General features: G+C 40.5%; 52 protein-coding genes, 1 pseudogene and 1 CRISPR repeat array (1 of these 54 running past the window's edge). Of the genes and pseudogenes, 36 read left to right on the top strand and 17 right to left on the bottom strand.

Features of this window, described 5'->3' with window-relative positions; all coding sequences use genetic code 11:
• A protein-coding gene (locus tag CWB72_RS06775; RefSeq protein WP_058031733.1) for a YaiI/YqxD family protein crosses the window boundary here: on the bottom strand, positions 1 to 206 show its beginning. It extends 247 nt beyond the left edge of the window; the window shows 206 of its 453 coding nt (coding positions 1-206); its start codon is at positions 204 to 206; its stop codon lies off the left edge, out of view.
• A 572-nt stretch (positions 207 to 778) separates the two neighbouring features.
• On the opposite strand from CWB72_RS06775, the gene CWB72_RS06770 reads away from it, so the two are divergent.
• From CWB72_RS06770 to CWB72_RS06740, 7 genes are all read left to right on the top strand, one after another.
• Positions 779 to 1,345 carry a uracil-DNA glycosylase family protein gene (locus CWB72_RS06770; protein WP_138567740.1) on the top strand — a complete coding sequence of 189 codons (567 nt, stop codon included), beginning with the start codon at positions 779 to 781 and terminating at the stop codon, positions 1,343 to 1,345.
• 103 nt (positions 1,346 to 1,448) lie between these two features.
• Positions 1,449 to 1,802, top strand: coding sequence for a hypothetical protein (locus CWB72_RS06765; RefSeq protein ID WP_138567741.1), 354 nt, complete (start codon positions 1,449 to 1,451; stop codon positions 1,800 to 1,802).
• Between the two features lie 301 nt (positions 1,803 to 2,103).
• Positions 2,104 to 2,676 (top strand): elongation factor P-like protein EfpL, encoded by a 573-nt coding sequence (efpL, locus tag CWB72_RS06760; protein WP_130254744.1) that lies wholly within the window; start codon positions 2,104 to 2,106, stop codon positions 2,674 to 2,676.
• Positions 2,677 to 2,857: 181 nt separating this feature from the next.
• Entirely contained in the window at positions 2,858 to 4,138 is a 1,281-nt protein-coding gene (locus tag CWB72_RS06755) for an efflux RND transporter periplasmic adaptor subunit (RefSeq protein ID WP_138567742.1), read from the top strand.
• A 77-nt stretch (positions 4,139 to 4,215) separates the two neighbouring features.
• The gene (locus CWB72_RS06750; RefSeq protein ID WP_138630128.1) at positions 4,216 to 4,908 is read left to right on the top strand and encodes an ABC transporter ATP-binding protein; all 693 of its coding nucleotides are present in this window, start codon (positions 4,216 to 4,218) and stop codon (positions 4,906 to 4,908) included.
• Between the two features lie 6 nt (positions 4,909 to 4,914).
• Positions 4,915 to 6,237 carry an ABC transporter permease gene (locus CWB72_RS06745; protein WP_252371505.1) on the top strand — a complete coding sequence of 441 codons (1,323 nt, stop codon included), beginning with the start codon at positions 4,915 to 4,917 and terminating at the stop codon, positions 6,235 to 6,237.
• 9 nt (positions 6,238 to 6,246) lie between these two features.
• On the top strand, positions 6,247 to 7,455 hold the full coding sequence (locus tag CWB72_RS06740) for an ABC transporter permease (protein WP_138630126.1): 1,209 nt from the start codon (positions 6,247 to 6,249) through the stop codon (positions 7,453 to 7,455).
• Between the two features lie 289 nt (positions 7,456 to 7,744).
• Here CWB72_RS06740 and CWB72_RS06735 read toward each other — a convergent pair whose 3' ends face one another.
• Positions 7,745 to 8,485, bottom strand: a complete 741-nt coding sequence (locus CWB72_RS06735) for a 5-oxoprolinase subunit PxpA (RefSeq protein ID WP_138630124.1) — start codon at positions 8,483 to 8,485, stop codon at positions 7,745 to 7,747.
• 11 nt (positions 8,486 to 8,496) lie between these two features.
• Positions 8,497 to 10,293 carry a glycoside hydrolase family 3 protein gene (locus CWB72_RS06730; RefSeq protein ID WP_138630295.1) on the bottom strand — a complete coding sequence of 599 codons (1,797 nt, stop codon included), beginning with the start codon at positions 10,291 to 10,293 and terminating at the stop codon, positions 8,497 to 8,499.
• Positions 10,294 to 10,520: 227 nt separating this feature from the next.
• Here CWB72_RS06730 and CWB72_RS21005 point away from each other — a divergent pair, with 227 nt between their 5' ends.
• The 7 genes and pseudogenes from CWB72_RS21005 to CWB72_RS21115 all read left to right on the top strand — a co-directional run.
• Complete coding sequence (locus CWB72_RS21005; RefSeq protein WP_289508440.1) at positions 10,521 to 10,652, top strand: hypothetical protein; 132 nt, start codon at positions 10,521 to 10,523, stop codon at positions 10,650 to 10,652.
• Positions 10,645 to 11,595 (top strand): ABC transporter ATP-binding protein, encoded by a 951-nt coding sequence (locus CWB72_RS06725; RefSeq protein WP_138630122.1) that lies wholly within the window; start codon positions 10,645 to 10,647, stop codon positions 11,593 to 11,595. The genes CWB72_RS21005 and CWB72_RS06725 overlap by 8 nt, the downstream gene beginning before the upstream one ends.
• Positions 11,592 to 12,329 carry an ABC transporter permease gene (locus CWB72_RS06720; protein ID WP_138630120.1) on the top strand — a complete coding sequence of 246 codons (738 nt, stop codon included), beginning with the start codon at positions 11,592 to 11,594 and terminating at the stop codon, positions 12,327 to 12,329. The genes CWB72_RS06725 and CWB72_RS06720 overlap by 4 nt, the downstream gene beginning before the upstream one ends.
• 189 nt (positions 12,330 to 12,518) lie before the next feature.
• Positions 12,519 to 12,977 carry a winged helix-turn-helix domain-containing protein gene (locus CWB72_RS06715; RefSeq protein ID WP_171037233.1) on the top strand — a complete coding sequence of 153 codons (459 nt, stop codon included), beginning with the start codon at positions 12,519 to 12,521 and terminating at the stop codon, positions 12,975 to 12,977.
• A 150-nt stretch (positions 12,978 to 13,127) separates the two neighbouring features.
• Positions 13,128 to 13,793, top strand: a complete 666-nt coding sequence (locus tag CWB72_RS06710; protein WP_138630116.1) for a hypothetical protein — start codon at positions 13,128 to 13,130, stop codon at positions 13,791 to 13,793.
• 402 nt (positions 13,794 to 14,195) lie between these two features.
• Positions 14,196 to 18,668, top strand: a complete 4,473-nt coding sequence (locus CWB72_RS06705) for a hypothetical protein (RefSeq protein WP_138630114.1) — start codon at positions 14,196 to 14,198, stop codon at positions 18,666 to 18,668.
• Positions 18,669 to 18,837: 169 nt separating this feature from the next.
• Positions 18,838 to 18,954 (top strand): annotated as a pseudogene (locus tag CWB72_RS21115) (hypothetical protein); the annotation flags it as partial.
• A gap of 59 nt (positions 18,955 to 19,013) precedes the next feature.
• Positions 19,014 to 19,409: direct repeats of the CRISPR family, unit length 37 nt; unit sequence GCTTCATAGCCTATCGCAACAAATCAGCTACTGAAAC.
• Between the two features lie 245 nt (positions 19,410 to 19,654).
• On the opposite strand, the gene CWB72_RS06695 reads toward CWB72_RS21115, so the two are convergent.
• Positions 19,655 to 21,739: a TonB-dependent receptor gene (locus tag CWB72_RS06695; RefSeq protein ID WP_436409848.1), complete on the bottom strand. Its 2,085-nt coding sequence runs from the start codon at positions 21,737 to 21,739 to the stop codon at positions 19,655 to 19,657.
• A gap of 250 nt (positions 21,740 to 21,989) precedes the next feature.
• Between CWB72_RS06695 and CWB72_RS06690 the strand changes: the two genes are divergently transcribed.
• The 5 genes from CWB72_RS06690 to CWB72_RS06670 all read left to right on the top strand — a co-directional run bounded on the left by CWB72_RS06690 (position 21,990) and on the right by CWB72_RS06670 (position 29,209).
• Positions 21,990 to 23,411 carry a PQQ-dependent sugar dehydrogenase gene (locus tag CWB72_RS06690; RefSeq protein ID WP_138630110.1) on the top strand — a complete coding sequence of 474 codons (1,422 nt, stop codon included), beginning with the start codon at positions 21,990 to 21,992 and terminating at the stop codon, positions 23,409 to 23,411.
• A 337-nt stretch (positions 23,412 to 23,748) separates the two neighbouring features.
• Positions 23,749 to 24,612: an AraC family transcriptional regulator gene (locus CWB72_RS06685; protein ID WP_138630108.1), complete on the top strand. Its 864-nt coding sequence runs from the start codon at positions 23,749 to 23,751 to the stop codon at positions 24,610 to 24,612.
• A gap of 532 nt (positions 24,613 to 25,144) precedes the next feature.
• Positions 25,145 to 25,936, top strand: coding sequence for a hypothetical protein (locus CWB72_RS06680; protein ID WP_138630106.1), 792 nt, complete (start codon positions 25,145 to 25,147; stop codon positions 25,934 to 25,936).
• A gap of 410 nt (positions 25,937 to 26,346) precedes the next feature.
• Positions 26,347 to 27,801, top strand: a complete 1,455-nt coding sequence (locus CWB72_RS06675) for a mannose-1-phosphate guanylyltransferase/mannose-6-phosphate isomerase (protein WP_138630104.1) — start codon at positions 26,347 to 26,349, stop codon at positions 27,799 to 27,801.
• Entirely contained in the window at positions 27,785 to 29,209 is a 1,425-nt protein-coding gene (locus CWB72_RS06670) for a phosphomannomutase (protein WP_138630102.1), read from the top strand. Before CWB72_RS06675 ends, CWB72_RS06670 begins: the two co-directional genes overlap by 17 nt.
• 55 nt (positions 29,210 to 29,264) lie before the next feature.
• Here CWB72_RS06670 and CWB72_RS06665 read toward each other — a convergent pair whose 3' ends face one another.
• Positions 29,265 to 29,975 carry a DUF4097 family beta strand repeat-containing protein gene (locus CWB72_RS06665; protein WP_130255045.1) on the bottom strand — a complete coding sequence of 237 codons (711 nt, stop codon included), beginning with the start codon at positions 29,973 to 29,975 and terminating at the stop codon, positions 29,265 to 29,267.
• Between the two features lie 188 nt (positions 29,976 to 30,163).
• On the opposite strand from CWB72_RS06665, the gene CWB72_RS06660 reads away from it, so the two are divergent.
• Positions 30,164 to 30,592, top strand: a complete 429-nt coding sequence (locus CWB72_RS06660) for a DUF3293 domain-containing protein (RefSeq protein ID WP_138630100.1) — start codon at positions 30,164 to 30,166, stop codon at positions 30,590 to 30,592.
• A 9-nt stretch (positions 30,593 to 30,601) separates the two neighbouring features.
• Here CWB72_RS06660 and CWB72_RS06655 read toward each other — a convergent pair whose 3' ends face one another.
• The 4 genes from CWB72_RS06655 to CWB72_RS06640 form a co-directional block, all read right to left on the bottom strand.
• Positions 30,602 to 31,153, bottom strand: coding sequence for an EAL domain-containing protein (locus CWB72_RS06655; protein ID WP_252371504.1), 552 nt, complete (start codon positions 31,151 to 31,153; stop codon positions 30,602 to 30,604).
• A gap of 1 nt (position 31,154) precedes the next feature.
• Positions 31,155 to 31,310, bottom strand: coding sequence for a cytochrome c peroxidase (locus CWB72_RS21110; protein ID WP_354384657.1), 156 nt, complete (start codon positions 31,308 to 31,310; stop codon positions 31,155 to 31,157).
• A gap of 32 nt (positions 31,311 to 31,342) precedes the next feature.
• Complete coding sequence (locus tag CWB72_RS06645; protein WP_138630096.1) at positions 31,343 to 31,771, bottom strand: cytochrome-c peroxidase; 429 nt, start codon at positions 31,769 to 31,771, stop codon at positions 31,343 to 31,345.
• A 188-nt stretch (positions 31,772 to 31,959) separates the two neighbouring features.
• Positions 31,960 to 32,580: an arylesterase gene (locus CWB72_RS06640; protein WP_138630094.1), complete on the bottom strand. Its 621-nt coding sequence runs from the start codon at positions 32,578 to 32,580 to the stop codon at positions 31,960 to 31,962.
• Here CWB72_RS06640 and CWB72_RS06635 point away from each other — a divergent pair.
• From CWB72_RS06635 to CWB72_RS06625, 3 genes are read left to right on the top strand one after another with little or no spacing between them, the layout of a single operon-like run.
• Complete coding sequence (locus CWB72_RS06635) at positions 32,579 to 33,292, top strand: ABC transporter ATP-binding protein (protein WP_138630092.1); 714 nt, start codon at positions 32,579 to 32,581, stop codon at positions 33,290 to 33,292. The two genes, CWB72_RS06640 and CWB72_RS06635, sit on opposite strands and share 2 nt — an antisense overlap.
• Positions 33,282 to 35,783, top strand: coding sequence for an ABC transporter permease (locus tag CWB72_RS06630; RefSeq protein WP_138630090.1), 2,502 nt, complete (start codon positions 33,282 to 33,284; stop codon positions 35,781 to 35,783). Before CWB72_RS06635 ends, CWB72_RS06630 begins: the two co-directional genes overlap by 11 nt.
• A 37-nt stretch (positions 35,784 to 35,820) precedes the next feature.
• Positions 35,821 to 36,171, top strand: a complete 351-nt coding sequence (locus CWB72_RS06625; RefSeq protein ID WP_138630088.1) for a VOC family protein — start codon at positions 35,821 to 35,823, stop codon at positions 36,169 to 36,171.
• Positions 36,172 to 36,269: 98 nt separating this feature from the next.
• On the opposite strand, the gene CWB72_RS06620 is transcribed toward CWB72_RS06625, so the two are convergent.
• Positions 36,270 to 37,001: an MBL fold metallo-hydrolase gene (locus CWB72_RS06620; protein WP_171037232.1), complete on the bottom strand. Its 732-nt coding sequence runs from the start codon at positions 36,999 to 37,001 to the stop codon at positions 36,270 to 36,272.
• The gene (locus tag CWB72_RS06615; protein WP_138630086.1) at positions 36,998 to 37,615 is read right to left on the bottom strand and encodes a chemotaxis protein; all 618 of its coding nucleotides are present in this window, start codon (positions 37,613 to 37,615) and stop codon (positions 36,998 to 37,000) included. Before CWB72_RS06615 ends, CWB72_RS06620 begins: the two co-directional genes overlap by 4 nt.
• A 136-nt stretch (positions 37,616 to 37,751) precedes the next feature.
• Here CWB72_RS06615 and CWB72_RS06610 point away from each other — a divergent pair, with 136 nt between their 5' ends.
• Positions 37,752 to 40,658: an EAL domain-containing protein gene (locus CWB72_RS06610; protein ID WP_138630084.1), complete on the top strand. Its 2,907-nt coding sequence runs from the start codon at positions 37,752 to 37,754 to the stop codon at positions 40,656 to 40,658.
• Positions 40,659 to 40,668: 10 nt separating this feature from the next.
• Here the strand turns inward: CWB72_RS06610 and CWB72_RS06605 are convergent, their stop codons facing one another.
• Positions 40,669 to 40,944, bottom strand: coding sequence for a SelT/SelW/SelH family protein (locus tag CWB72_RS06605; RefSeq protein ID WP_130255055.1), 276 nt, complete (start codon positions 40,942 to 40,944; stop codon positions 40,669 to 40,671).
• Between the two features lie 55 nt (positions 40,945 to 40,999).
• On the opposite strand from CWB72_RS06605, the gene CWB72_RS06600 reads away from it, so the two are divergent.
• Positions 41,000 to 42,148, top strand: coding sequence for an exo-beta-N-acetylmuramidase NamZ family protein (locus CWB72_RS06600; RefSeq protein ID WP_138630082.1), 1,149 nt, complete (start codon positions 41,000 to 41,002; stop codon positions 42,146 to 42,148).
• Here CWB72_RS06600 and CWB72_RS06595 read toward each other — a convergent pair.
• Positions 42,145 to 42,999, bottom strand: coding sequence for a MurR/RpiR family transcriptional regulator (locus CWB72_RS06595; RefSeq protein WP_138630080.1), 855 nt, complete (start codon positions 42,997 to 42,999; stop codon positions 42,145 to 42,147). The two genes, CWB72_RS06600 and CWB72_RS06595, sit on opposite strands and share 4 nt — an antisense overlap.
• Before the next feature lie 253 nt (positions 43,000 to 43,252).
• On the opposite strand from CWB72_RS06595, the gene CWB72_RS06590 reads away from it, so the two are divergent.
• Positions 43,253 to 44,626: a Na+/H+ antiporter NhaC family protein gene (locus tag CWB72_RS06590; protein WP_138630078.1), complete on the top strand. Its 1,374-nt coding sequence runs from the start codon at positions 43,253 to 43,255 to the stop codon at positions 44,624 to 44,626.
• 14 nt (positions 44,627 to 44,640) lie between these two features.
• On the opposite strand, the gene CWB72_RS06585 is transcribed toward CWB72_RS06590, so the two are convergent.
• From CWB72_RS06585 to CWB72_RS06575, 3 genes are all read right to left on the bottom strand, one after another.
• Positions 44,641 to 45,240, bottom strand: coding sequence for a hypothetical protein (locus CWB72_RS06585; RefSeq protein WP_138630076.1), 600 nt, complete (start codon positions 45,238 to 45,240; stop codon positions 44,641 to 44,643).
• On the bottom strand, positions 45,230 to 45,781 hold the full coding sequence (locus CWB72_RS06580; RefSeq protein ID WP_138630074.1) for an RNA polymerase sigma factor: 552 nt from the start codon (positions 45,779 to 45,781) through the stop codon (positions 45,230 to 45,232). The genes CWB72_RS06585 and CWB72_RS06580 overlap by 11 nt, the downstream gene beginning before the upstream one ends.
• A gap of 96 nt (positions 45,782 to 45,877) precedes the next feature.
• Entirely contained in the window at positions 45,878 to 46,519 is a 642-nt protein-coding gene (locus tag CWB72_RS06575; RefSeq protein WP_252371503.1) for an energy transducer TonB, read from the bottom strand.
• Between the two features lie 128 nt (positions 46,520 to 46,647).
• On the opposite strand from CWB72_RS06575, the gene CWB72_RS06570 reads away from it, so the two are divergent.
• From CWB72_RS06570 to csrA, 7 genes are all read left to right on the top strand, one after another.
• Positions 46,648 to 47,154, top strand: a complete 507-nt coding sequence (locus tag CWB72_RS06570) for a DUF3087 domain-containing protein (protein WP_138630072.1) — start codon at positions 46,648 to 46,650, stop codon at positions 47,152 to 47,154.
• A gap of 73 nt (positions 47,155 to 47,227) precedes the next feature.
• Positions 47,228 to 47,842 carry a GTP cyclohydrolase II gene (locus CWB72_RS06565; protein WP_130255062.1) on the top strand — a complete coding sequence of 205 codons (615 nt, stop codon included), beginning with the start codon at positions 47,228 to 47,230 and terminating at the stop codon, positions 47,840 to 47,842.
• 105 nt (positions 47,843 to 47,947) lie between these two features.
• A complete protein-coding gene (locus tag CWB72_RS06560) occupies positions 47,948 to 48,754 on the top strand; it encodes a BPSS1780 family membrane protein (protein WP_252371502.1) in 807 nt (268 codons plus the stop codon).
• Positions 48,754 to 49,215, top strand: a complete 462-nt coding sequence (locus CWB72_RS06555) for a regulatory protein RecX (RefSeq protein ID WP_058031811.1) — start codon at positions 48,754 to 48,756, stop codon at positions 49,213 to 49,215. The genes CWB72_RS06560 and CWB72_RS06555 overlap by 1 nt, the downstream gene beginning before the upstream one ends.
• A 4-nt stretch (positions 49,216 to 49,219) precedes the next feature.
• A complete protein-coding gene (gene alaS / locus CWB72_RS06550; protein ID WP_138630070.1) occupies positions 49,220 to 51,823 on the top strand; it encodes an alanine--tRNA ligase in 2,604 nt (867 codons plus the stop codon).
• 14 nt (positions 51,824 to 51,837) lie between these two features.
• Positions 51,838 to 53,058, top strand: coding sequence for an aspartate kinase (locus tag CWB72_RS06545; RefSeq protein WP_138630068.1), 1,221 nt, complete (start codon positions 51,838 to 51,840; stop codon positions 53,056 to 53,058).
• Between the two features lie 92 nt (positions 53,059 to 53,150).
• The gene (csrA, locus tag CWB72_RS06540; protein WP_058031817.1) at positions 53,151 to 53,342 is read left to right on the top strand and encodes a carbon storage regulator CsrA; all 192 of its coding nucleotides are present in this window, start codon (positions 53,151 to 53,153) and stop codon (positions 53,340 to 53,342) included.
• A 54-nt stretch (positions 53,343 to 53,396) separates the two neighbouring features.
• On the opposite strand, the gene CWB72_RS06535 is transcribed toward csrA, so the two are convergent.
• Positions 53,397 to 53,870, bottom strand: coding sequence for a YcxB family protein (locus tag CWB72_RS06535; protein ID WP_138630066.1), 474 nt, complete (start codon positions 53,868 to 53,870; stop codon positions 53,397 to 53,399).
• A gap of 441 nt (positions 53,871 to 54,311) precedes the next feature.
• On the opposite strand from CWB72_RS06535, the gene CWB72_RS06530 reads away from it, so the two are divergent.
• The 3 genes from CWB72_RS06530 to CWB72_RS06520 are packed head-to-tail and all read left to right on the top strand — an operon-like array spanning position 54,312 to position 57,483.
• Entirely contained in the window at positions 54,312 to 54,548 is a 237-nt protein-coding gene (locus CWB72_RS06530; RefSeq protein WP_138479190.1) for an OadG family transporter subunit, read from the top strand.
• Between the two features lie 14 nt (positions 54,549 to 54,562).
• On the top strand, positions 54,563 to 56,344 hold the full coding sequence (oadA, locus tag CWB72_RS06525; RefSeq protein WP_138630064.1) for a sodium-extruding oxaloacetate decarboxylase subunit alpha: 1,782 nt from the start codon (positions 54,563 to 54,565) through the stop codon (positions 56,342 to 56,344).
• An 8-nt stretch (positions 56,345 to 56,352) separates the two neighbouring features.
• The gene (locus tag CWB72_RS06520; protein ID WP_138479187.1) at positions 56,353 to 57,483 is read left to right on the top strand and encodes a sodium ion-translocating decarboxylase subunit beta; all 1,131 of its coding nucleotides are present in this window, start codon (positions 56,353 to 56,355) and stop codon (positions 57,481 to 57,483) included.
• The last annotated feature ends 188 nt before the right edge of the window (positions 57,484 to 57,671 follow it).

Below are 57,671 nucleotides of genomic sequence, written 5' to 3'. Positions count from 1 at the left end.
TCGTTCTTTTTGACTCTTTTTACAATCTCATTATCAGCAATATCAAAGCCTTTGCTCACTTGGAGCAAATTCACATATTGTGTAACAGGGACGCGCATACTATGATTTGCGACCAGTGTTGTGTGTGTTTTAGTGCGCTCAGCCGCGCGGAAAAGTATTTCTTTGATAACAGCAGGACACGCGTCCGCATCGACCCAAATATGCATAAATAGACTCTGAGTTAGTAAAATTTAGATGTGGATCATACCTCGAAAACTAAATACAGCAAGTGTAAACCCCCTTTACAGGAAGAGATAAAAAGTCATCTAGAGGTGCTCTATGAAAAGTAAGAACTAGAAGTCGCTGAGATCATAATTTTACTAACTTTAAATTGGTGCTTATCTCTGTAGATCATATTTTTACTAACTTATAGGTGTTGAGATCAGATTTTTACTAACAGAATGTCACTTTAATGATTGTGAGATCGTTATTTTACTAAGTTAATCACATTGATTAACTTTGATGACCTTTATAGATCAATATTTTACTAAGTTAAAGTCATTAATTATGAAATCAGATCACAATTTTACTAACCTTGCTTAGTAAAATTGTGATCTGAAGTTGTTATTAATGAATTGATATTAATAACCAGACGGTATAAATGACTATTTTCGATATAAATATATTTACAACTTACTTTTGAGAGAAGAGTTAATAAAATAATGATCTAATAATTAGCCATATAAGAAAGCAGTAGTTGGTAATATAATGATCTGTAAAGCTTACATCTCATCATTACATGAATATAGTTGATAAAATTACTGCTTGTCGTTTATGTGATAACCATCTTCCTTTAGGTGCGAGACCTATAATCCAATTTTCGCCAGTTGCTAAAATTCTGATCTCAGGGCAAGCACCGAGTTTGAAAGTTCATGAAACAGGTAGGCTCTTTAGTGATCAAAGCGGTGAAACTTTAAGATCATGGTTGGGCGTGAATGAAATGCAGTTTTATGATCCTAGCATTTTTGCCATTGTACCAATGGCGTTTTGTTATCCGGGGAAAGGTAAAAGTGGCGACTTACCGCCACCAAAAATATGTGCGCAAACTTGGCAGCCTTCCTTAAAGCCGCTGTTATATGACGTTAAACTACACATACTGTTAGGACAATACTCACAACGTTATTTTTGCAAAAGCTTCAAATCAGTGACCTACCAAGTTTCACAATGGGAGAGTACGTTACCCCACTCTATCGCGTTGCCTCATCCGAGCCCTAGAAATCAGCCTTGGCAAACAAAAAATCCATGGTTTAAAAAAGAATTAATCCCTGAGTTGCAGGTGCAGATTAAAAAGTTAATCAACAGTTAAATTTTCAACGCAAAGCGATTGTGTTTTTTAAATATTGCATACATACTTACAACGCATTACACATGATTACATTTTTTAACAAGTACATTCTCAAGGATAGAATATGCTCAACAAGGTTACTGGCTGGTGTGCTGTTTTACTCTCACTCATGGCCTTTTATCCAAGCAATATGACAGGTGGTTTGTCTTGCATTGGTTTCTACATAAGCTTATTTGCAATGTTTATTGGTGCCTATGTAAGTAGCTCAGGCAAGTTCATTTACTTCAATTTAGTGTTTATCACTTCGTTACTGAATGTTTTATTAGTAAACGACGGTACAAACGTTTTCTTATTATCTCAGCATAGTGATTTAGTATACGTGTTATCTATGTACGGTATTTTTATTGTAGTAAGTGTTGTTTGCTTTGGGTTGTTAAGAAAAGAGACTTTATTAGCTGAATTGGATGCTATTAATTAATTTTCTATTTTGAAAGTTGGCGTGAAGTTTCGCCAACTTTCAATATTCACTTCTTTTTACCCTCTTTTTTTAGAGAAAATAATATTTAATCGCTGCTTAGGTCTTTATAGCGCGACCATCTGGTCATGCTTAAATCGCTTGTTGATAAAGTACTATTTTAAATAAAAAGAAATAAAAGCTATTTTTTCTTGTTTAAGTTAATGCAGCGGTACGTCACAGTGTAAAGCACTCTGGTATTACTTGGCGTTTTACTGACTTCATGGTAGTTTTTGGCAAATTTAATTTTATAGAGATAATACTTATGCCTAAGGCGAGTGAAATTAAAAAACATAATGCCATTGAATATAATGGGCGTGTAATGATTGTGCGTGATATCGAGCGTTCAGTACCTCAAGGTCGTGCAGGTGGTAGTCTTTATCGTATGCGTATGTACGATGTAGTAACAGGCGGTAAAGTTGACGAAACGTTCAAAGCTGAAGAAATGCTTAATCTTGCTGATTTAGTTCGTCGTCCAGTTTTACTGTCTTATATCGACGGTGAAGAACATGTATTCATGGATGAGGAAGATTATACACCTTACAACATCAATACATCTTCAATTGCTGAACAAGTGTTATTTATTAATGAAGAGACAAAAGGCTTACAGGCTGTTTTAGTTGAAGGCTCGCCGGTTTCTATCGATCTACCATCGAGCGTAGAGCTCGTTATTGAAGACACATCACCTTCAATTAAAGGCGCTTCAGCAAGTGCACGTACAAAGCCTGCAACATTAACGACAGGTTTAATTGTTCAGGTACCGGAGCATATTTCTACAGGTGACAAAATCAAAATAAACACCGATGAGAAAAAGTTCATGGGCCGCGCTGACAGCTAATAATCCCAACGGCTGCGGTTTTTATAAACCGTAGCCAGCCCCTTCCTGCTTTTTATCTTAACAAAACTTTAACCTTTGTTTCTTTCCTGATAAACTCCATCCCTATTTATTCTTTGTCGCTTTAAAGTGACCTAAATGAATATCTTTATTCTTATTTGCTACGGATTAGCAAGGGTTTTTAATGAGTTATATTCCAGATACCAGTGCACAGGACTCAAAAGTCGTCACGCCTAAACATAATAAAAAGCGCATTATCTATGTCGCCTTATTATTTACATTTCTAACGTTTTGTTATGCTTTTATTCTTCCCTTAGTTGAAAACTGGGTGGGTGGTAAATCTGCAATTACTCTTGATAAATTGAAGCTTGCACAAGTGACACAAGGCGAGTTTATCCGAGATTTATCTGTGCAAGGTAAAGTGATAGCTGCCCGTCGCCCTGTTTTATACAGCCCTGCACAAGGCACAGTAACCTATTTAGTTGATGCGGGCGATCGAGTAGCAATGGGTCAAGCGTTAGCGCAAATAGAAAGCCCTGAATTACAAAGCTTGTTCGAACAAGAAAACACCCAACTTTCAAGGTTGAGAACGCAACTGGCGAGAGAGAAAATCCAGGCTAAACACGTTCAATTACAACAAGAAAACCGCATTGGGCAAGCAAGAGTAGCACTAAACGCTGCGAAACGAGAAATGCGTCGCTCAGAAGAAGCGAAAGCCAATCAAATTATCAGTGATATCGATTTTCAAAAAGCCAAAGATGATTTAGAAAATGCACTTCGAGAATTTGAACATGTAAATAAAGAAGTGGCGCTACTAAAAGAAAGTCAACAATTTGAGATTCAAACCAGAGCACTTGAATACAATGCTCAAGAAGTGAAAGTGACTGAATTGCAGAGGCAAGTTCTCGGCCTTGAGATACGCTCTCCTGTAGCTGGCTTAGTAGGTAATTTAAACCTAGAGCAAAAAAATACAGTCAGCAAAAACCAACCCTTAATGAGTGTGGTGGACTTAAGTGAATATGAAGTCGAAGTGCTAATACCTGAAAGTTATGCCGATGATTTAGCCCTAGGTATAGAAGCTGAAATTAATTTCAATGATCAAGCCTTCATGGGCAATCTTGTTGCTATGTCTCCTGAAATAACACAGGGTAGTGTGCAAGGTAAGGTGAGGTTTACGGGCACAGCACCAGATAACTTACGACAGAATCAGCGGCTCACAACACGCTTAATATTAGAACAAAGAACGCAAGTAAATTACCTTCCGAGAGGACGGTTTTTACAAAGCTATGATGGTATGCACATCTATGTACTACGTGATAACGAAGCGGTAAAAGTGCCAGCAAAGCTCGGTACGAAAAGTTTATCTAAAGTAGAGGTGATTTCAGGTCTAGCGCTCGGCGATAAGGTGGTTATTTCTGACTATCGAATTTTTGAAAAGGCTTCAAGCGTCAGAGTGCTTCAATAAAATATATTTATTAAGTTTGCTCAACGGAGTAGCAACTTATCTCATCGTTTTGGAAGAATAAAAAATAAGGAAAGGAAATGTTGAAAATGACTGGGCTTGCAAAAGCCTACATAACTTCTGATATTAAAACACAGGCGCTTCAGCCATTTGATTTAGCTATAGGGCAGGGAGAGTTTGTTTCAGTTATCGGTCCTTCTGGTTCGGGTAAAACCACTTTTTTAAATATTGCTGGGCTACTCGAAAATCATAGCGAAGGTCTGTATGAGCTCGATGGGCAAGATGTTTCTAAGATGTCTGATAAGCAAAAATCGGCTTATAGAAATGAAAAAATCGGCTTTGTTTTTCAGAGTTTTAATCTGATCCCTGAACTTAATTTATACGACAATATTGATATGCCTCTGCGCTATCGAAAATTCAATACAAAAGAGCGTGATGAGCGCATCATGAAAGCGTTAGAGCAAGTTGGCCTTGCTGGTCGTAAAAATCATTATCCAACACAATTATCGGGTGGTCAGCAGCAGCGTGTTGCTATTGCCCGGGCGATTGCAGGTTCACCAAGAGTTATCTTTGCCGATGAGCCTACAGGTAATTTAGACTCAAAAATGGCGCAAGGCATTATGACATTGCTGCAAGACATTAATGCGTCAGGCACGACGATTATTATGGTGACCCATGATAATGAGCAGGCACAACTTGCACAGCGAATTGTGCAAATAAAAGATGGTGTGCTAAGTGAAGAATCGTCTATTTTGACTCAAGCTATCGCTTAAGGAGTCATGATGTTTTCGTATTATGTGAAATTAGCGATGATTAGCCTTAAGCGAACACCATTACTTAGTTTTTTAATGGTAATGCTTATTGCTATGGGCATTGGTGCAACAATGACGACCTACACCGTCAACTATATGATGAGCCAAGACCCCAAACCTTCAAAAAGTGACAACTTATATTCCGTGCAAATAGATAGTAGAGGTGATGGCGTAGATTACAGTTACCTAGATACTATCCCTCCAGAAATGACCTATCAGGATGCAATGAACATCCTCAAATCTGATATTCCCAAATATCAAGCTGTGATTAGTGCAATCCGTACTACCGTAAAAAATCCAGCCAAGTATGACACTGCAGTAACAAGAGAAGTACGCACAACCAGTGCTGATTTTTTTCCAATGCTTGAAGTGCCATTTTTATATGGCAGAGGCTGGGATGAAACTGCAGATAGCAACGCAGAGCAAGTTGTTGTATTAACTAAACAAGCGAATATGCGCTTTTTTGATGGAGAAAACTCAATTGGCCAATCACTACAGTTAGGCGAGGATTTATATCAAGTAGTGGGCGTGCTTGATGATTGGTTAATAGTTCCTAAATTCTATGGCCAAAATAATGCTATGTACTCACAACCTTTCGATATTTTCATGCCATTTAGTACACAAGTTAGCAAAGAAATTTTTACTACCTCACTCATTAATATTTCTTGTTGGAAGCCTGCTGAAGATGAAAGTACAGCTGCTTTTCTCGCATCGGAATGTACTTGGATCAAAATTTGGGCTGAGCTAGAAAATGATGAAAAAAAGCAGCAATTCCAACTGTTTTTAGATAACTATGCGCAACAGCAGCAAGCACAAGGGCGCTTTGCTAACCGCATTTTGAATAAACTTGTATCTGTTAAACAATATCTTAGCGAAGAAAAGATTGTCCCTGAAGATAGCAAAATAGCAGTGTGGCTTGCCGCACTCTTTTTAATTGTTTGCTTACTTAACTGCATGGGGCTGATGATGGCGAAATTCCATGGTAAAGCCGGAGAAGCTGGATTACGCCGTGCTGTCGGAGCAAGTAGGCAGCATTTAATTGCACAATTTTCAGTGGAACTAGCGGTTGTAGGCTTTATTGGTGGTGTATTCGGTCTGCTGTTGGCGCAACTTGGCTTAGTTGCTATGACGAATTTATACAGTCACTTACATAGTTCGCTGATGCAAATGAATGCCTTAATAGTGATTGCTACCTTGGCTTTGGCTGTTGTGATCAGTTGCGTTTTTGGTTTGATACCGATTCTAAAAGCCAGCCGTGTTCAACTTTCAAGCCAACTGAAAAGTTTATAGGAGTTAAGCATGAAAGATTTAGCCCCGATAATTAAAGCTTTATTTAAAGAGAAATTAGTACCTTTTCTTCTTATTTTGCAAATATCAGTCACTTTTATGGTAATGGTGAATGCTGCAAATATGATCAGTGAACGTGAAAAGTTGATGTCCAGACCCACAGGTGTTGATGAAGAGAACGCATTTTATGTTTTGACGAATTTGCAGGGACCCTCAGAGAAGTTTGTAGCAAACTTGAGTCATGACTTGGCTAGTTTACGCGCAATTGAGGGGGTTCAAGTGGTTTCTCCTTTAAACGGTGTACCTCTAGGATTGTGGGGTAATTATGTTTCAGTATATCGAAACTTGGATGATGAATACCCAATAGATAATGCTGGTTATTATGGTTCTGATGAACATATTGTTGAGAACTTAGGCCTTAATTTAATTGCTGGAGAAAACCTAGCCTTAAGTGATACAACTGTGAGCATGACTGGTAATCATAATATCTCTTCAAGTATATTAATTACCAAAGCCTTTGCAGAGTTAGTGAGCCCCGATGATTGGCGTCAAGCCGTTGGACAGACCATATATACAACTAACACACCTCAACGCATTAAAGGAATAGTAGAGGCCATGCAAGGTGCTTGGCCACGGTGGTATGGTGTAAACGGTTCAATTATTTATCCCGTTATCGAAGTAGATAATACAATTCGTTATTTTGTAAGGGCAGAGCCTGGACAGCTCGAGAATGTAATGGAAGAAGTCAATAAAGTACTTCTAAACACACCCGGACGCGTCATTGAAAAAATGCAGACGATGGAAGAGGTGAGGTTAAGGGCGTATAAAGATGATAATGCGAGTAGCAAACTACTTATATCAGTCTGTGTTGGATTATTATTTGCGACGAGCCTAGGCATTTACGGCCAAGCGCGCTTTTCAGTAAATCGCCGTAAAAGACAGATAGGCACACGCAGAGCATTAGGTGCAAGCAAAGGGCAGGTAATGCGGTTCTTTATGCTTGAAAACGCTGTGGTCAGCCTTACAGGGCTTGTTATTGGTTTTATTGCAGCATTATCACTGAGCGAACAATTTGCTCAACACTTTGGTTTAACACCTGTACCGCTGCCGTATTTATTATCAGGTATGGCAGCATTGTTTGTGTTAGGTCAGCTATCAGTAAGTTACCCTGCACTGCAAGCGTCAAGAGTTGAGCCTGCTATCGCAACGCGAAGCGCTTAAACACTTTAGCTTAATTGAAAAAGCCAGATCATATTTTTACTAGGTAAAATTTTGATCTGGCTTTTTTGTGTCTGAACAATATTTTCGTGATTTTTTATACCAATCCTCTTAATGAAGCGATTTATTTTGGGGCAAGGAAAACTTGTCGATTGCACCGCTCACGCGTCCTGCTATCGCCTAGGTAAATACGTCCATGTAGGCAAGGCAAAAATTTTGCTATTTAGTTGTTCTAAATAAGAAATTTTTAACGAAGCTAGTGTTAGTTTTAGTCCCTCAAAATGATTGAGTATTATTTAGGATTAGTATTTTCTATCAATTGCTTAATCTCTTTGACTAAGGCAATACTGGCTTCATTATCGCCGTGCACACACAAGGTATCTGCTTTTAGTGCCAACGCGCTTCCAGAGCCCGTTCTGACTGTGCCTTGAGTTAATAACTGCTTTACTTGCGCTAATAACGCAGGCTTGTCATGCACCGCATTAGGCTCAGCTCTAGGGGTTAAACGCCCTTCGTTGGTATATAAGCGATCCGCAAAAGCTTCAAATAACAATGGTAGGTTATATTTTTCAGCCATGGCCAAGTGTGAAGCTTGCTCATTGGTTGCTAATAGCATTAGTTTTAGTGGCTTTGAATAGCTACTCACTGCCTGCATGACCGTCTCTAAAATACCATTATCTGCCATCATATCGTTATATAGTGCACCATGTGGTTTTACATAACTAATTGATAAACAGTGTACTTGTGCCATGCCATCTAGCGCAGCAATTTGATAGTGCAAACAATTTACTAACTCATCATGACTGAGCTTCATCGAACGTCGACCAAAGCCTTGCTTGTCGGGATAGCTTGGATGAGCTCCAATTTGCACGTTATGTTGTTTAGCAAGCGTTAGGGTTTGTGCCATCACATCAGGGTCGCCGGCGTGAAAGCCACAAGCAATATTTGCTAAATCAATTACTTGCATGGCATGGCTATCTAACCCCATTTGCCATGCGCCAAAGCTTTCGCCTAAATCGCAATTTAATAACATGTTTTCCTCCTTTAAATACTGACAGGAAGTTGGCCTTCTGGCTTGTCTAAGCCCAAAATCACTTTAGCGAGCGCAGTAAACGCAGGACCAGAGATCACATTTTTACTAACTACATCAATATTGTAGGCGTAACTGGCCAAAACTGCTTGTGCGTAAGGCGCATAACTCGGTATCTCATAAGGGGCGCGCAGGCTAATAAATAGCGTTGGCTTTTCAGCAAGCTTTGCCTGCTTAAGCAGCGCTAATAGTGCTTTTGGCTGTTCGCTTCGTTTGAGCTTAAAACTGTCAAGGGCCTTTACATCATCCATGCCACCAATCTCAACTGCACTTTGTTGTGGGCTGGCATGGGCAGCTATGATCAGGTCTGAGTTAGTAATATTTTGATCTGCTTGCTTTGGATCGAATCCTTGTAAACTGCTACAGGTGATGCGTAACTCTTGCTTACTTAAAGAGAGTAAGGCTTGCTCAAGAGCATGACATTTTTGTGTATCAGGCATGACTAAATGAATTCGTTTGTGTTTAGCTTGAATAGGCAATAGACCTTGGTTTTTCACTTGAGTGATGGCCGCAACAGCGAGTTCACTTTCAAGTTGTCGGTGACTAGGGTTACCTAATGTCGCTTTAGCAATGGCGGCAGAGCGGGGCGCTGGGCTTGCTAAAAATTGGTGTTTGAGTGAAATGATACGCTGTGCCGATTGTGCTATTTCAGTTTTATCTAGCTCACCTAGAGCAACTGCCGCATTCAGTGCACTCATTAGTTCATCAAGCTTTTTTATATCGTCAGGGGTACGAATGGCAATCGGCATCAGAGCTATATCAACCCCGGCTTTAAAGGTTTCAATCACTGCGGATGTTGGGGTAAAGAAATGGCTGATCCCCGCCATATCAAGTGCATCTGTGACTGTTACGCCTTGGTAGTTGAGCTTTTCTCGTAGCAAGTCATGCATAATTTTACGCGACAATGTAGCCGGTTTAACCATGACCTCACCTTGCTTATTCACAAAGGTGCTGTTATCGAGTGCAGGGTATTGAATATGCGCCGTCATAATCATACCCGGCGCGTGCTTATCAATAATGTACTTAAAAGGTGCCAGCTCAACCTGTTCAATGCGTTTTAAATCGTGTTTAACAAGCGGCAAGCCAGTGTGGCTATCGACCGAGGTATCACCGTGACCCGGAAAATGCTTAAGCGCTGAAACGACGTTTTGCGCTTCAAATGCTTCAACTTGTGCAGCGCCCATGTTTGCTACTTCAAGTGAGTTCTCTGAGAAAGAGCGAACGTTGATCACCGGATTACCCGCGTTGTTATTCACATCAACGGTCGGCGCAAAGTTTACGTTAATGCCAAGGCTATTTAGCTCTTTACCAATGGCGGTGGCAACTGCACTTGCGTAGTGAGTACCGTATTTATGATAGGTGGCTCCTATGCTCATATTACCCGTGAAAGAAGTCGCCTCAGCACGGTTGATTCGAGCTACACGGCCACCTTCTTGGTCAATCGATATAAACAAGGGTTGTGGATGTTTAGCTTGCTGAGCAGCCGTTTGTAAGTCATTGGTGAGCTTTACGATTTGCGCAGTATCTGGCACGTTTTCAGCGAATAAGATCACGCCACCAATGTGGTGTTTAGCAATCAAATCTGCAAGTGCTTTAGGCAACTCGGTCATACCTTGTCTACAGGCTTTTGACTCGCCGCTTTCGCAGTAATAACGAAAATCTAGCATCAATTTTTGACCAATTTGTGCTTCTAAAGGTAGTTCAGAGGCATGATTGAACTTTTTCGCTGCACTGCTGGCACTGATTGTCATGGCGATCACCATCCCGATATTTTTTAAAAATTGCGTCACAGGCTACCTAAATTATCTGGCCTTAAACTGAATGGGCTAATTTAGCATTTGCAGCACTGAATTAATAACCTACGTCGATAAAAACATGACACTTGTCATATCGATCAGTGACAAAACTCACTGAAACCCTTTGAAGCCTTTAGTCATACTAAACCCATCAAAGTTAATCTCGCACTGAGGAATTGGTTATGGAAAGCATCATATGGGCAGTTTTAGGTATGGCATATAGTTTAATCGCATTCGCATTAAGCACTTATAAATACAATCGCGGTAAGCCGTTTAATGGTAAATCAAGAAACACCGAGGTGAACTATGACTAATTCAGCAGTAGTTTCAGTTAAAAACTTACACCATAGCTATGGTAACAAAGCCGTGCTTAAGGGCTTAGATTTCTCGCTACAAGCGGGCCGAGTTTACGGGTTTTTAGGTGCCAATGGCGCTGGTAAAACAACGTTAATTAACTTGTTACTCGGCCGTTTAAAAGCGTCACAAGGCAGAATTGAAGTACTGAGTAGTACAGCGGGTTCTGCTGCTGCGAAGGCCAAAGTAGGCGCTATGCTACAAATAGGCAGTTTACCTGCGAATTTAACCGTACTTGAGCAATTAAACTTATTCGCAAGCTACTATGAGTCTCCTATGCCTGTCTCAAAAGCACTGCGTTTGAGTGACTTAAATGCCCATGAAAATACACCATTTAGCAAATTATCAGGTGGCTTGAAGCAACGTTTGCTGTTTGCCATTGCCATTATTGGCGACCCACAACTGGTATTTTTAGATGAGCCTAGCTTGGCAATGGACGTAAATGCCCGTCAACAAATGTGGCAAACCATTCGACAATTAAAAACACAGGGTAAAACGGTGGTTTTAACCACGCACTATATGGAAGAAGCTGAAGCCCTAAGCGATGAGTTATTCATTTTAAATGAGGGAAAGATTATCGCACAGGGCTCGCCAAGTGAGTTAAGTCACAATATGCAGTTAAGTGAAGTGAGCTTTGCTTGCGAACTAAATGAGTCTGAACTCTCGACTTTATTACCTGAGTGGTCGTGGCAAGTGAATGAGGGTAAGGCCGCAACCCGCTGTAAATCACCAAACACACTGTTAAAGCAAGCATTTGCAAATGGGCTTAGCTGCGACTTACTCAGTGTTAAACCTTCATCGTTAGAGCAAACCTTTATTTCACTGACAGAAACCGCTGAACACGAAAATAAAACACCGACAAATTCAGCATCAGACAAATCAGCCAAGGAGCAAGCAGCATGAGTAGCATAAGTTTATATAGTCTCAAACAAGAAGCGTGGTGCGATTCTAAAAGTGTATTTAGAAACTTAGGCTTTGTGATCCCGACCTTAGCGTTTCCATGTGCCTTTTACTTGTTTTTTGGTGTCGCTATGGGAGATGAAAAAACCAGTAGCTATTTGCTAATAAACTACATTATTTTTGGGGTGATGGGCCCCGCTTTATTCAATTTTGGGGTCAATGTCGCAACCGATAGAGAGCAAGGCTTATTGGCGTTGAAACAGCTATCGCCTATGCCTGCTAGTCAATACTTAATGGGTAAAACTTTTACTGCTTTATTGTTTTCGACGCTGATATTTATTCTTCTTTCTAGTTTTGCCGTGTTATTCGCAGGCGTGAGTATGTCGCTACTTAAGTGGGGTCAGGTCTATGCGTTAGCGCTGTTAGGCACATTACCATTTTGCATGCTTGGCTTAGTGATGGGCTTAAGTTTTTCAGCCAAATCGGCCCCCGCGCTTGTAAATTTGATTTACTTACCCATTTCGATGCTGTCAGGTTTATGGCTACCAATTACTATGTTTCCTGAAGCACTACAGTGGTTCGCATGGATATTGCCAAGCTATCATTTATCTCAGTTAGGTCTGAGCATTTTAGAGATGCACCAAGGCTTTAATTTAGTGTGGCATTTATTAGGCGTTGCATTATTTACATTGCCGTGTGGATATCTAGCAACAAAAAAGTACAACTCCATGAAATAAAATCATATTGTAACGCCCCTTTACAGAGAGGGGCTTTACCTCTGGGCTTCATTCCTTTACTCTTAACCTGTTGTTAATTATTTCTTAAAAAACATGAAGTTTAGTTTTCAGATTTTCCAGTTCGATTGTGAACACAAAATCCTTACCCGCCACGGAAAGGTTATTAAGCTAAAAGACAGAGCTGCGAATATGCTCAAGTTCTTTATTTTGAATAACGATAGAATTCTGTCTAAAGCAGAGCTATTAGAAACGGTTTGGCCTGACAAAACCGTGTCTGAACAAGTCGTCTTTCAGAACATCAGCCACTTGCGTGCCATTTTTGGTAACGATGCCATTAAAACCTTTTCAAAAAGAGGCTATCAGTGGCAATTAGAGCTTACCGAAGTCACAGAGCAAGCTGAAGAAGTAACTGCGGCCCCAGCGTCACAAGCGGCTACTAGCACAGCACCTGTTGTAGAGGAAAGCAAGGCTGAGAGTGAGTCAAAAAATAATGAAAGCTCAGACAGTCCTCAGAAAAATGATGCGCCAGCTTCTGAAAGTTCATCAGAGCAGCCTGCAAAAGAGAGCAAGTCGACAGCTTGGCTCGGCATTTTAGGTGCTGCGGCTTTAGTTGTGGCAACAGCGATTTGGATGGCTGTTAAGTCTTAATTTACTATCCTCATAGTTTTAATAAAGCGATGCCAAACATCGCTTTATTGCCTTCTTTTTCTATAAAAATCATAATCTTTAAAATTTTTTTGAACTTTCTTGTACCCTTCTCAGTCAATAGCATAACTACTCTATCAAGGAAGCTTAATCATGAAATTATCAACCGTATTTGCTGCTAGCGTATTAATTAGTAGCTCTCTTTTTAGTCAGTTTAGTTATGCCGAAGGGCGTAGTATTGAATATGGAAAGATAAATCAGCTCCGAGATTTAGCGACTAATAAAGTAAAATCAAAATATCTCACCCCACTTTTTAAGCTGCAAATAAGTAACCAAGACATCAAAATAGACGATATAAAGCTTTGGCTTGAACAAGAAGAAAAAGTCATTGCGAAAGCTACTTTTGATGAAGAGGGCAATATCAATTTGCCTATCTTGTCTCAGGCTGATGCCGAAAAGACCTTACTACACTCGAACTATAGCAAAGACGATGTTGGGTTCATTCTCAATACCAGTTTAAAGCCTTTAGAAAGTAAAGAGCTCAAATACTCAGACGTATTTATTTTGCTTGATGACATCAATAATTTTACAGAACACATGGCTGGCGGATTCTCTATGTTCGTTCCGAGTATGGACGAAATTAAATTCACCTTTGATGCCCCTGCAAGCATTACTGTAAAAGACAGCAAAGATAAAACTAAAACATACAAAACAGACGATGAGTTTGTGATTGAAATTCCAAAAAAGAAACGCTGGATGCAAAGCGACACTTGGCTGCAATTTAGTGCTTTACCGACTAGATACGAGCCGATTAATTAACTTTAATATTTTCTGAACACTATATTCAATCCGAAACTTATACCCTTGTAGGTCGTCGTTTACGGCGACAATACATTTGGTGTTATTTTTCAGGCCTAAGCTATAAGTTGCAATTTTACATCTTATAATTGACCTTCTCATAGAAGCAAACCCTGTAGGCGCGATTTTACATCGCGCAATTTACCCCGCGCAAAGTAGCTCAAACACTCAAGTATTACTTTACTAAAAACCGTAAAGCCCCTTTACAAACTAACACTGTAATCTGCTGTAATGTGTTCAGATCAACAATTAAACGCCTTTTTATTGTTACAAAGCAACTGCTTGGGTAAGGTAAACAAAAACGAATTTAAAATCGAGCAGTGAAAAAATTGGATTTACAGCTCAATAATAAGGAATAGTTTAATGAAGTGGCTTTATCCTATCGCGCTAGATCTTGGCGCAAAAAATACCGGCGTGTTTAATTTAAGTTATGCAGCGGGTACTAAACTTGAAAGCTTTATTAACGCTAATCAAGTTACAAAAAACGCCTTTGTAGCCCAAGTGCCAGAGACTAAGCAGGGCGGTTATCAATTTCTACAAACTAATAGAACAGCCACGCGGCATTCAATTCGTTGTCGTAAACGCAGAAAGCAAGCGAAGAAGTTATTTTTATTTCTACTTGAGCGTGTTTATCGTTTTCAAACACAAGGTCATACAGAAGCAATTAATCATTTTCTAAATCGTCGTGGTTATAATTATCATGAGTCTCAAATAGATTTTGAAACACTAGAACAGTTCGAGCAAGAAGACTGGATTGCATTACAAACTTTTTTGATTGAGCAAAATGCGTCATCAGTGCTTGAGCAATTAGACTTCTCAGAAGTGGCAGAGAGCTTATTACAGTTACAAGCTTTTGAGTTAGAGGAATTACAACAGCACTTAGAGTGCATAGAAAAGCCAAAGAAAAACTCTCCTGCTGCTGCACTTTTAAAAGTGACGAAAGAGTTAAAGCAAGAAAAAATTAAAGAGCAAACTTCGGGAGCTAAGCATCGTCGGGATTATTTTGACGCGGTGCGCCATGATATTGAAGAAATGGCGAAGAGCAAAGATAAGCAATTCAAAAAACTTTATAACGCGCTAAAGCACGCAAAAGGTTTTAAACAAGGTGAGTTTGTTAATGTATTTTGGCAGCTGCTTTGCCATGTGAACAACTTTGACTTAAAGCTGCTCAATCGTATTCATAAAGCCCTGAATGACTCAACTACTTCAGAACAAGTTGATGCCACACTTGCCAAATATGTAAGTCATTGGGTATTAAAGCTTTGGCAAGGCTCTGATGCAAACACGGCAGAAAGAAAGCAGTTTAAGCAAACCCTTAAAAGCCACATAAAAACAAATCCTAACCAAATATTGCAGTTTTTATTGCAAACCAGCCCTGAGCATACCATTGCGCCATACGAGTCACACAGCAACCGAAAACCGCCTTATTGCCAAACGTTGATACTCAATGCTCAAACCTTAAATAATCAATATCCTGCATGGCAAAATTGGCTTCAGTTGCTTGCAAATGGTTGCGAGCAAACTCAGCAAGCGGTTGAGCAATATCAAACTAAGTTACGCTGTAAGACCAGCAAAGAAGGCAATATTCTAGTAGAGATAGAAAAACAAAATGGTTTGCTCGAATTGCAGGCTCGAACATTGCAGTTTGTATTTGATGCCAGTGTTAAAACATGCCCTTATAAACTTAGTGAAATTTGGGGCAAGTTAAAACAAATTAATCAATTAAAGCGAAACAGCAAAGAGACAAAGAAGGTACAAGCAAGCCTTACAAATTTGTTAGCACAAAGCCAGTTACCTGATACTTTAAAACTTGCATGTAATAGCAACCCTGAGGAGGGCAGTTTTTGGCATCTAATAAACAAATACTATCAGGCTCGACGAAGAACTAAACAAGGTCGCTATTTTATTCATCGCGATAACTCACAAAACTCTGAGTTGAATAAATGGCAAAGCAGAGATCAGCTCTTTCAGATTTGCCAACATAAACCTAAACAGCTAAAGCACCAAGCTTTGACCGATGTATTGCAATTGTTAGGGCTAGAACAAAACAAGTTTCAGGTACTTAATGGTAGCAATGAAGCTGTATTGTTAGAACAGCTAGCAACAGAAATTAAGGGTTCTGCGAAAGGCATTGTTGGAGTGGCGAAAAATGCACATAAAGCGCAAAAAGATTATGGTATAGATCTAAAAGCAGCCATTGCGACAGAATCAAAACTTCAATCATTGGCTGATAAAGCAAAAGTGCTAACACAAAAATTAGCTGAGCACTTTTTTACAAACAAAATACAGCAAGATTATTTTTTCGAACGTAATAAGAGCTTGTTTACATTCGCGCAGTTACATAGTTTATTGTTTAATGTTGAGCGCAGTGGCTTCGCGAAAACTTGCCCTGTTTGCAGTGCAGACAATGCAGCAAGAATGCAAATGAATCAAGGCGTAGCGCAGGCTTCTCGTTTATCAACCATGAGTTTGCGTTTGATTGATGGTGGTTTAAAACGATTGTTAAACCACCAAGCCCACCATATTGTTAATCGTTTATGGCCCGAATTAGAACATCATTTAAAACAAGGCCACAAAGTCGATATACCTTTGATTTTAGAACAAAACCGTTTTGATTTTAGTGCCCATTTACACGCGTTAAAAGGGCAAGGCAAAAATAAACAGCAGCGACCGCCTGAAGACGAAAGATACTTTGAGCAAAAACAAACCCGTATTTTTGATGCTGGCAAACAGCTTTGCCCATACACAGGTGATGCACTTAGTTTAAATCAGGCTGATATAGATCATATTATTCCCCGTTCAGGTGCATACGGTGTGTTAAATGACGAAGCAAATCTAATTGCAGCAAGCACTGTAGGGAATCGCAAGGTAAAACAAGATCGTATTTTACATTTTGAAGATTTAAGCAAAGCGTACTTACAAGCGCAGTTTGACACTGCAAATGTTGAGCAGATCAAAGCGCATCTATATACAACGCTTTGGGATGCAAATAAAAAACAGTTTGTGTTTGAGCAGTACAAACAATTCATTGCACTCACAGAGATACAACAAACAGCATTTAGACATACATTGTTTTTAGAAAACACAGACGAACTAAAGCAAGCAGTAATTAGCGCTATACAGCATAGTAGTAAAAGCAGAGTAAACGGCACTCAGCGTTTTATGGCACAGTTACTGGCAGATATATTCTGGCAAAAAGCCAAGGTGATACAGTGTGAAAACCTATTACATTTTGACTACTTTGAATACTCAGCTAACAGTCAAGACGAACTCTCTACAACCAGCTTGCGCCGTACTTTAACGCAAACCTTCGCTAATACAGAGTGGGATTTAACTCCGTTTAACAAGCAAAAAGGCCATAGCCAAGTGCCATATAGCCATGTAATAGATGCCATGTGTGCAATGGCATTGGCTGTAGAGCAACATCAAGGCGAAGGGGCGTTAGCCGTTGATGTAGGTGACACTTCAGTATGGCCTAAAATAGATAAACAAACGGGAGAATACCAAGCTAGTAATTTTAATATGCTAGCTATAAAGGCTGAACAACTCGCACCTGAGGTCAGTGTTAAACCAACAAGTCTAGCGACTAAAATTAAGCAGCAAGGTTTAACCAGCAAACCTCATACGGTCATCTCCCGCCGTATTTTTGGTGAAAATGCCTTAGGTATCAGATTCTATGACCTAGCAATTGATAATAATCAAGTGGTTAAAGGCTATTATCACGAGCAAAACGGCCACCAAGAGTTTGTGCGCGCTACAACTAAGGTGGTCGATAAAACCACGGCTATGTTGGAATGGTTAACAACGAACCAGTATTACCAGCTAAAACAAAAACAAGCGGTTGAATTTTATGTACCTAATCTTCAGGCTATTTTGAGTTTGATGTTTAGAGTGTTAAGTGCTGCTAAACAAACTAAATTTGATAAAAAGTCAGATGAATATAAAGCAGTAAAATGGTTATTTGGTAAAGGTGATGGTCAGCTGTTTTACTATACTAATAAAGCAGCACTTCAAGCTGCCCCAAGCATTATTGATAAGCTAAAAAGTAGCAATCCTCTGATGAAAAAATGGCAGCACTTTTATGCTGGCTGGCAAGCCATTTGTGGTGGGAGTGCCAAAGTCAATCAAGGCCAATTTGTCATCGAAGCTGAACAGCTAAATCAGTGGCAAAATTATTGCCAAGCATTTCTAGGTCAATCAGTTGAGCGTAATAAACATAGCCCAGTACGTAATTACACTATGTTTAATGAAACCGTTGCAAGAGGCAATGTTGCACTGCAATTCAAGCGAGATAAATTTACGCTATATCCATTCAATAATAATGATGTGCCCAAAGCGCAGAGCATGCATATTATGCTTAATTCACCAAATTTAGTCGCTTTTGAAAGCTCAGTTTTAACTAAAGGGTACGTGGTTGAGCTTGAAGAAAAGACCAACTACAAAGGCACGCATATTAAGGTCAAAACCCTAATCGATGAAAATAAGGCAGATGCATTAAAGCTAAACTTAGAGCAGCTAAGTATAAAAGTGCCTAGTAATACGCAAATTAACATTAGTGGAGTGTGTAAGACTTGGTTTGAACAAAACTTGTTACTAAAGCGAGCTGTTGAAGCTGATGCTTGGAAGAAAAGAACGAGCCTAGGTTTTGATAAGTACGACGACGAAAAGTGTGCAGTAATTACTGACACGCTCAAAAGTGTACTTAAAACAGCTATTCGAGCAGAAAGAAACAAAAGCTTAAAACTGCTACACACAGAAGCAGCACTGACTATAGGCCTACCTGTTAAAGCAGAACATATAGCTAAGTTACTAGCCAAACAAAATAGTGAGGGCTAAAAACACAAAAAGCGCCGAAAGGCGCTTTTTGTGACTCAAGGTGTGCGATACAGAGCTTGATCCATAATTGACTGTAAAGTGATTCCAGCTTTACAGCTGATTTGTTGCAAGACCTAAATTACATAAATCAATGAGTTAACGCAAGTAAAAATTTCAACAAGGAGGCAGGATGCAACACGTTGTAATTCAAGAGCATGGTCGTTCGTTGGGGATTACCTCTGAGCGCTTAGTGATAAGAGAAGGAGACAACCCTGAAAAGCATATCCCACTGAGAAAAATAAATACCCTATCTATTCAAAAAAATGGTGTGAGTGTGTCGTCAAATTTGCTTAGTGCCTGTGCGCGGCTTCATAGCCTATCGCAACAAATCAGCTACTGAAACATGCGCTTAATGGTCGGATAAGCAAAGTAGTTGGTAAGCTTCATAGCCTATCGCAACAAATCAGCTACTGAAACCTCTGATTGATACAAGATGACCACCAAAGAAAAGGGCTTCATAGCCTATCGCAACAAATCAGCTACTGAAACACCAGAAACTCGGTCATTATTAGTCCTTATCGGTGCTTCATAGCCTATCGCAACAAATCAGCTACTGAAACGGCCATCTTTTAGCACTTTGACTTTGAACTTCAAGCTTCATAGCCTATCGCAACAAATCAGCTACTGAAACCGCCTTTAGAATTTTTCAGCTAAAGCATGGCACTGCTTCATAGCCTATCGCAACAAATCAGCTACTGAAACATTGAACAGTTCATGAGTCAAACCTAGGCCCCCTGCTTCATAGCCTATCTTAACGGTTAAAACATGGAAAGGGCCTTTATACCCTCTTTTAAAAGGCAAAAAAATAACCGCGTGGGGCGCGGTTATTTGAGGTTGTGCATGAAAGCACTTGCTTTATCTAATTAAAAGTCTAGTAAAGCGTGTGGGTTTGTCAAATTGGGTACGCTTTAATTAAATACTGAATATCAATATTGTCGTTTAGTCATTTAAAAAGCGTACTTTAACTTTAAGCCCATGTTTCTCGGTTCACCAACAAAGTAGCGATGATTGCCAAAGGCAAAATCGGCACGCTCTGCGTAGCGCTCGTCAGTGAGGTTCATCACTGAAAATGACGCGCTTAACTGTGGATTGATCTGCCAATCTGCTCGCAGGTTATAAATTTTATGGCCTGCATAGCTTTGTGTATTGGCAGCATCTAAAAAGTAGTCGTCTATTTGCTGGCGTTCTAACTGAGCCATAATAGTTCGTGTAACTTGCCAATTGATCTGCAGGTTAAGTAATAATTTGGGCGCGGTATCTATGTCGTTGCCTTTGATTTGCGCACCATTAGTAGGGTTATTTAAATAAGTGTGCTCGCTATAGCTAAAGGCCAGCTTTGTACTGATGGTACGCGTTACTTGGCGATTAAGTGCAAACTCAATGCCCTGGTGTTCGGTATCGAGGCCATTTAAATATTGGCGGTCGGCGTCTTGGTAAATGCCGTCTTTTTTCTTTAAATGATAAACTGAGAGCTCAGCAAATAGATCTTTATCTACATATCGAACACCAACTTCGGTTTGTCTGGCTTTGACACTTTTTACATCGCTGGTGAGCTGACCGTTCTGAAGGCGGTATAATTCGCTGGTATGGGGGGCTCTAAAGCTTCGATCATGTTTGGCGAATAGTCGTGTTTGTTTATCAATTTTATAACTGTAGCCAAGTGCATAACTGATATCGTCAAATTGATTACTTTGACTTGCAGGGCGAGTATAACGACACCCCCCGAAGCCACAGGCTGTGCCATCGTCTTTTAAATTACCTGTGCTTAAATTGTTTTGATAATCGTAGTCGGTGTTATCGTAACGCAGTGCGGCAAAGGCATTGTGTTCGTCTGTGATTTTGGCGTCGAGCTGAGCGTAAGTGGCAAAACTTAGCGCATCAACGTCATAATCATAGTGCTTTCCTTTCGGTAATACGCCACGTAAAAACGCAGAGTTTGATTCGGTGTCGTTAGCTTGGTTTTGTTTTAAAAAGCCGCGAGAGATGTCGATGTCAGAGCCAAGCGTTAAACTGAACATATCAGACAGTTGACTTGCCCGACGTACTTGTAAACCTATACTCGAATGGCCGTTTTCTTCGACAGGCGTGCCCGGTAAAAAGTGCATTAAAAAGTCCATGTCGGTATGGCGTAAATATGGATTAACCTGCCAGACCGCATTTGGCGTATTTAAGGTGTTAAACATGGCGTAGCGCATCGACAAACTGTTTCGATATGCATCTGGAAAGTCATTAATGCGAAGTAATAATTTATCTTGATAGGCGTTTTCGCCACGCTGCAAATAGCCCGCTGTATCTTGCTCTAAATTGGTCAGCGTCACTCTGTGGGTAGTTTGCCAATCACCTAAACTGTGCGAAGCCGCCAATGAGAGTTTTTGTTGTTCGTAGCCCGAACTATCTTGAAAGCCGCCATCGGAGGTAAGTGTTAAGCCCATTAAAGTATCGAGCGCTTCTGTTTGCTGGCTGTAAAGGCCATTTACACGGTAAAAGCTATCTTCACCTAATTCTACGCTCACCATAGGCATTGCATATAAACTTGGACTAAACACATTGATAGTGCCATGAATGGCATTTGAGCCGTAGCGAGATGAATTCGCGCCTTTCACCACTTCGATGTTATCTGCAAGCTCAAAGTGGGTGTCGAATAATTGGTTTACATTACAAAAGCCTGGCGCGCGCAAGCTAATACCATTTTCAAGCGTTAAAAACTCAGCACACGAGCCTGCGCCGGTTAAAACAGGTGAACGCACTGATAACAATGATTCTTGTCCGTTACCACGACTTAACCAAGTGCTAGATGCTTGGCTTAGCAATTGGTTTAAATGCTCTGCGTTACTTTGCTCAATGCTTTGTTTGGTAATTTTATTGGTGTTACCAATCAAGTCTAAATGCTGGGTTTGTGTGCGGTTGGCGGTGGTGACTAGGGTTTCGATGTCTTTATCATTGGCGTTTGATAAGGCCTGAAAACTGATGCTCACGCAACTTAAAAGAGCCAAAGACAAAATAGAAAATTTAAACGTTTCTCGCACAGACATGTTCCTTTATCGCAACTTGACGGTATTTTACCAATCCTCAATAATACTTGAATCATTTTGAGGGATTAAAACTAACGCTAGCGTCGTTAAAAATTTCTTATTTAGAATAACTAAACAGCAAAATTTTCGCCTAGCTATCGATACGTTTTCCTTGCCTCAAAATAAATCACTTAATTAAGAGTATTGGTATTACAAAAGTGCCTCATTATACTGAATAAATTCAAAACACGATCTACCGTTGAGCAAAATTATGTATCAAAAAGTGTTTAAAACCACGCTGTTAAGTGCAGCTTGTATGTTGAGCATGGCCTCACATGCTAATAACCAGAACGTTGAACAGCTATTTAAAACAACCTGTGCGTCGTGCCACGGTCAAGAGTTAACTGGTGGCATGGCTGGTTCTTTAATTGATAACCAGTGGATGACAGAAGGCACTGATACTGCGCTGGCGAATGCCATTAAAAACGGTATTGTTTCGGCAGGTATGCCTGCATTTGGCGCGACGTTAAATGAAGAACAAATTCGTACTCTGGTTGTATACATTCGTGAAGCAGGTGCAAGAGCAAAGCAAGCGAAACAGCCTGAATCGCAAATGGGCAAGTCGTTTAATACGTATTATCACAAGGTGACAACCAAAGAAGTGACCAACACTGATGGCATCATCTGGGCGATGGATTTTTTACCTGACGGCAGTTTGCTTTATACCTTGCGCGAAGGTGAGCTTTGGCACATGACCAAAGGCGGTAAAAAAACGCATATTAAGGGCACGCCTAGAGTATGGCATAAACGTCAAGGTGGGCTGTTAGATGTGTATCCTGATCCAGATTACAAAAACAATGGCTGGATTTATTTGTCGTATAGTAAAGACGCAGGTAAAAACAGCCAAGGCCAAGAGGTGGCGTTTACAGCCATTGTGCGCGGAATAATTAAAAATGGTGAGTGGGAAAAGCAGCAAACCTTATTTGAAGCCAAACCAGAAAATCATCAAAATCACGGTTGGCACTTTGGCTCTCGTTTTGCCATTAAAGGCGATTACTTATTCTTTACCAATGGTGACGAAGGGCTACAAGATGGCGCGCAAGACATCACCACGCAAAACGGTAAAGTACACCGCATTTTCAAAGATGGTCGCGTGCCAAAAGATAACCCGTTTTATAACGAAAAAGGTGCGCAACAAACTATTTGGACCTACGGCAACCGTAACCCGCAAGGCTTAACGTTACACCCTAAAACTGGAGCCCTGTGGTCTACAGAGCACGGGCCGCGTGGTGGTGACGAATTAAACCTGATCACTAAGGGCACTAACTATGGCTGGCCAAAAGTGACGTATGGTATGAACTATAATGGTACGCCTATCACGCCACATACTGATTTACCCGGCATGCAGCTACCTGTGCACCAATGGACGCCTTCTATTGCCGTTGCAGGTATGAATTTTTATACGGGCAACAAGTTTAAACATTGGCAGGGCGACTTATTTGTCGGCAGTTTGGCTAAGAAGCAACTGCACCGATTGCGAATTGAAAACGGCAAAGTCACAGAAGATGAAATCATCTTAAAAGGCCTAGGTCGTATTCGCGATGTCGTGACTGCACCGAATGGTGAGATTTATTTAACCATTAATGACCGTAATGCGAATCAAAGTAAGATCATTGCAATCGCGCCTAAATAAGTCTTCATAAGACGCGAAATAAATTCGCTGCTACCGTTGTTTTACTCGGTAGTACCTGCTTTACGTAGGATTAAACCTTCACAAAGAAGACGCGAAATGAATTCGCTGCTACCGTTGTTTTACTCGGTAGCACCGACTTTACGTCGGGTAAAAGCCTTAACACGAACATCACCGTAAAGCACCTTTACATACTCTTTGATTCAGATTCAAACCTCACGACATCATCTTTAACTCCTTGCTGTGATTTAAAACATTGAACATACAGCAATTTCGGTCAAGTAAATCGTTTGATGTATGATTAAGCTTGTCTGCAGTTTTACTAACACATAGGCGCTTTATGCAAAGCAATCTTTTACAGCAACGCATTTCGCTGGTTTGCGATTACATCAATCAACACTTAGATGATGAATTAACGGTGAGTTTGCTTAGTGATGTTGCTGCTTTATCTAAATTTCATTTTCATCGCGTATTTATGGCTTTTATGGGCGTAAATGTGGGCAAGTATATTTTGCTGGCGCGATTAAAGCGGGCATCTTTTCGCTTAGCGTTTGAGAGCGATATTAAAATTATTGATATTGCACTTGAAGCAAAGTTTGACAGTGCAGAAGCGTTTTCTCGCGCCTTTAAGCGTACGTTTGAGCAAAGCCCTTCAAAATTTAGACAAGTTGCAAATTGGCCTAGTTGGTATGACGTATTTGATTTTTCACCGCAACCAATAGAGAAACAAATCATGCAAGTAGACATTATCAACTTTGAGCAAATTAACATCGCGTTTTTAGAACATAAAGGCGCAGCAAATCGCATTTTCGAAACAGCTGGGCAATTCATTGCTTGGCGACAAAATAGTGGGCTTTCACCACTCAATACGAGTCGCACATTTGGCATGCCAAATGGCGACCCAGAAGCCATGGCTGAAGACGCATTTCGCTTTAAATTATGTGGCTCTATAAAGGCCGAAGTACCTGATAACGCGTTTGGTGTTGAAAATGGGGTTATTCCTCAAATGCGCTGCGCTAAAGTCAGGCACTTAGGCAGTCACGATAACATGGAGCAAACGATACGTTGGCTTTACCAGCAGTGGCTTCCTCAAAGTGGTGAGCTACCGAGCGACCAATGCTGTTTTTTCGAATATCATAATTTTGTGCATCAAGTCGATGAATGTGACCTCATCACTGATATCTATTTGCCACTTCAAAGTTGATGAGTAATAAGTTTGCTTTGCCGAGTCGATTACTTTGGGTTATTGGTATGATGAACAATAATTTAAATTTGTGTTTTTTATCCCAAACAATGATTAATAGAGTGAATTTTTGTCTGATTTTTGTTCTATTAGTCATTGTTATAAAAAAAATTTAATTAAATTCGAATAAACCCAAATGGTTAATAATGAAATCTTACATCACTCACCTTGAATTCATGCAAAAAACTATATTTTCCAAGATAATTAGTTAGGTTTTCTTATTTTTATTAAGTTTTTATATTTTCTTATTCAATATTCTGTATTTCTTTAGTTGCTGATTATCTAAGTTGCGTTGCTTTTTTGTCAATGTTGAAGCTGCAATCTATTTACCAATAAATTTATTTTTACATTTGTTTTAACTTAGTATAACAAATATTGATTCACATAATAAAACTCAAATTGACAGCGCTGTCATTCGGGCTTAGAGTGGCGGTTATCAACTTGATTCTGTTTAGTTGATACTAATTTTCTGTTATTTTATAAGGAACTATAAATGAAAATACGTAATTTTGCTGTTGTGGCTTTTTCGTTGGTGACAAGTACATATAGTTTTGCAAACTCGCAAAATATATTCGATATTGATGGTTATGATCGTTATACAGAGTATGCTCAAGGTCCTGTGTCAGCATCAGTTATTGCAAGCGACTATGCGCATTATATGGATGTGTATCTACACCCTAGCGCAACTGCAAATGCATGTTACTCTGCTGAAGTTAAAACTGAAAATACAGGGGAGTTTATAGCTTCAGCGAATATAAGAACGGTTGATCAACATGGCCGCATTCACCAAGCTTATTCGACTATACCTGATGAGTACTTATCAGTTAATAAAAAATTAGTAGTTACTTGTGATGATGATGCAGGTGATGAGTATAAAATACACGTAAAAATTCCTAGCGCCCCTAAAATTCACTGGGATGTTACCGTTGAACTAACTGAGAGCAGTGAGTATATCCAGCCTAGTCGTTCTTTTGGTTATCATAGTGAATATAAAGTGAGTAGTTCACTTCGCGTGGAAAACCAAACAACAGACTCTTTCTGTCAAACAACATCGCAATATAGCCCTGCTTTGGGTTTATTTAACGGTGAGGTAGGAGCTGATAAGTTTAATTCAAATGTATTCTTAAGCAACAAGATTGTGAACAATCTTGTAAACCCTAAACCAGTATTAATGCAGTCGATAGAGTGTCAGAACTCGGCAGGTAAAACTGTTGCAAGAAAAGTATATGATTTAACTAATAAAGATGCGATTGAGTTGCTTTATGATGAAGTCGAATATAAGTAACTTTTACTAAAAATCTGGCCCATTGCTTAATTATTAAAATGATGGGCTAATTTAAATTCATATTTTTAATTAAAGTTTTTTATTGTTGACTTTAAATTTAATTTTATATTTTTTGTTTTTGTTTTTGTTTTTGTTTTTGTTTTTGTTTTTGTTTTTGTTTTTGTTTTTGTTTTTGTTCTATTTTATTTTTGAGTTTTTATTTTCTTATTTATTTTTTAAAAATAAATGAATTGTTTTCGTAATTATTTAAAGGAGTGGGTGTGGTTATTGAATAGAATAAGTGGTGAGAAAAAATCATTTTAATTGCTTGTTGAGCATGTTTTTTAAATTATAAAATTTATTGAGACTTTGCGATTTTAGGAAAAGACTCATAAAATAGCATGATTAATTATAATTAGAGCTAATCAAGTATGTTAGTTCCCGTTGTTATAGCTGGTGGCTCAGGTACCCGCTTATGGCCCCTGTCTCGTACTCACTACCCAAAGCAATTTCTCTCTTTGACAGGCGAGCAGTCTTTGTTACAACAAACTTTGCTGCGATTAAAAGGCCTAGATCATGATCCCGCGATTATTATTTGTAACGAAGCGCACAGGTTTTTAACCGCAGAGCAAGTGCGATTAACTGAGATACCGCATTTTCCTATTATTTTAGAGCCAGAGGGGCGCAATACAGCGCCCGCGATTGCATTGGCTGCATTTAAAGTATTAGAGATAAATCCTGATGCAACTCTGTTAGTGATGCCTGCCGATCATGATATTGGCAATGTTGAACAGTTTTTAAATGCGATAACACTGGCGGCAGAGAGCACCAAAAAAAACAAGTTAGTCACCTTTGGTATCGAACCTACCTCTGCGCATACTGGCTATGGTTATATTCAAAAAGGTCAAAGCTTGGAAAGGGGCTTTACAGCAAAACAATTTGTTGAAAAGCCCGATGAAGTAACCGCAATGCGTTATTTAGAGTCAGGCCAGTTTGTATGGAATAGCGGCATTTACATGTTTAAAGCTCAAGTATATTTAGACATGCTAAAGCGTTTTAATCATGACATATTTCGAGCCTGCTTTAACGCCATGCAAAACCAGCAATATGATTTAGATTTTACGCGTGTAGATGCCTCAGCCTTTCTAGCTTGCCCAAGTGATTCAATAGATTATGCGATCATGGAGCCTTTAACAGCACAACAAGATGATGCTGTGGTGATGGTCCCCATGGCAGCCAAATGGAGCGATGTAGGGAGTTTTGATACGCTTTGGCAGTTACTTGATAAAGATGATAAACAAAATGCGATTTGTGGTGATGTGATCGCAATCGACACTCAAGATAGCTTGCTGCTGAGTGAAAATAAGTTGTTAGCCACGGTTGGTTTAAAGGATGTGGTGGTAGTACAAACCAAAGACGCAGTGTTAATTGCTGATAAGAATAATACTCAAGCGATAAAACAAGCCGTTGCTCAGCTAGAGCAAATATCTCGTGTAGAAATCCATCAGCATCGTGAAGTCTATCGCCCTTGGGGTAAGTTTGATGCCATTGACGAAGGCGAACGCTTTTTGGTGAAGCGGATCACAGTAAATCCAGGTGCACGTTTATCAATGCAAATGCATCACCACAGAGCGGAGCATTGGGTGGTGGTAAGTGGCATCGCTAAAGTCACAATAGATAAAAAAGTTCAGTATGTGACCGAAAACCAGTCTGTGTATATACCTATTACAACTGTTCATAGCCTTGAAAACCCAGGTAAAATCGCTTTAGAGCTGATAGAAGTTCAGTCGGGTAGCTTTTTAGATGAGAGTGATATCGTGCGCTTTGATGATGAGTACGGCAGAGCTGATTTGCAACAAGGTAACTTTGATGACCACACTGAGTGACTTACTACAAGAAAGTTCGATTAAATTTGGTACCAGTGGGGCACGAGGGTTAGTCGAAGACTTTACACCAAATATCTGTGCTGCTTTTGCTATGGCATTTGTGCAACATGGCGTTGCGAGTTTGCAGCTCGTGCAGCAAGCCACACCGGTGCTCATTGGTATAGATAATCGCCCCAGTAGTTACGAAATAGCACAAGCTGTTGCCACAGGTTTAGCCGAGATAGGCGTTTCTTATCAGTTTCATGGGGTGCTGCCTACACCTGCTTTAGCCTTTACAGCTATGCAGTTAAAACAGCTCTGTATTATGGTGACTGGCAGTCACATTCCTTTTGAACGAAATGGCCTGAAGTTTTATTACCCTCATGGAGAAATAGGTAAGCAGGATGAAGAGGGAATTTTACGTCAAGAGATTGAACTGCCTAATTCGCTAGTTCTTATTCAGTTAACAGAGCAAAATATTGCAACTGAGGCTTATATCTCACGCTATTTAGACTTCTATTCTGATCTTAACCTAGGTGGCAAAAACATTGGGGTTTATTCCCACTCAAGTGCTGGCAGAGACATTTATATCAGCATATTAAAACAGTTAGACGCCAATGTGATTGAGTTAGGCCGAACTGAACATTTTGTGCCTATTGACACCGAAGCTGTGAGTACCGAGGACCAAGCGTTAGCAAGGGAGTGGGTCAAGGTTCATCAGTTGGATGCCATTATATCCAGTGATGGAGATGGCGATAGACCTTTAATTGCAGACGAAAAGGGGAATTGGCTACGTGGAGATATCTTAGGCCTATTAGTGAGTCAAAAACTAAACATAGAAGCCCTAAGCATACCTGTGAATTGTAATTCGGCGGTTGAATTGAGTGGTGACTTTTCAGCTGTGCTTAGAACGCAAATTGGTTCACCTTTTGTGATAGAGCAATTTGTTGAACTGATTGCCAAATATGACAGCGTTGCGGGTTTTGAGGCCAATGGCGGTTATTTACTCGCAAGTGAAATCAGAAAAGATAAAAGGCATTTAAGCGCTTTACCTACCAGAGATGCATTATTACCCATTTTGGTTTTACTTGCTCAGTTACCTATACAACCAATCTCTGCATTAGTTAAAGCTTTACCTAAGCGCTTTACGCAAAGTGGTAAAATTACGCCCATGTCGAACCATCAAGGCAAAGCGTTTTTGACTCAACTTAGCGCTGAGCCTAAGCATACTTTGGCTAAATTAGGCGTTATGTCTGAAGTTTGGAAGTGTAATCAAATTGACGGGGTGAGATGTGAATTACATGGCCAAGACATTATACATTTTCGTATGTCAGGCAATGCCCCTGAGATGCGCTGTTATGTAGAATCACATTCACAACAGGCTGCAGATGAATTACTGCAAAAGCTTTTAGATTCATGCAAATTTTAAAGCCGCTAGCTGAGTCAGCGGCTTTGGGCTTAAATCATAAAAAGCGATAATTAAACTATTCGTCTATCTCAACCTTGCCTTTTACATTTTTGATTTGTAGACCGCCAGAGCCAGAATCTTCGATCACTAGGCCGCCTGCGCCATTAACATTAATGCTGCCTGAGCCGTCATCAATTGTCACTGTACCGGCAATGTTGTTCACACTGACTTCACCGCTGCCATCATCAATCTCTAAGTCACCTTGTGTGTTATTGACGGTCATACTGCCAGAGCCATCTTCAATAATAATATTGTTACCACCCTCGATGGTAATACTGCCTGAGCCGTCATCAATGTCGATATTACCGCTGACTTGTTTGATCTCAATATTGCCAGAGCCATCATCAACAATTAAGTTTAAGTTAGTCGGCACTGTGATGGTTAAATTGATTTTTGGACCGGGGCTGTTGACCTGCCAGTTATTTGAATTACTGGCTCTGGCGATCAGCTCGGCTCTGCTGCCTTTTTCTTTTAGTGTTAATGTGAAATCTTCAGCATCATAGGCGTAAATTTCTGCATCTACAGTGATCTCTGTAGCGGTATCACTACCGACAATTGACAGATTACCAGCACCGGCTTCGGTGTCTAATGTTTTCAGTGTTGCTGCACTAAGTGTGAGTTGCTGGTTATCAAAGTATTTAGGTGCGCTGCCTGGACCGCTTTTAACATGAACGATACATCCGCTTAATAAAACTGCTGCGCTGAGTGGTAAAAGTGTTTTTAGCATCTTAATTCCTGAATGTGCTTTTTTGTTGTTATAGTTAAAGCAATATAGTGACCAATTTGCAAGTGTATGATTTGTAATGAATTGTAAGTTTGTATATAAATTATTATTAGCTGAATCGCTAAATTTTAGTGTTTTTAATCACAAAATTAGTGACTTAGACAAAATAAAAAATGTATTGAGAGCCCTTTATGATTGAAGCTCAATTATGGCAAATTTATCAGCATAGCTATTTTCAAGGTGTGAAGAGGCAGTCACCTTATCACAAGATAACGGGTTCTAATGGCGGCGCCATCATTAGTTTGTGGAATCCTTTTGGTCAGACTCTTTCTGAAGAACAAAACAGGCGAAGAACGCGGGCTTTTATGCGCTATTTAAGGCAGAAAAGATACATTTTTAACCTGCTTTGGGGTGGCAATGAAGATATGAGTTACCGAGAGCTGAGTGTATTTATACCTTGTTCAAAAAAACAAGCTCAACGTCTGTCAGCACACTTTTCCCAATTGGCATTTTATTATGTGGGTGTTGGTGGCCGAGTAAGTCTTCATTGCACACAAGGTACTATGCCGCTCTGTATGGTAAGCAAGCACTTAAAATATCGTTGGCTTACAGGGCTGTAAGTCAATAAATTAAATAATATAACCTTCTTCACTCTGACTATTTATCTTAGGTTTTTGGCAATAACTGCATATAAGCTGTTTTACCCAATTTTGTAGTGCTTCAATAGGCAGTGGCTTTGCATAAAAGTAACCCTGAACATAGTGCCCACCGAGGTCATTTAGGCTGCTCAATTGTACTTGGCTTTCGACCCCCTCAGCGATGACTTTAAGGTTTAAACTATCTGCCATTGAGACAATAGCTTTGACTAAAACCGCTGAATCTTCACATGCCGATAAATCAGAAATAAAACTTCGGTCATTTTTAATCGTATTGATAGGGAAGCGGCGTAAATAGCTCAGAGAAGAATAGCTTGTTCCGAAATCATCAATCGCTAATTGTGCCCCTGTAGCGCGTAAATCTTGCAACCAATCCATAACAGCTTGATCATTATCGAGCAAAATACTCTCGTTGATCTCTAGGTTTAAATTGCATGGATTAAAATTGGTTTGCTGCAAAATGTTCGCTAGCTTTTCTGCATTAAAGCCTAAGCGGTATTGTTGGCTTGAAACATTGACCGACAACTTATACAGCCATAGTTTTTAAATAGTTGATAGCTTGTTTTGCTTGAGCTGAAATCGCGTTGTTGCCTCCCATTAACCAATGATCGAAAGGAGCGTTTGTGGTGATCAATGAGCGCTCAAATTCGGCGATGGCATCTTGAATGGTGTGCTGACTAATTGGTGCCTTATAGATGTTCTGAAATTGAGTTCTTAGTGTTGCATTTTGATTGAGCTGCTAATGACTTCGGGCCAAGACGTTGCGTGCTCTTTTGGATGGTTAATAGGGGCGTCAACTTGATCGTATAAGTCTTTTCTTGCACCACTCCAAGTTTGGCGAATGTTAAAAACAGCATTATATACCGTGGGAGTTTTGAGTGTGGCTTGTTGCCCTGCAACGCCTTTTGATAAAGCAAGCTTATCTGCGCCATTGAGCTGTAAGTGATGGCAACTTGCACAGCTTATTTCATTATTTTTTGATAAACGTTTATCGAAAAATAATTGTCTGCCTAAAGCCGACTTTTCGAAGTCAATATCATGAGTCTGCAGAATAGGTAAAATTGCTTCATTAGCAAAACTCACATGGTGAGTTAACACCAAAAAAATACGATACACGGCTTTATTAGTCTCATTATTTGCCACTTGGAAAACGCGCTTGTTCGAAAATTAACATCGGTTTTTGCTTGCTTTTTGATGTGGGTTAAGAAAGTGATAAATGATGAGAAAAGAAAATGCTTTTATAGTAAATCTAGTTGTTTGGTATTAATTTCTGTTGCCGATATTTTGTAATTAGTGAGTATTGCTAGGTTGGCGCATACTCACTAAAAAAACTATTTACTTAACCAAGTATTGAACTCACGATACATAAAATCACGAATAATCGGTTGTGCCTCGGCATTCGGGTGAAGGTTATCCTGCATCATCAATGACTTATCTGTTGCTATTTCAACCATAAAATACGGCATTAGATAGCTGTCTGTTGCGTCAGTGACTTTTTTATAAGTGTCTGCAAACATCTTGGTATATCTTGGACCAAGGTTTGGCGGAATTTGAATGGCCATCACCGCGACTTTGGCACCCGTCGCTTGGCTTTTCTCAATAAGGGTGGTGAGGTTTTTACGAAGAATTTTCACTGGAAAGCCGCGAATACCATCGTTTCCGCCTAGTTCAACTAATACATGAGTAGGCTTGTGGGCCTGTAACCATGCATCAATTTTTAAAATCGCATTGTCGGTTGTTTGGCCGCTAATGGCGGTGTTAATGATTTCGATATCGCTTTGTTCTTGTTTATATTTATTTTGTAACAAATAAACCCATGCTTGCTCTTGTTCAAGCCCGTAGCCAGCGCTTAAGCTATCTCCAATGATCATGATCTTGTCTTTTGCAAAACTCGTAGAAGAAATAAGTAAAAATGCAAGAAATACAGCTAACTTAAGGAATTCTCGTAACATGTCGGTACTTTCTCAGTTGAATATTATAAATGTTGAGGGACTCAGCAAACGCGTAAACACCCTTGAAGGTGAGCTTACTATCCTTAGTGATATCAATTTTGCTGTCAAGCCCGGTGAGTCAGTTGCGATTGTCGGCGCGTCGGGTTCAGGTAAGTCTACTTTACTCAGTTTGTTGGCCGGTCTTGATGTTGCCAGTAGCGGTAATGTGCATTTGGACGGTGAAGCATTAAGTAAGCTAGACGAGGAGCAAAGAGCTAGAATTCGCGCCGAAAAAGTCGGCTTTGTATTTCAATCTTTCATGCTAGTACAGAGCTTAACTGCGCTTGAGAATGTGATGCTACCGGCTGAGCTTGCAGGCGATCATAGCGCTAAAGATCAAGCCGTTGAATTACTTAAAAAAGTAGGGTTAGAGCACCGGCTAGGCCATTACCCATCGCAGTTGTCAGGTGGTGAGCAACAGCGTGTTGCCATAGCAAGAGCCTTCATTGGCACGCCAAAAATTCTGTTTGCAGATGAACCATCGGCCAATTTAGATACTAAGAACGGTCATATTATTGAAAATCTCTTGTTCGATTTAAATAAACAAAATGGCACAACGCTTATTCTTGTCACGCATGATGAGCAATTGGCTCATCAATGTGATCGTATCATTCATATCGAGGGCGGTATGTTGGAGCAAATTCGAGAGGGAGTGACTGCGAATGTGGGTTAAATTAGCGTTTAAGTTATTCTCTCGAGAGTTTCGACGCGGTGAACTGAGCATTATTTTTGCAGCCATTGCGCTTGCAGTGCTGACTGTCTTTAGTTTGGCATCGGTGACGGAACGTATCGGTTTAAACATAGAGCAAAAAACCGCAGACTTTATTGCCGCTGATCGGCGCCTTTCAAGTAACCATGAATTTGAACCTGCTGTACAAAAAAACGCAGAAGAATTTGGCTTAGAAACAGCACAGATGTTGTTTTTCGATTCCATGTTGTTTGCCAACGATGAGCTGGTGCTAGGCTCTGTAAAAGCTGTATCTAGTGCCTATCCGTTAAAAGGCCAAGTTGAGTTAAAAGATAACCTCGAGGGGCAAAGCTACCCAATCCGCGGTGCGCCAGAGCCGGGCACTCTATGGTTAAGTGAGGGCTTGTTTTACAGCATGGGCTTAAAAGTGGGTGATACCGTTGAGCTTGGTGCAGGTGAATTTACCGTGGCTAAAGTGCTCATGAGTGAACCTGATGCACCTTTGTTTTCCTTAGCGGGTAACAAGCGCGTCTTGCTAAACTATGTTGATATTGAAAGAACTCAAGCGGTACAGCCGGGCAGCCGTGTATTCCACCGTTTATTATTTTCGGGCTCTGAGCAAGCTTTAACTGATTACTATACCTGGTTAAAACCGCAACTAAAACCGAACCAAAGCTGGCAGGGGATCAAAGATAGACAATCACCACTTGGCGAGAATTTAGCCCGTGCCGAGCGTTTCTTATTACTAGCTGGTTTATTTGGGATAATGCTAGCAGCAGTGGCTATGGCGGTTTCAGCTAAGCGTTATTGTGAGCGCCAATACGACCCTGTGGCGATGATGAAAACCTTAGGTGGTAGCCGCGCAACAGTGCGCAAAATCTTTCTTACTCACTTAACTTTGGTGACGTTATTTTCAATTGTAATAGGTCTGGCTATTGGCTCTGTGCTGCAAAGTGTTGCTGCAGATTATCTCGCCAATTTTATGGACACAACATTGCCAGAAGCAGGGGCTAAGCCTTGGTTATTAGCGGTATTTATAGGTCTTGTATGTGCTCTGATGTTCTCGTTAAAGCCGTTATTAGACTTATTCGATATTCCGCCACTGCGTGTTTTACGCCGTAATTTAGGCGATAGCCTTGCGTTGAGTAAAGTGCATATCGGTGTGTCGATTTTGACGATTTTCGTCTTAATGTGGCTGTTTAGCGGGCAAATCATCACAACACTTGTGCTGTTTGCATCTACTTTACTGGTGATTGGCGTGCTGTTTGTTATTTCTCGCCTAATCTTCGCAGCAGGTCGTAAACTCGGTCTTCGCCCAGGTTCTAGCTGGTCGCTTGCAATTGCAACACTGCAAAAACGTGCCAACACCAATGCGGTGCAGTTGATCACCTTTGCACTTGCTATCAAGCTGATGCTGTTTTTAGTGGTACTGAAAAACGACATGATCTCAGATTGGCAAATGCAGGTGCCAGAAGATGCGCCAAATATGTTCTTAATCAACATTGCTGAAGATGAAATCTCGCCGATTAAGCAATACTTCGACGAGAACCAAATCACGCATGAAGCATTTTTCCCGGTATTTAATGCGCGTGTGAACGCGGTGAATGGTGAAGAGTTTGCTCGTCGTGTGTCTAAACAAGAAGGTGAAGAGCAAGACGAGAATGCCCGCCAAGGGGTTAATCGCGAGCCTAACTTAACGTGGTTAGACGAAGTGCCTGAAGGTAATGAAATCGTAGAGGGTGAGTGGTTTAACGACTCAGAGCGCTTAGAAGTTTCTGTATTCGATGGCTGGAAAGAGCGTCTTGATTTAAAACTGGGTGATGAAATTGAGTTTTTAATTAATGAACAGAAATTCACGGCAACGGTAACCAGTTTCAGAACTGTAGATTGGGGCACGCTAAAACCAAACTTTGTGATGATTTTAAGCCCTAATTTTGCGGGTAAAATTCCAGTCACTTACTTCAGTGCAGCTAAACTTGAAGCGCAACATACAAAAGGTATTAGCAAGCTATTACAGCAGTACCCAACAATCAGCATGATTGATATTAAAAATCGTATTCAACAGGCACAATCGATGATATCTCAAGTGTCATTAGCGATTGGCTTTGTGCTTATGATTGTACTGTTTAGTGGGGCACTTGTGCTTATCTCTCAAGTCCAAGCAAGTCTTGCTGAGCGTATGCAAGAAGTGGTGATATTAAGAACTTTGGGGGCTAAAGGCAGTTTAATTAAACTTGCGACACTGTATGAGTTTTTATTGCTCGGTGCAATAGCTGGTGTGGTTGCTGCTCTGGTGAGTGATATTGCTTTGCTTGTTATTCAGCAGCAGTTATTTGGTGTTGATGGTCGTTTACACCCATATATTTGGATTTTAGGGCCGTTAGCTGGTGCGAGCTTTGTGGCATTCATCGGTTATTTTATGGTGGCAAAAACTATGCGCCAAAATACCCAAAAACTGCTTCGTTCATTGGCTTAACGCATCGTTTATCAGTATTGTTAGAAGGAGTTGAAAGATGAAGCATCACGCTATTAATTATGTTGAATTTGCAGCGAAGGATTTAGGTAGCACAGAGGCGTTTTTCCATCGTGTCTTTGGTTGGGATTTTACCCCTTACGGTCCTGAATATATTGCTTTTAGTGGTTCAGGTTTAGAGGGCGGTTTCTATCAAGCTGACAAGATGGCGAATGTTAATTCTGGTAGTGCACTGGTGGTGATATACAGTGAAGAGCTAGAGCGCAGCTTGGAGGAAGTGCAAAAGGCGGGTGGGACAATTTGCCAAGACATTTTTGCTTTTCCTGGTGGGCGACGTTTTCACTTTTTAGAGCCCAGTGGTAATGAGCTGGCAATTTGGTCTGATAAGTGACTAAACCACTCACTCAGGATTCTATTAATCGTCATAATAAAAAACCCAAACGTGATGTTTGGGTTTTTTATGCTTTAAAGTACTGAATGACTGAGCCTCTAAGAAGCGATACCCACGTCTAATTTGGCAAACCACTCTAAAAACTCTTGTACAGCTTCACCCTCAAAAATGCGACCGTGCTGCGGTGCCATCATCTCGATATCGAGTTCTTTAACTCGCGCAACCCAATTGTTTTTGGCGCTATTAGATGGCATCCAACGACGATGGAAGTACTCCATATGCTTTACATGTGCTGCAAAATCTTCGACAAACATAGGAACTTCTCCATGCTCTAGAGAGGCGCCAATATCACCACTCATCAGTATTTTTGCTTGCGGGTCATAAACGTTAAAGTTACCTGATGAATGCAAGTAGTGAGCGGGCACAAATTTTAATGTTGCAGAGCCAACCCTGACTTCGCCGCCTTCATCTTTAATTGGCACGTATTCAATGTTTTCCATACCAAAGTGGCGTATAAAGCCTTCCCATAACCAAGGGGCATGAAGCTTGGCATTGGGAATGGCTTTATCCCAAAGCCCCAGTGACGAGATAATGTCAGGATCTTGGTGAGAGGCAAACAAGGTGGTGACGTGTTCAAGGTCAACATGCTTGAGTACGCTTGCCAGCATAGGAGAAAAAAGCTCTACGCCGCCGGGATCAAGAATGATGGCTTCTTGTGCGCTTTTTATTAGGTATTGGTTGGTATCGATGATTTTTTCAGGTTTGCTTTTATCTCGCCCCATGACTATCCATGTATGACTCGCACTTGAGTATAGTTCGGTTGATTTCAACGCATCACTCCTCTTAATTTTGAAATTTCACTGAGGTTGTCAGTCACTGCAGCTTTGATTCTTTTCGCGGCACTGGTTATAAAGTCAGATACTCCTTGCAGGCTTTCACTAAAGCCTCCCGCATTAGAGGCTTCTACACGGCTTGTAACAGCAATGTATTCGGCACTTCTCATTTGTTTTTGGATATCCTCGAAGTAGCTTTCTAGATTAAAAATAGCGTGTTCAAGAGCTTTAGACTTAACAATTAGGTCATCGCATCCGGATGAGAGCAGCGAGTCCAGAGTTTTATTGCTAGAGGCATTTTTGGCTTTTTGAATATGATTAATGAAGTTACTGCATCGAACCACAGCCAGTGCAAATTTAAATAGTTGGTTTGATAGGGTGGTGATTTCGGCTGTTGTTTTGATGGTTTGATCTGAAAACTCATCAATAAAATTGGTAATGGGCTTAAAACCAAACGCCGAATCACCAGCACGTAGCGCAACAACGCGTGCATTCTTTGCGGTGAGTGATAGGTTTTTTGCCTCGGTCAAGATGATATCTAGGTTGGCAATGATATTGGCAACACGGATAAAATTTCCAACAGCATCAGTTGATTGAGCAGCTTTAAGCATTATTTCGCTCTGATGAATATTTTTATTGAGCATAGATAATAAATTCAGAAGTTTCTAGGCTAGGCTTAAGCTTTTATTATAGTTGCTAAGTTACCTTGATTATTTGAGCTTCATCATAAAGACTTAAGGTTAGTCAATGTTGATTTGGGCAGAATGGATGCATCGCAACAACATGGTATTAACTTTTTTTACTGTTTTTATTTCTTACTTTTCACTCACTCTGATTTTAGAGTCTGTTGGGCTGTCAAATCATTTGGCACCTTCACTTCTCTTATTACCAGATTTAGTATTACTCTTTGTTGCATATCGTTATTGGCAACCTTTATCGGCGTTCGCATTTCCCTTACTGGCTTTTGGGCTAAGTTTGGCTTTGTGGAGTTTTTCTCTGCCTTTTGAAGTGATCGGGCAGCTTCTTGTACATTTAACGCTAACGGGTTTGGCTTACTATTTTTTGCGGCAAATTCGAATAATAAGAGTGCAAGGCAAAGGGGTAAAAATGCAGGCTCTTGCTTATGCCTCTGTTGGGGCTGTATTTACCCTCTTAGGGTTTGGCATGGCATGGAGCTTAGAAAGTTTATTTGCAATAGACAGGATGCCAGTATTTGCGCACTTTCTTCAAGTATCGGCTATTTTGCTCTTTTGCACCGAATTTTTATTAGTTGAAAAGCAGGCAGAGCAAGCCCTTTGGAATAAAGCTTTGCTGTTGTATATGATATTCAGCTGTGCCAGTTTTCTGGTTATTTTAATTTCTCCGAGTAGTTTCTTTTTTATTGGTTTGTTTTTCTTTATTGCAAGTCGTTTGGTTTTAAATACTAAACAGTTTGCGAGTTATACACTATTTATTGTTTTACAGTTCGTGCTAGTACTGTGCGGTATTTCATATTTGAATTTACCAGAGTTAACGCTCAATAATGCAATAGAGCTGCTTGTTGCAGTATGTTTAGCGTTATTTTTACTGCAAACTTTACTCGAAAATGAAAGATTTCAACATAGCTTTGAATACAGTCAGATGATGTTAGTGACGATTGATGAGCAAGGTCGAATGGTGCACGCCAGTAAAGGCTTTCTTGAAGTGATGAGTTGCACATTTGATAAACTTAAAGATCAGCTGTTAAGTAGCTATATGTCAGAAGAAAGTGCCAGTCAATTACAAAAAAGTGCGGCACAAGGTCAATCTCACTTCTACTTACCTGAAATTAGGTTAAAAACGTTTAATCAACGGACGCTATCATTAAGCTTATTTGCAGATGTAGTTGATGGCAAAGATAAACATGCACAAACGATTATTTCTCTGCAGGACATTTCAGATAAGCTGATGCTTACTCAGGCGCTTTCAGAAGAAAAAGAGTTATTAGAAGTCACCTTAAGTTCAATTGGGGATGGCGTCATTTGTACTGATAAGCAAAGTCGTATCACTTATATGAACCCAGTTGCTGAAGCCGTACTGGCAAAATTAACAAAAGAAGTGAAGGGTAAACCATTCTCAGAAGTAATGCCGCTTTTTAATGAAGAAACCTTAGAACCAATCGATAGAGTTGCAGACAACTGTATGGCGCAAAGCTGTACATTGGGACTACCTGAGTTGACATGTATAAAAAATCATTTGGGGTTGGTATTTGCTATTCAAGACTCTATTTCGCCAATTTATAGTAAAAAAGGTCAGGTAATAGGTTCTGTTATGGTTTTTCAGGATGTGACAGAGTCAAGAATGATATCAAAGAGGATGAATCATTTAGCGCATCATGATTCTCTCACTGGTTTACCAAATCGGTTACTCTTGCTTGATCGGCTAAATCAAGCTTGTAAACGTGCAGACAGGAATGAGCATTCGTTTGCTGTCATTTTTATTGACCTTGATAAATTTAAAAATATTAATGACTCATTGGGTCATGATGCTGGCGATGTATTACTAAAAGAAGTATCACACCGTTTACACAAGGGGTTAAGAAGTTGTGATACGGTAGCTCGAATGGGCGGAGATGAATTTGTAATCTTAGTCGATAGCATTCGTGAACGAGCACATATTCACACAGTCATAGAGAAAGTTTTGAAAACTTGTAGTGGAGAGTATGAGCTAAAAGGTATTCAACTAAATTTAACATTAAGCGCTGGTATTGCAGTGTACCCAGATGATGGCGTCACACCTGAATTATTGATGAAACATGCTGATACAGCTATGTATCGCGCAAAGAAAATAAATAAAAGTAGTTATCAATTTTATAATTCAAAATTAGACAAAGAAGTTGAACAAAAAATTGAGCGGGAGGCCGAGCTTGTACAAGGCTTGAAAAAAGGGCAATTTGAGCCTTATTTTCAAGCTATCGTAAATGCGAAAAGTTTTGCTTTAGAAAAGCTAGAAATGCTTGCCCGTTGGCGTAAAGGAGACGTTATAAAAGGGCCTCATGAGTTCATTAGTGTGGCTGAAGAGGCTGGATTAATGAATAAAGTCACGTTGCAATTATTAGATAAAGCCATGACGTCATTGGTGAGGTGGGTTACGGTTTCTACTAGTTTACAGTTGAGTGTTAATTTAACCGCAGATCAAATTATTGATGATGAGTTTTTCAATGATTTTGAAGCTTTACTGAAGCAGTATCAAATATCTGCGAAAAACATAGAGCTAGAAATTACAGAAACCTCACTGGTGGCTAATTTAGATGAAATGCGCGATGCGCTAGAGCGGTTACAAGATAAAGGTTTTAGTATTGCTATCGATGACTTTGGTACAGGCTACTCAAGTTTAACCTACTTAAAGTATTTAAAATTTAATACTCTAAAGATAGATAAAAAGTTTGTGGATGACTTGAACTTTAATAGCAAAGAAGATGATTTAGCCATTGTGATCATCAATATGGCAAAGAGTTTAGGGGTGAGCACAGTTGCAGAGGGAGTTGAATACAGCGAACAAGCAAAACGTCTTGCTGAGGCGGGCTGCTCTCAACTTCAAGGCTACTGCTTCGCTAAACCTATGCCAATTGAGGGGATAGGAAATATGGTGGAGTTAGGTACTGTAATGAGCCAAATTCATAAAAAATTGATTTAAAATAGAATACTTACTTGTCAATATGGCCTAGATCTCTTGTTGGATCTAGTCTGTCTCGGACACGGCGTTTTAGCTCTTTTGCCTCAGGAAAGCCGCCATCTTGTTTTCTACACCAAATTAACTCGTCGTTATAGTAAATCTCAAATACACCTTTTGAAGCTGGTGCAATAGCAATTTGTTGTAAATCATCACTAAAAGTTGAAAGTAGCTCTTGGGCAAGCCATCCACTTCGAAGTAACCATTGGCACAAAACACAGTAATGTATGGTAATAGTCGGTTTTTTCATTGTTTCTTAGCGCAAATTGGTATGATACACATATTATGTCTGAAAGGGTTTTGTTGTGAAAGCCAAGCTATTATTGATCTTCATCTTGTTATTTAGTCCTTTATTAAAAGCACTAGAAGTCGGTGCTGAGCAAGTGCAAACATATTTACCATTAATAAAAGATAAACGCGTTGCCTTAGTTGTGAATCAATCAGCGCAGGTAAAAGAGCAGCACTTGCTTGATGTGCTATTAGAGAAGCGAATTGACGTAAAAAAAGTATTTTCTCCGGAGCATGGCTTTCGGGGCAAGCAGGATGCTGGTGCTAAGATCAATGACCAAATAGACGGCAAAACGGGTTTGCCCATTATTTCTTTATATGGAAAATCGAAAAAGCCAAAGTTAACTGATTTAGCTGATGTGGATGTCATTATTTTTGATATTCAAGAGGTGGGTGTTCGTTTTTACACATACATTAGCACCATGCATTATGTACTTGAGGCTGCCGCTGAAGCCGGTAAAAAAATCATCGTGTTAGATAGACCAAACCCGAACATCAATTTAATTGATGGGCCAGTTTTAGAGCCTGAGTTTCAATCATTTGTAGGTATGCACCCAATCCCAGTATTGCATGGCATGACAGTCGGAGAGCTTGCAAAGATGATAGTTGGAGAAAAATGGCTAGGCACAGATAAAAAGCCAAACCTGACAGTTGTTTCTGTTGCAGACTATGATTTATCTAAACCTTTTGATTTACCGATCAAGCCAAGCCCAAATTTACCTAATCGCCAATCGATTGCACTTTACCCCTCGCTATGCTTTTTTGAAGCTACACCCATTTCTGTTGGTCGCGGCACTGATTTTCCATTCCAAGTGTTTGGTCACAATAAGGTTAAGTTGGGTGAGTTTCAATTCACCCCAAATTCAACACTAGGTGCCGCGCTAAACCCAAAATTGAAAGGAGAAAATGTTTTTGGACAAGATCTCAGAGCATATCCAAATCAGGGTTTTGATTTAACTTGGTTTGTAGACGCTTATGACGCGTTTAAAGCCGAAAGTATCGAATTTTTTAAGCATCCGAAATTTATGGATAAGCTGGCGGGTACCGATAAGTTGAGAAAAGCAATAGTGGCAGGTAAATCTTTGGCTGAAATTGAATTAAGTTGGCAACCAGCGTTAGAACAATTTAAAGCTCGTCGCCAACCTTACTTGATTTACCAGCGCTAATTATGGCGTAGCACTTTCATATTTTCGTTGGCAAGTGTTGCACGCTTTTGCCAACGGCTATGTGATTGCGTTAATCCTAAAAATAAAATATCGGTGATCAAGGTGCTTGCTGTTCGTGTTAATACGCCAGCGTGTTCGACAGGTTCTTTTTCAAAGGCTGTATGTAAAGTGAAATCAGAGTTTTCCACCAAAGCATTGTTACCATATTTTGAAATAGAAACTACAGCACATCCATTTTTTTGAGCCTGTTCGGCTAACTTAACGATACTCTTGCTATCGCCTGATGTACTAATTGCAATAAAAAAATCGTCTTTTTGCATGGTTGCTAAGTAAGCTGATGCACTGATCTCATCTACTTGTGATAAGGCTGGTAAACCAATTTTTTGGAGTTTTAAAGCAAAATCATTTGCGACAATATTACTGCTACCAATGCCTGTAATTAAAATTTTGCGAGCGCTTTTGATTTTAGCAATTACCTGATTGAAATCATCACTTTGATTTAACTGGAGTGTTTCTTCCATAACGGTTTGTTGGTGTTGAATGAGTTTAGTAGCTAAATCAATGACAGGGTCATCACTGCTTGCAGCCTTATATTCGCTTTTATTTAGCTGCTTTAAGCTTTGTAAGTTTAAGTCATCAACGATGGCAAGTTTAAAGGTCGGAAAGCCCTTATAGCCAAGTTTTTGCGAAAACTTAATCACGCTTGATTGACTTACGCCAGCAGCTTGGGCAAGTTCAATAGAGGATAGCGTTCGGATCTGTTGCGCATTGTCTAACACAAAGTTAGCTAGTTTAGCTTCACTGTTTGATAGCTGCGGCAATAAAGCTTTTATTTTCGAAAATGATGACATGGTGTTTACTTCTTAGATAACGTTTGTACCTATTATAGGGTTTTTGGCCGTTATAAAGGTAGTGTGTTTATTGTTGTTATTTTTTTCACAGTGTACCAGTTTTAGTGAAAGTAGGACATCAGCGTTTTTTCTTAAAACGCAAAAGCTTGGTTTTTAACATATAACTCTTTAAGCTTATTCGAACGATTGTGCTTAATGAATCATGCCGATAACCATGGCATGATAAAAATAATAATTGCGCTTAAGGAAAATTATGTCTTGGTATTCCATTTTGCCGCCTCTCATTGCCATTTTGGTGGTGTTTTGGCGTAAAGAAGTCATCATGGCTTTGCTCTTAGCTGTTGTTAGTTCTGAATTTTTATTGCTATATACGCAAGGAAGTTCAGGGTTGTTAACCTTTGTTAATAGCGTCGAGCGCGTTATTTCAGTGGCAACATCGGCAGGTAATAGTCGCATTCTGATATTTAGTATCGTGATAGGTGCGCTGCTGGCTTACATCCGAGAATCAGGGGGGGTTGCTGCTACAGTTAATAAATTAATGAATCTGGGGGTGGCTAAAAGTAAACGGCAAGTTGGTTTGCTTACAATGTTTACGGGTACTTCGGTATTTATTGAATCCAATATGAGTGTACTTACTTCGGGTATCGTTTCGCGCGGTTTATTCGATAAATTTAAAATGAGCCGAGCGCGTCTGGCTTATATTATTGATAGTACCAGTGCACCAGTGTGTATTCTTATTCTGCTAAATGGTTGGGGCGCTTATGTACTTGGTTTATTAAGCAACTATGAACTTGATCAGTCTGCGGTCAGTATTCTGTGGAGCTCTGTTGCTTTTAATTTTTACGCTATTATTGCGTTGTTGATTGTGCTGTACACGATTGTATTCGATAAAGTACACGGTCCAATGAAAGAAGCCGAGCAGCAACTAGAAAAACAAAGCTTAGAAATTGATGCTGGTCCTGCAGCGAGTAAAGCGCGTTTTATGCTGGTGCCATTACTGACTTTGATCGTTAGTATGATTGGCTTTATGTTTTGGACCGGCAATGGGGAGCTTGCCAGTGGTAGTGGCTCTAAGTCAGTACTTTACGCAACCGTTCTAGCCTCTATGGTTGCCTACTTGCAGTTACTTGCACACAAGCAATTTACCCATCATCAATTAGTTGATATCGGCTTTAAAGGCATGGGGGAGTTATTACCACTTGTTAGTATTGTTTTACTGTCTTTGACTTTAGGTGCAAGCTTAAAAGATCTAGGGACAGGTAAATTCGTTGCCTCTTTGGTTGGTGATTACTTGCCCATTTATTTAATTGTACCAGTCTTGTTTTTAACCGGCGCTGTTATGTCGTTTACCACAGGAACGTCATGGGGCACATTTGCCATTCTTATTCCGATTGGTGTGCCGCTAATTCAAGCTTTGGGCTTGCCTGCACCGCTAGTGGTAGGGGCGATTTTAAGTGGGGGGATTTTCGGTGATCACTGCTCGCCTATCTCAGATACCAGTGCGGTATCTGCACTGGCATCAGGGTGTGATTTACTCACCCATGTTAAAACACAATTACCTTATGCCTTATTGGGTGGAGCGCTGGCATTGGTTAGTTTCTTCATAGCCAGTTTGATTATGATTTAAATGATTGTATCCATTTAAGGGCAACTATAAATGCCCTGTTTTTGACCAAGGGTTGTTAGGTTCACTAGCAGCCCTTTTTTATTGCTTGTAAGGGCCAACATTTCTCCTTGATGCAATTGCCCGTCAAGGTCGAGATCAGATAAATCGTTCAGTAATGATTTTTCAATTTCCAGTAAGGTGTTTTCCTTACAATCTGCAATGAGCAAAAAGTCGCTGTTATTTTCGATAATACGACCATGAAACGAACGCGCTTCAGCCAATAGTTCTGAATATTTTGCTTGAACAGCTTCATAGTTTTGAGGTTTTTGTTTGCGGGTAATATGCACCGTATATTGACCGTTTTCTTTACCGTGATGTTCAATATTGTCGTATTGAGTCAAATCGAGCGCATATAAACTGGTCACTTCACTCTCGGGTTGTATCCAAAGCGCACCTAAAAATAATAAACCAGCGCAGGCCATCGCCCATTGCGCCTGTTGCCAAAACTTGTCTTGCTTTGGTTGACGGCACTTTGTTTTCATTTGTTCAAGGTCTTGCTTAGATAAACCGTGTTGCTGTTTTTGTTGTTGATAAGCATGCTTGAGGGCTTTATCAAAATCGTGACTATTCGCCATGCTTGTCTCCTAAACGCTGCTTTAATGTTTGCTTTGCGTAGCGCAGTCTGGTTTTAATGGTTTCTGCTTCGCTATTCGTAATTGTGGCGATCTCTTGCAAACTAAATCCTTCAAGTTGCAGACTGAGCGCTTCTTTTTGCAGAAAAGGTAAAGTGATGATTGCATCATAGAGTGCGTTCTTTTCATCAGCCCCAGTTTCGTCACTTGTAGTTTCATGGTGTTGTTCATCGAGTGACGATAGACGGTTTTGTTTTTTAAACTCATCGAGTAAAGCGTTTCGAGCAATTGAGAACAGCCAAGCTTTTGGTGTTTGTTGATCGCGATACAAATGACTTTTTTCTACGACAGTAAGCCAAGTTTTTTGACAAATATCTTTTGCTAACTCGCGGTCGCTTTGTCCACTCAAAAAATGAAATAGGTCTTGGCTATAGGTATTGATTAAAATCTCTATATAGATATCTTCGCCAGTCTGTTTATAGGCTTCTAGCGGATCTCTGCTGGGTGAAACCTTGTGTAACCATGTCTTTAACGCAATCAGCATAGGCACTTACTCTCTATTATTTCATCCCTTAATGGTTGGTAATCCTTTTTTAGAAAACCAACCAATTTCATGTTGTAAACTCAGGCCTTTATAAATTTAACCTTCTTGCTGGATTTTAAACTCTAACACAACTTGTAAACCGCTTTGCACTACAGCCTGACCGTTTTCTATTTTAGGACGATATTTCCAACCTTTTAATGCTCTTAATGCTTCTCGATTAAATAGTCGTCTTGGTTCTGCATTTATCACTTTTGCATCAATGACGTTGCCGGCCTTATCAATTGAAAATGACATTTCAACCCACCCCTCCTTACCATCACGTGCCGCATCAACAGGATATTTTGGGTCGATACGTACTATGGGTGTTGCTCCCGTATCTTGTTGTGCAGCAAAAGTGGTATTTACTGGTGTATTATCAAACTCAATTTCCGGTCCGCCAATACCTATTTGTGGCCCTGCTACCTCTGCTGGTGTCATGCTCTGTGGTTTTGGTGGTTGCGCTTTAGGTTGAGGTGGCTCAGGCAACTGCCTCGGTTTAACTTCTACGTCTGAGTCTGGTCTGTTTTGCATGATTTCAAATTCTATAGGTGGTTTAACCTCTGCAGGGGCTCTTTCATCGCTGCTGATCAAATAATCCATGAATGCGAAAGCCGCTAAAGTCATAGCAGCACCGATTGCGATTGATGCAGATACTTTAGTCATGGTTTGAGCTGGAGTTGGCATGGTGTAAGTCATCATAATGAGCGCCTCTTTATTGTTTGCTTATCTCTAAAACGACAGAGCTTTAAAAAAGGGGTGAAAAAATTTTAAATTTTTTTATCAACCGTTCCACAGTACAATACGTATAGGTTTGCCGAGGAAGTAATATGCAGTTACAACAAATTGATAAAACGCGATATAGAAAACATCTGAATAAAGTAATTTTTGCCTGTATTGCCGCGCTCACAGTGGGCAGTTTAGGTATAGCTCAATTGCTTATTTTATTGTTCCCTGATACCGATGGTAGTCATTTCCATTGGAATTTACTGGGCGTGGTTGTGACTTCAATTGTAATAGGTTTGACTTTAAAAAAGGTCAAGTCGCACCCATTTATGTATGAAGTTGCGTATGTGTGGGATCTGAAACAAGCACTTAATCGCATCACACGTAAGATGATGGCAATTAAGAAAGCCTCTAAAGAGGGCGATGTTGACGCGATGTTGGCTATGCAGTTCAGTTACTCTGGGTCTAAACAACTTTGGATGCTAGATGACAACACCATCACTATGGAAGAATTGAGTATTTGGCAAGCTGAATTAGATGCATTGGCGCGTCAATATCAAGTTGAATTGGATATTACTAAATACGATGAGCGCATTTTAACTAAGTTTTAATGCGCTTCTGAATTTCAAGCCATTACTTTAATTGATGGCATAACATTTTTAAATTATTAGGTTCGCAAAAGTCGTGGCAGAAGTAAGAGCGAGAGTGAAGCTGAATGTAGGACAGCACAGTCATATTCCTGCAGAAATTGTATCGTTTCATGGTTTACAAGATGGTGAAGAGCACGTTGCTTTAATCTTTAATGAAGCTGATAAGAATGAAGTGCCCCTTATTCGTATGCACTCAGAGTGTTTAACGGGAGATGTATTCCATTCTTCGCGTTGTGACTGTGGTGAACAGTTAAATGAATGTATCGAAACCATGCATGAGCAAGGTGGCATCATTTTATACTTACGCCAAGAAGGTCGTGGTATTGGCCTTTACAACAAAATCGATGCGTATGTTTTACAGTCACAGGGGATGAATACTTACGAAGCGAATAATCACTTAGGCTTTGATGACGACTTACGTGATTTCTCAGACGCTGTTTTGATGCTTCAGGCGATGGGTTTAAACCACGTTAAACTTATGACGAATAATCCTCGTAAACTTAATGCGTTAAAAAATGCAGGCATTGAAGTTGATAAGGTTGTTGGCACTCACGCACACATTAAAGACGGCAATCGTCATTACCTAGAAGCGAAAGTGAAGCATGGTTCACACATGTTAGATATGGAAAAAGTACCTGAGAAAAAGTAGCTTTTTCACCCTCTTTTGTATTCGAATGCACAATGCGACCTACTATGGTCGCATTTTGCGTTTTGATAGGTATAATTCCAGTGTTTTGATTAGTTTTAGGTCTTTATGTCTTCAAAGATAAATGTTTTTAGTGCTTCTGCGGGTTTGCAGTGGTTAAAGCAAGGTTGGAATATTTTTAAAACCCAACCGATGACTTTTATGTTCATGTACATCTTTATGATTGTTGTTGCATTGATCCCTCTGGTGCTTCCTCCATTGCAATTAGTTGCAGCATTTACGGCGCCTTTTTTGACGATAGGTTTTTATTTGGCCGTTATTAGCAAGCAGCAAGGAAAAACCATCAGTCTTGCCGATATACTTAAACCGTTTTCGATCAAAGGCCGTCGCTTAAACTTATTTAGGCTTGGCTTATATCAAATGGGCGCAGTGATTCTACTGACATTATTAGCTGACAGTTTATTTTCTGAAACTTTCGCGCTGATGCAGCAGGCAGCAGAAAACCATAATCATGAGCAATTACTGGCTGAAGTGATGAGTACCTTGTCGATTGGCAACCTTGGCGTATTTTTATTAGCCCATGCTGTGAATTTAATGGCGTTTGCCTTTGCGCTACCTTTGGTCTTTTTCAAAGGTGAAAACCGTATTTTTAATGCACTTGGCCAATCTTTAAAAGTGTTTCAAACGAATATGGCACCGCTTACTGTATTTAGCTTAGTGATCGGTGTATTAATACTGGCAGCAATGCCATTAAGTTTTGTGCCTTTACTGGTTATCATGCCAGTGGCTTATATTGGCTTTTTCTGTTCATATCAAGCGATATTTCCTGCTGATGATACCAGTGACAATAACGGGCAGGGCGAAAAACAAGCGTCGCAATCAAGCGCAATCAACACAGGTCGATTTGACGCTTAATGGATGAGCAAACAAAGCAAAAACTTAAAAACTACGTGTTGTGGCTATTAGGTCGTCAAGAATACTCAAAAAAAGAACTCGCACAAAAACTGAGAATGAAAGATGCGAGTGAAGACTACATAGAACAGCTGTTAAGCTGGTGTGAGTCCTTAGGGTATATTGATGAAAAACGCTACTGTGAGAGCTTTTTACGCAGACAAATAAATAAAGGCTTAGGTCAAAAACGCGTTTTGGCCGAAGCGACAAATAAAGGGGTTGATCGGGCCCAATTGATGACGCTAATCGAAGAACAAGAAATAGATTGGTTTGAATTAGCGTTAGAGACCTACCAAAGAAAATATGGCTTAGGCGATAAACAACTCGATTATAAAGAAAAAGCCAAACGGGTGAGATACATGATGTACCGTGGATTTGGCTATGAAGAAATTAATTTTGCAATGCAAGCAACAATAGGTGACTGATCAAATGCAGCAAATGACTACCGCACAGTTAAGGCAATCGTTTCTAGATTACTTTGCCAAACAACAACACCAAGTTGTACCTTCAAGCTCACTAGTGCCGGGTAACGACGCAACGTTACTTTTCACTAACGCGGGTATGGTGCAATTTAAAGACGTATTTTTAGGTGGCGAAAAGCGCCCTTACACGCGAGCGACGAGCTCACAGCGTTGTGTTCGTGCTGGTGGTAAGCACAATGACCTTGAAAACGTAGGTTATACTGCACGTCACCATACTTTCTTTGAAATGCTTGGTAACTTCAGCTTTGGTGACTACTTTAAGCAAGATGCCATCAAGTTTGCATGGCAGTTCTTAACAGAAGTTGTTCAGTTACCAAAAGGAAAGTTGATGGTAACGGTTTATCACACTGATGATGAAGCGTTCGACATTTGGGCAAAAGAAGTGGGCGTGCCTGAAGATCGCATTATCAAAATTGATACGTCTGATAATTTTTGGTCTATGGGTGATACAGGTCCTTGTGGTCCATGTTCTGAAATTTTCTATGATCACGGTGAGCACATTTGGGGTGGTCCTCCAGGTTCTCCTGAAGAAGATGGCGACCGTTTCATCGAAATCTGGAATCTAGTATTCATGCAATACAACCGTCATGCTGACGGCACAATGGAGCCATTACCTAAGCAATCCGTTGATACAGGTATGGGTCTTGAGCGTATCGCTGCGATTTTGCAAGGTGTTCACTCAAACTATGAAATCGACTTATTCCAAAACCTAATCAAAGCCGCTGCGGCAGTAACTAATGCGCAAGACTTAGAAGATAAGTCACTTCGCGTGGTTGCTGATCACATTCGTTCTTGTGCTTTCTTAGTTTCAGATGGTGTGATGCCTTCAAACGAAGGTCGTGGTTATGTACTGCGTCGTATTATTCGTCGTGCAGTTCGCCACGGTAACAAGCTAGGCGCAGAAGGCGCATTCTTCTTTAAGCTGGTAGCTGCGCTTGTACAAGAAATGGGTGAAGCTTACCCTGAGCTTGCGAAACAACAAGAAATCATCGAGAAAGTTCTACGTATTGAAGAAGAGCAGTTCGGTAAAACACTAGACCGTGGTTTGGCGATTCTTGAAGAAAACCTAGCAGACCTTAAAGGTGATGTGATCCCGGGTGATGTAGTATTCAAACTTTACGACACCTACGGCTTCCCAGCTGACTTAACAGCCGATGTTGCGCGTGAGCGCTTCATGACAATCGATGAGCGAGGCTTCCAAGAGTGTATGGAAGTTCAGCGTAAGAAAGCGCAGCAAGCAGGTAAGTTTGGTGCTGACTACAATGAGCAGCTTAAGTCTGAAAAGTCGACTGACTTTAAAGGATACGATGCAACTCATTACAGCGGTACTGTGGTTGAACTATTCAGACAAGGTGAGGCCGTTAATGTTCTAGAAGACGGTCAAGAAGGCATTGTTGTATTAGACCGTACACCATTCTATGCTGAGTCTGGTGGTCAGGTTGGTGATACTGGTTCATTAAAAGTGGCCGGTGGCGAGTTTGTAGTTACTGACACCACGAAACTAGGTAATGCATTTGCACACCACGGTAAAGTAGTTGGTCGCATTGGTGTAAACGATAAAGCCGATGCACACATTGATGCTGAGCGTCGCGAAAACATCAAGAAGAACCACACGGCAACTCACTTAGTACACGAAGCGTTACGTCAAGTCGTTGGTGAGCATGTTGCACAGAAAGGCTCATTAGTGATGCCAGATCGTTTACGTTTTGACTTCTCACATTTTGAAGGCGTGACTAAAGCACAACTTCGTGAAGTAGAAGACTTAGTAAACGCTGAGATCCGTAAGAACTTCGCACTACAAACTGAATTAATGGACATCGACGAAGCGAAAGAAAAAGGTGCGATGGCGTTATTCGGTGAGAAGTACGATAATGAAGTACGCGTTGTTTCAATTGGTGATTACTCTATCGAATTATGTGGTGGTACACACGTATCGCGCGCTGGTGACATCGGTCTATTCAAGATTGTGTCTGAAGGCGGTATCGCAGCAGGCGTTCGTCGTATCGAAGCAGTAACGGGTGAAGATGCGGTTAACTATGTCTCTGAGCAAGAAGCACAGCTAAGCGAAATTGCAGCCCTTGTGAAAGGTGACGCAAGTAACGTACTTGAAAAAGTGGCTGCGCTTATTGAGAAATCTAAAGGTCTTGAAAAGCAAGTTACTCAGCTTAACGACAAGCTTGCAAGTGCAGCGGGTGCGTCATTAATTGAATCTGCTGTTGATGTAAATGGCGTGAAATTATTAGTTGCTAATGTTGCAGGTACTGAATCGAAAGCACTTCGCGGCATGGTTGATGACCTTAAGAACAAGATGGGTTCTGGTGTTATCGCGCTAGGTGTTGCAAATGGCGATAAGGTAAGTCTAATTGCAGGTGTGACTAAAGATTTAGTTGGCAAAGTAAAAGCTGGCGAACTAGTAAATCACATGGCAGCACAAGTGGGCGGTAAAGGTGGCGGTCGTCCAGATATGGCTCAAGCGGGTGGCTCACAGCCTGAAAACCTTGATGCTGCGCTGCAAAGCGTAAATGCATGGGTGAGCGAAAAGACGCAATAATTGCGATGTAACTCGTGGCATTAATTGTTCAAAAATTTGGTGGCACCTCGGTAGGCTCGATTGAGCGTATCGAGGCTGTTGCCGATATCATCATAAAAACCCAACAACAGGGTCATCAAGTCGTTGCCGTTGTCTCAGCAATGTCTGGTGAAACCAATCGTTTAATCTCTCTCGCACACGAAATTGACAGCCGTCCTAGCAGCCGTGAACTCGATGTTCTGGTAACCACAGGTGAGCAAGTGACAGCATCGCTTTTGGCTATGGCCATCATTCGTCGTGGACACCCAGCAATTAGCTTACTTGCTGATCAAATTGGTATTCAAACCGATAACATGTTTGGTAAAGCGAGAATTGAGTCCATCTGTACCGACCGCTTAAATCAAGAAATGGAACATAACCGTATCGTGATAGTGGCGGGTTTTCAGGGGCGAGATCGGGAAGGTAATATCACGACACTCGGTCGTGGTGGCACAGACACAACGGCGGTTGAGTTAGCGGGGGCATTAAAAGCGGCTGAATGCCAAATATTTACAGACGTAGATGGTGTTTACACCACAGATCCTCGCATTGAACCGAATGCGCGTCGTCTAGAGCAAATTACCTTTGATGAAATGTTAGAGATGGCAAGCCTTGGTGCAAAAGTCTTACACTTACGCTCGGTTGAAGCGGCGGGTCACTATCGGTTACCACTTAGGGTGTTATCGAGCTTTTGTCACTCAAAGGGGACGTTAATTACTTACGAGGAGCCAGATATGAACAAAGCCCCAGTTTCAGGTGTGGCTGCCAGTAAAGATGAGGTGTTAATTACGCTCAAACAGTTACCAAATCAGCCACAGATCTTTGCAAGCCTACTCACCGTATTAGCTGATGTTGGCATTGCGGTAGATATGTTGACTCAATTAAACCACCAACTCGATAAAATAGACTATGCTTTTACTGTGCACAGTAATGATCATCATCAAGTTATTGAGCTTTTGACACACCAGCAAGAAAGTCTCGGTTTTGTTGAATTGGCGTGTGATAAGGAAGTGGCTAAAGTTTCTGTTATAGGAATAGGCCTGAAGTCTCATGTAGAAGTTATCGCACAGTTTTATACGGCAATGTCTCACGAGAATATTCGAGCAGACTTAGTGACAACGTCCGAAATGAAAATTTCGGCCTTGTTACCGAAAAAGTACTTAGAATTGGCTGTTAGAGCATTGCACAGTGCATTTTTATTGGAAAGTATTGAGTAAAATGGCTTTTTTTGCTTACTTTTATTTCAACTTTTCATTAGAATGAAATTGACGCGGAATCTTCTAATTTTTGGAATAACAGGAGCAATAGAATGCTAATACTAACTCGTCGAGTGGGTGAAACCCTAATGATTGGTGATGAAGTAACTGTAACTGTACTAGGTGTTAAAGGTAACCAGGTACGTATTGGTGTTAATGCACCAAAAGATGTTTCAGTACACCGTGAAGAGATTTACATGCGAATTCAGGCTGAAAAGTCTGGTCCTGCAACAGGTAACATCTGATCAGCTTTTAGCGAATAATAAATACCAATTGCGTTAAATTGGTAACTAAAGCCACTATTTATTAGTGGCTTTTTTTTGCGCTAAAATAAATTCAACCGTTTCATCATCCAATGCACTTAAAGATAAATATTGTGCACCTCGCAGCGAATAGATAAGTAAGCCTCTGTCAGTTTTTATAACTTTGGTAATGTCTTGCCAATTAAACACAAACGACTTGTATGGGTTAGCTGCTTTAATTTTTTCTTCGTCAATTTCAACAGTCACATTAGTACCACTTGCTCTGCTGATCATCTGCCTGGCAACCCACCAAGGGCGGCGGTAATAATATGAGATACACTCAATGACTGCCAAAATGATTAAGAAATTCCCCAGATAGCCATTCTCTAAACCATAAATAGACACTAAACCAAGCAGGGTTAAAAAACCGACTAACGCATATTTAGGTTTATTTGCTTTGCCAAATTTCTCTGACTCATCAAAACATTCCTGATAGTAAGGCTTATCAAGGGTAAATTCGTGTTTATACATAGCAACTCATTAATCTTTATTTGCTGCCAATTTTATCAAAAAAGAAGGGTGTATGCGTATTTGAAATTTTTTAATGTGAGCAGCATGAAGTGTAGGCATGCTTCTTCTATTCAATGAAACTGGGGTTTTACTTAACACTCGTTTGGTCTTACCATTTTTTATTTCTGTTTTGTAAATTCATTTTTGTAACCTCTTCATCACTTTTATTTAAAAATATTTAAATAAGCCTACGCTATTTTGAATATTTTTCATATTTATCTCAGTAATTCATTCGTTTAATCAGTATTTTACAGTTAAGTTGTTGCTATTGTTTAACTTTTAATATTGGTATTACCAATTTACAATGTTGTTTACAAGTTGAGCTCGTTTGTTATGATGTTGAATAAATATTTATAAAAAATGATTAATGACGCAAAGCGCGTTGTGAAAAAGGGGGAGAACATGGATATAGGCGCATTGTTGCTAGAGGCAGCCAGCTTAATGCTCACCGGCATGGTTGGGGTTTTTGCCTTCTTATCTATCTTAATTTTTGCTGTAAGCAAGTTATCACTTATCGCAGGTGGTGATGAGCCAGCAAAGCCACAACGTCAACCTACTAAACGCCCTGCATCAACAGGCGTATCTAACGCGCACATTGCTGCAATCAGTGCAGCTATCGCTCAGTACAGATCAAAATAATAAAGGGGTCCACTATGTCAAAGTTAAAATTAACTGAATTGGTTTTAAGAGACGCACACCAATCATTGTTAGCTACGCGAATGCGCCTAGAAGATATGCTACCAATCGCAGAGAAACTAGATAAAGCCGGTTATTGGTCTGTTGAATCTTGGGGTGGTGCAACCTTTGATTCTTGTATCCGTTATTTGGGCGAAGATCCTTGGTATCGCATTCGGGCTTTAAAAGAAGCCATGCCAAATACTAAGCAGCAGATGTTATTACGTGGTCAAAACTTACTGGGTTATCGCCATTATGCCGATGACGTGGTAGAGAAGTTTGTAGAGCGTGCACATCATAATGGTGTCGATGTTTTCCGTATTTTCGATGCCATGAATGATGTCCGAAACCTCGAAACTGCGATTAAAGCTGCTATTAAAGTAGGTGCGCATGCGCAAGGTACCATTTCTTATACTGTCAGTCCGGTTCACACATTAGACATGTGGCTAGATCAGGCGAAAAAACTAGAGGCCATGGGCTGTCACTCAATCTGTATTAAAGATATGGCAGGTTTATTAAAGCCGTATGATGCAGAAGAATTAATCACTGAACTTAAAAATACCGTATCGGTGCCAATTGCCATGCAGTGTCACGCGACAACGGGTTTAAGCACAGCGACATACCAAAAAGCAATCGATGCGGGTATTGATATGCTTGATACCGCTATTTCGTCTATGAGTATGACTTATGGTCATAGCGCCACAGAGACCATGGTGGCTATCACTGAAGGCACAGCGCGTGATACAGGTTTAAACCTTGGTGAGCTTGAAGAAATTGCGAGTTACTTCCGTGAAGTTAGAAAAAAATACGCGGCGTTTGAAGGTAGCTTAAAAGGCGTTGATGGCCGTATCTTACTCGCTCAAGTACCTGGCGGCATGTTAACTAATATGGAAAACCAGCTTAAAGAGCAAGGTGCTGGCGATAAGCTAGATGATGTTCTAAAAGAGATCCCGGCTGTTCGTAAAGATCTTGGTTTTATTCCACTCGTTACTCCGACATCACAAATTGTCGGTACTCAGGCGGTACTAAACGTTCTAACTGGTGAGCGTTATAAGACTATCACAAAAGAGACTGCGGGTGTGTTAAAAGGTGAGTATGGCTCGACACCAGCTGAAGTTGACTCAGAGTTACAACAACGCGTATTAGATGGCGCAGAAGCGATCACGTGTCGCCCAGCAGATTTAATCGATGCCGAACTTGATAGCCTTGAAGCTGAGCTAGTTGCGAAAGCCAAAGGTGACAATATTGAGCTTGCTGCTGATCAAGTTGATGACGTGTTAACTTATGCGCTATTCCCGCAGATCGGTCTTAAGTTCCTTAAGAATCGTAATAACCCAGATGCATTTGAGCCGAAACCAACTCTAGTTACCACTGAAAAGCCTGCGCCTGCTGCAAAACCGGTTTCTCCACAAAAACAATCAACAGAGCGTTACAGCGTGCAAGTTGATGGCAAAGTTTATGATGTTGTCGTTGCACCAGGTGGTGAACTTAAAGAAGTACAAGTCAAAGACAGTGAGCTTATTCCACAGTCAGCATCGGTCAGTACGAGCGAAACGCTCAATGCACCGCTTGCTGGTAACATCTTTAAGTTATTGGTGCGTGCAGGTGATGCAGTCGCTGAAGGCGATGTAGTCATGATCATGGAAGCCATGAAGATGGAAACAGAAGTGCGTGCAACGCACAGCGGTACGGTTGCCAATGTCTTAGTCTCTGAAGGTGATTCTGTCGCAACAGGCGATGCCATGATTGAGCTTGCATAGGAGGTCACATGGACGGGTTGTTAAATTTATGGCAAGCAACGGGCCTTGCCAACTTTACCGTGCCAGCTCTAGTCATGATGGCGGTGGGCTGTGGTTTACTTTACCTTGCTATAGCAAAAGGGTTTGAACCTTTACTCCTTGTACCAATTGGTTTTGGTGCAATCTTAACGAATATTCCAGTTGCAGGCTTAGCAGAGCCAGGTGGCTTGTTGTACTACGTTTACTACATCGGTATTGATAGTGGTGTTTTTCCGCTGTTGATATTTATGGGCGTGGGCGCGATGACAGACTTTAGTGCACTTATTGCAAACCCACGTATGTTATTACTGGGGGCTGCAGCGCAGTTTGGTATTTTCGCGACACTATTTGGCGCTATTGCGCTGAATTTTGTGCCGGGCTTTGAGTTTACCCTACAGGATGCTTCAGCAATTGCCATCATTGGTGGTGCAGATGGCCCAACAGCTATTTTCTTAGCTTCAAAGCTGGCACCAGAACTTCTGGGCGCGATTGCGGTAGCTGCATATTCTTATATGGCATTAGTACCAATCATCCAGCCGCCGATCATGCGTGCGCTAACATCTGAAGAAGACAGAAAGATTGAAATGCCTCAATTACGCCATGTGACGAAACGTGAGAAAATTATCTTCCCATTGGCGGTACTTGGTTTAGCGATTATGTTCTTACCGTCAGCATCGCCGCTGGTTGGTATGTTCTGTTTAGGTAACTTAATGCGTGAGTGTGGTGTTGTCGATAGGTTAAGCAACACAGCACAGAATGAGCTTATCAATATAGTGACTATTTTCTTAGGCTTAGCGGTGGGCTCTAAGTTATCAGCGACTGAATTCTTAACGGTTGAGACGTTAGGTATTTTAGTGCTTGGTGCCTTGGCTTTCTCAATTGGTACAGCTTCAGGCGTATTCATGGCGAAAATTATGAATAAGTTCTCGAAACACCCAATTAACCCACTCGTCGGTGCGGCAGGGGTATCAGCGGTACCAATGGCGGCACGCGTAGTGAACAAAGTGGGCTTAGAGAATAACCCGCATAACTTCTTGTTAATGCATGCTATGGGACCAAACGTAGCGGGCGTACTCGGAAGTGCCGTTGCAGCAGGTATTTTGTTAGCACTTGTTGGCTAGCTAGTAATAAATTTCTTCCAACCTAAAAGCGCAGCTTCTGGCTGCGCTTTTTTTATTGGTAAACCTTATTAAAATATTCCTAAAATTTCTATTTAACCTCAGATCTGTATAAGAATTAAAGTCGAGTCACTTTTATGCTCGGCTTTTTAGTCTGAAAAGTGTAGGCAATTAACCCAGCCATTAAATTT

Source organism: Pseudoalteromonas phenolica (genome assembly GCF_005886345.1).
In the GTDB taxonomy this organism is placed as follows: Bacteria; Pseudomonadota; Gammaproteobacteria; order Enterobacterales; family Alteromonadaceae; genus Pseudoalteromonas; species Pseudoalteromonas phenolica_A.
The sequence above is the reverse complement of the archived record's forward strand: the minus strand, read 5'-3'. Positions and strand labels throughout refer to the sequence as shown.

Bases quoted from the DNA above. Each gene is read 5' to 3' on its own strand.
- csrA (WP_058031817.1), top strand. From the start codon at position 53,151: ATGCTAATACTAACTCGTCGAGTGGGTGAAACCCTAATGATTGGTGAT.
- CWB72_RS06735 (WP_138630124.1), bottom strand. From the start codon at position 8,485: ATGTTATTAAATTGCGATTTAGGCGAAAGCTTTGGCGCATGGCAAATG.
- CWB72_RS06535 (WP_138630066.1), bottom strand. From the start codon at position 53,870: ATGTATAAACACGAATTTACCCTTGATAAGCCTTACTATCAGGAATGT.
- efpL (WP_130254744.1), top strand. From the start codon at position 2,104: ATGCCTAAGGCGAGTGAAATTAAAAAACATAATGCCATTGAATATAAT.
- CWB72_RS06770 (WP_138567740.1), top strand. From the start codon at position 779: ATGAATATAGTTGATAAAATTACTGCTTGTCGTTTATGTGATAACCAT.
- alaS (WP_138630070.1), top strand. From the start codon at position 49,220: ATGCAGCAAATGACTACCGCACAGTTAAGGCAATCGTTTCTAGATTAC.
- CWB72_RS06625 (WP_138630088.1), top strand. From the start codon at position 35,821: ATGAAGCATCACGCTATTAATTATGTTGAATTTGCAGCGAAGGATTTA.
- CWB72_RS06765 (WP_138567741.1), top strand. From the start codon at position 1,449: ATGCTCAACAAGGTTACTGGCTGGTGTGCTGTTTTACTCTCACTCATG.
- CWB72_RS06610 (WP_138630084.1), top strand. From the start codon at position 37,752: ATGTTGATTTGGGCAGAATGGATGCATCGCAACAACATGGTATTAACT.
- CWB72_RS06750 (WP_138630128.1), top strand. From the start codon at position 4,216: ATGTTGAAAATGACTGGGCTTGCAAAAGCCTACATAACTTCTGATATT.
- CWB72_RS06740 (WP_138630126.1), top strand. From the start codon at position 6,247: ATGAAAGATTTAGCCCCGATAATTAAAGCTTTATTTAAAGAGAAATTA.
- CWB72_RS06720 (WP_138630120.1), top strand. From the start codon at position 11,592: ATGAGTAGCATAAGTTTATATAGTCTCAAACAAGAAGCGTGGTGCGAT.
- CWB72_RS06640 (WP_138630094.1), bottom strand. From the start codon at position 32,580: ATGTTACGAGAATTCCTTAAGTTAGCTGTATTTCTTGCATTTTTACTT.
- CWB72_RS06695 (WP_436409848.1), bottom strand. From the start codon at position 21,739: ATGTCTGTGCGAGAAACGTTTAAATTTTCTATTTTGTCTTTGGCTCTT.
- CWB72_RS06730 (WP_138630295.1), bottom strand. From the start codon at position 10,293: ATGACAATCAGTGCCAGCAGTGCAGCGAAAAAGTTCAATCATGCCTCT.
- CWB72_RS06585 (WP_138630076.1), bottom strand. From the start codon at position 45,240: ATGGCGAATAGTCACGATTTTGATAAAGCCCTCAAGCATGCTTATCAA.
- oadA (WP_138630064.1), top strand. From the start codon at position 54,563: ATGTCAAAGTTAAAATTAACTGAATTGGTTTTAAGAGACGCACACCAA.
- CWB72_RS06715 (WP_171037233.1), top strand. From the start codon at position 12,519: ATGCTCAAGTTCTTTATTTTGAATAACGATAGAATTCTGTCTAAAGCA.
- CWB72_RS06615 (WP_138630086.1), bottom strand. From the start codon at position 37,615: ATGCTTAAAGCTGCTCAATCAACTGATGCTGTTGGAAATTTTATCCGT.
- CWB72_RS06675 (WP_138630104.1), top strand. From the start codon at position 26,347: ATGTTAGTTCCCGTTGTTATAGCTGGTGGCTCAGGTACCCGCTTATGG.
- CWB72_RS06725 (WP_138630122.1), top strand. From the start codon at position 10,645: ATGACTAATTCAGCAGTAGTTTCAGTTAAAAACTTACACCATAGCTAT.
- CWB72_RS06570 (WP_138630072.1), top strand. From the start codon at position 46,648: ATGCAGTTACAACAAATTGATAAAACGCGATATAGAAAACATCTGAAT.
- CWB72_RS06660 (WP_138630100.1), top strand. From the start codon at position 30,164: ATGATTGAAGCTCAATTATGGCAAATTTATCAGCATAGCTATTTTCAA.
- CWB72_RS06680 (WP_138630106.1), top strand. From the start codon at position 25,145: ATGAAAATACGTAATTTTGCTGTTGTGGCTTTTTCGTTGGTGACAAGT.
- CWB72_RS06630 (WP_138630090.1), top strand. From the start codon at position 33,282: ATGTGGGTTAAATTAGCGTTTAAGTTATTCTCTCGAGAGTTTCGACGC.
- CWB72_RS06670 (WP_138630102.1), top strand. From the start codon at position 27,785: ATGACCACACTGAGTGACTTACTACAAGAAAGTTCGATTAAATTTGGT.
- CWB72_RS06635 (WP_138630092.1), top strand. From the start codon at position 32,579: ATGTCGGTACTTTCTCAGTTGAATATTATAAATGTTGAGGGACTCAGC.
- CWB72_RS06685 (WP_138630108.1), top strand. From the start codon at position 23,749: ATGCAAAGCAATCTTTTACAGCAACGCATTTCGCTGGTTTGCGATTAC.
- CWB72_RS06690 (WP_138630110.1), top strand. From the start codon at position 21,990: ATGTATCAAAAAGTGTTTAAAACCACGCTGTTAAGTGCAGCTTGTATG.
- CWB72_RS06590 (WP_138630078.1), top strand. From the start codon at position 43,253: ATGTCTTGGTATTCCATTTTGCCGCCTCTCATTGCCATTTTGGTGGTG.
- CWB72_RS06555 (WP_058031811.1), top strand. From the start codon at position 48,754: ATGGATGAGCAAACAAAGCAAAAACTTAAAAACTACGTGTTGTGGCTA.
- CWB72_RS06710 (WP_138630116.1), top strand. From the start codon at position 13,128: ATGAAATTATCAACCGTATTTGCTGCTAGCGTATTAATTAGTAGCTCT.
- CWB72_RS06520 (WP_138479187.1), top strand. From the start codon at position 56,353: ATGGACGGGTTGTTAAATTTATGGCAAGCAACGGGCCTTGCCAACTTT.
- CWB72_RS06575 (WP_252371503.1), bottom strand. From the start codon at position 46,519: ATGATGACTTACACCATGCCAACTCCAGCTCAAACCATGACTAAAGTA.
- CWB72_RS06560 (WP_252371502.1), top strand. From the start codon at position 47,948: ATGTCTTCAAAGATAAATGTTTTTAGTGCTTCTGCGGGTTTGCAGTGG.
- CWB72_RS06605 (WP_130255055.1), bottom strand. From the start codon at position 40,944: ATGAAAAAACCGACTATTACCATACATTACTGTGTTTTGTGCCAATGG.
- CWB72_RS06595 (WP_138630080.1), bottom strand. From the start codon at position 42,999: ATGTCATCATTTTCGAAAATAAAAGCTTTATTGCCGCAGCTATCAAAC.
- CWB72_RS06665 (WP_130255045.1), bottom strand. From the start codon at position 29,975: ATGCTAAAAACACTTTTACCACTCAGCGCAGCAGTTTTATTAAGCGGA.
- CWB72_RS21005 (WP_289508440.1), top strand. From the start codon at position 10,521: ATGGAAAGCATCATATGGGCAGTTTTAGGTATGGCATATAGTTTAATC.
- CWB72_RS06705 (WP_138630114.1), top strand. From the start codon at position 14,196: ATGAAGTGGCTTTATCCTATCGCGCTAGATCTTGGCGCAAAAAATACC.
- CWB72_RS06755 (WP_138567742.1), top strand. From the start codon at position 2,858: ATGAGTTATATTCCAGATACCAGTGCACAGGACTCAAAAGTCGTCACG.
- CWB72_RS06530 (WP_138479190.1), top strand. From the start codon at position 54,312: ATGGATATAGGCGCATTGTTGCTAGAGGCAGCCAGCTTAATGCTCACC.
- CWB72_RS06745 (WP_252371505.1), top strand. From the start codon at position 4,915: ATGATGTTTTCGTATTATGTGAAATTAGCGATGATTAGCCTTAAGCGA.
- CWB72_RS06580 (WP_138630074.1), bottom strand. From the start codon at position 45,781: ATGCTGATTGCGTTAAAGACATGGTTACACAAGGTTTCACCCAGCAGA.